General features: G+C 50.9%; 51 protein-coding genes and 4 pseudogenes (2 of these 55 only partly in view). 18 read left to right on the top strand and 37 right to left on the bottom strand.

What is annotated here, in order from left to right; all coding sequences use genetic code 11:
• Positions 1 to 225: the 3' portion of a PIN domain-containing protein gene (locus tag IDH41_RS11325; protein ID WP_190861038.1), read on the top strand. Its footprint begins 177 nt before the window's first position; the window shows 225 of its 402 coding nt (coding positions 178–402); its start codon lies off the left edge, out of view; its stop codon occupies positions 223 to 225.
• Here the strand turns inward: IDH41_RS11325 and IDH41_RS11320 are convergent.
• The 3 genes from IDH41_RS11320 to IDH41_RS11310 form a co-directional block, all read right to left on the bottom strand.
• A complete protein-coding gene (locus IDH41_RS11320; protein ID WP_317890729.1) occupies positions 182 to 664 on the bottom strand; it encodes a nucleotidyltransferase family protein in 483 nt (160 codons plus the stop codon). The genes IDH41_RS11325 and IDH41_RS11320 overlap by 44 nt on opposite strands.
• 134 nt (positions 665 to 798) lie before the next feature.
• Positions 799 to 1449, bottom strand: a complete 651-nt coding sequence (locus IDH41_RS11315; RefSeq protein ID WP_317890728.1) for an HAD family hydrolase — start codon at positions 1447 to 1449, stop codon at positions 799 to 801.
• 1 nt (position 1450) lies between these two features.
• Entirely contained in the window at positions 1451 to 1819 is a 369-nt protein-coding gene (locus IDH41_RS11310) for a hypothetical protein (protein ID WP_190861035.1), read from the bottom strand.
• Between the two features lie 784 nt (positions 1820 to 2603).
• Between IDH41_RS11310 and IDH41_RS11305 the strand changes: the two genes are divergently transcribed.
• The 6 genes from IDH41_RS11305 to IDH41_RS11280 all read left to right on the top strand — a co-directional run bounded on the left by IDH41_RS11305 (position 2604) and on the right by IDH41_RS11280 (position 10120).
• Complete coding sequence (locus IDH41_RS11305; protein ID WP_190861033.1) at positions 2604 to 3518, top strand: helix-turn-helix transcriptional regulator; 915 nt, start codon at positions 2604 to 2606, stop codon at positions 3516 to 3518.
• On the top strand, positions 3515 to 4345 hold the full coding sequence (locus tag IDH41_RS11300) for an NAD(P)H-binding protein (protein WP_190861031.1): 831 nt from the start codon (positions 3515 to 3517) through the stop codon (positions 4343 to 4345). Before IDH41_RS11305 ends, IDH41_RS11300 begins: the two co-directional genes overlap by 4 nt.
• A 20-nt stretch (positions 4346 to 4365) precedes the next feature.
• Entirely contained in the window at positions 4366 to 5316 is a 951-nt protein-coding gene (locus IDH41_RS11295) for an ATP-binding cassette domain-containing protein (RefSeq protein ID WP_190861028.1), read from the top strand.
• The gene (locus IDH41_RS11290; protein WP_190861026.1) at positions 5313 to 6122 is read left to right on the top strand and encodes an ABC transporter permease; all 810 of its coding nucleotides are present in this window, start codon (positions 5313 to 5315) and stop codon (positions 6120 to 6122) included. The genes IDH41_RS11295 and IDH41_RS11290 overlap by 4 nt, the downstream gene beginning before the upstream one ends.
• A 42-nt stretch (positions 6123 to 6164) precedes the next feature.
• The gene (locus IDH41_RS11285) at positions 6165 to 8444 is read left to right on the top strand and encodes an ATP-binding cassette domain-containing protein (protein ID WP_190861024.1); all 2280 of its coding nucleotides are present in this window, start codon (positions 6165 to 6167) and stop codon (positions 8442 to 8444) included.
• Between the two features lie 482 nt (positions 8445 to 8926).
• On the top strand, positions 8927 to 10120 hold the full coding sequence (locus tag IDH41_RS11280) for an MFS transporter (RefSeq protein ID WP_190861023.1): 1194 nt from the start codon (positions 8927 to 8929) through the stop codon (positions 10118 to 10120).
• Positions 10121 to 10269: 149 nt separating this feature from the next.
• On the opposite strand, the gene IDH41_RS11275 is transcribed toward IDH41_RS11280, so the two are convergent.
• The 11 genes from IDH41_RS11275 to IDH41_RS11225 all read right to left on the bottom strand — a co-directional run bounded on the left by IDH41_RS11275 (position 10270) and on the right by IDH41_RS11225 (position 20163).
• Positions 10270 to 10680, bottom strand: a complete 411-nt coding sequence (locus IDH41_RS11275) for a nitroreductase family protein (RefSeq protein WP_317890727.1) — start codon at positions 10678 to 10680, stop codon at positions 10270 to 10272.
• A gap of 61 nt (positions 10681 to 10741) precedes the next feature.
• Positions 10742 to 10924, bottom strand: a complete 183-nt coding sequence (locus IDH41_RS31305; protein ID WP_223829629.1) for a hypothetical protein — start codon at positions 10922 to 10924, stop codon at positions 10742 to 10744.
• Between the two features lie 222 nt (positions 10925 to 11146).
• A complete protein-coding gene (locus tag IDH41_RS11265; RefSeq protein ID WP_190861021.1) occupies positions 11147 to 11983 on the bottom strand; it encodes a nucleotidyltransferase domain-containing protein in 837 nt (278 codons plus the stop codon).
• Positions 11984 to 12055: 72 nt separating this feature from the next.
• Positions 12056 to 12496, bottom strand: coding sequence for a P-loop NTPase family protein (locus IDH41_RS11260; RefSeq protein WP_223829628.1), 441 nt, complete (start codon positions 12494 to 12496; stop codon positions 12056 to 12058).
• Positions 12497 to 12548: 52 nt separating this feature from the next.
• Positions 12549 to 13058 carry a DinB family protein gene (locus IDH41_RS11255; protein WP_190861016.1) on the bottom strand — a complete coding sequence of 170 codons (510 nt, stop codon included), beginning with the start codon at positions 13056 to 13058 and terminating at the stop codon, positions 12549 to 12551.
• A gap of 200 nt (positions 13059 to 13258) precedes the next feature.
• The gene (locus tag IDH41_RS11250; protein WP_190861014.1) at positions 13259 to 13828 is read right to left on the bottom strand and encodes a YdeI/OmpD-associated family protein; all 570 of its coding nucleotides are present in this window, start codon (positions 13826 to 13828) and stop codon (positions 13259 to 13261) included.
• Between the two features lie 81 nt (positions 13829 to 13909).
• The gene (locus tag IDH41_RS11245; protein ID WP_190861012.1) at positions 13910 to 14428 is read right to left on the bottom strand and encodes a DinB family protein; all 519 of its coding nucleotides are present in this window, start codon (positions 14426 to 14428) and stop codon (positions 13910 to 13912) included.
• A gap of 83 nt (positions 14429 to 14511) precedes the next feature.
• Positions 14512 to 15429 carry a helix-turn-helix transcriptional regulator gene (locus IDH41_RS11240; RefSeq protein ID WP_190861010.1) on the bottom strand — a complete coding sequence of 306 codons (918 nt, stop codon included), beginning with the start codon at positions 15427 to 15429 and terminating at the stop codon, positions 14512 to 14514.
• Positions 15430 to 15563: 134 nt separating this feature from the next.
• Complete coding sequence (locus tag IDH41_RS11235; RefSeq protein ID WP_190861008.1) at positions 15564 to 18641, bottom strand: S-layer homology domain-containing protein; 3078 nt, start codon at positions 18639 to 18641, stop codon at positions 15564 to 15566.
• Between the two features lie 142 nt (positions 18642 to 18783).
• The gene (locus tag IDH41_RS11230) at positions 18784 to 19791 is read right to left on the bottom strand and encodes a DUF3231 family protein (protein WP_190861006.1); all 1008 of its coding nucleotides are present in this window, start codon (positions 19789 to 19791) and stop codon (positions 18784 to 18786) included.
• A gap of 72 nt (positions 19792 to 19863) precedes the next feature.
• A complete protein-coding gene (locus tag IDH41_RS11225) occupies positions 19864 to 20163 on the bottom strand; it encodes a hypothetical protein (protein WP_190861004.1) in 300 nt (99 codons plus the stop codon).
• Positions 20164 to 20596: 433 nt separating this feature from the next.
• Here IDH41_RS11225 and IDH41_RS11220 point away from each other — a divergent pair, with 433 nt between their 5' ends.
• From IDH41_RS11220 to IDH41_RS11210, 3 genes are read left to right on the top strand one after another with little or no spacing between them, the layout of a single operon-like run.
• A complete protein-coding gene (locus IDH41_RS11220) occupies positions 20597 to 21553 on the top strand; it encodes an ABC transporter ATP-binding protein (protein ID WP_223829627.1) in 957 nt (318 codons plus the stop codon).
• Positions 21550 to 22356: an ABC transporter permease gene (locus IDH41_RS11215; protein WP_190861000.1), complete on the top strand. Its 807-nt coding sequence runs from the start codon at positions 21550 to 21552 to the stop codon at positions 22354 to 22356. Before IDH41_RS11220 ends, IDH41_RS11215 begins: the two co-directional genes overlap by 4 nt.
• A complete protein-coding gene (locus IDH41_RS11210) occupies positions 22340 to 23194 on the top strand; it encodes an ABC transporter permease (protein WP_190860998.1) in 855 nt (284 codons plus the stop codon). The genes IDH41_RS11215 and IDH41_RS11210 overlap by 17 nt, the downstream gene beginning before the upstream one ends.
• A 579-nt stretch (positions 23195 to 23773) precedes the next feature.
• On the opposite strand, the gene IDH41_RS11205 is transcribed toward IDH41_RS11210, so the two are convergent.
• The 12 genes from IDH41_RS11205 to IDH41_RS11150 all read right to left on the bottom strand — a co-directional run bounded on the left by IDH41_RS11205 (position 23774) and on the right by IDH41_RS11150 (position 38112).
• Positions 23774 to 24250 carry a GNAT family N-acetyltransferase gene (locus tag IDH41_RS11205; protein ID WP_190860996.1) on the bottom strand — a complete coding sequence of 159 codons (477 nt, stop codon included), beginning with the start codon at positions 24248 to 24250 and terminating at the stop codon, positions 23774 to 23776.
• A gap of 334 nt (positions 24251 to 24584) precedes the next feature.
• Positions 24585 to 24938 carry a chromosome partitioning protein ParB gene (locus IDH41_RS11200; protein WP_190860995.1) on the bottom strand — a complete coding sequence of 118 codons (354 nt, stop codon included), beginning with the start codon at positions 24936 to 24938 and terminating at the stop codon, positions 24585 to 24587.
• A gap of 571 nt (positions 24939 to 25509) precedes the next feature.
• Entirely contained in the window at positions 25510 to 27564 is a 2055-nt protein-coding gene (locus tag IDH41_RS11195; RefSeq protein ID WP_190860993.1) for a glycosyl hydrolase 115 family protein, read from the bottom strand.
• 79 nt (positions 27565 to 27643) lie between these two features.
• Positions 27644 to 29107: a sulfatase gene (locus IDH41_RS11190; RefSeq protein ID WP_190860991.1), complete on the bottom strand. Its 1464-nt coding sequence runs from the start codon at positions 29105 to 29107 to the stop codon at positions 27644 to 27646.
• Positions 29108 to 29178: 71 nt separating this feature from the next.
• The gene (locus IDH41_RS11185; RefSeq protein ID WP_190860989.1) at positions 29179 to 30816 is read right to left on the bottom strand and encodes an extracellular solute-binding protein; all 1638 of its coding nucleotides are present in this window, start codon (positions 30814 to 30816) and stop codon (positions 29179 to 29181) included.
• Positions 30817 to 30908: 92 nt separating this feature from the next.
• On the bottom strand, positions 30909 to 31784 hold the full coding sequence (locus tag IDH41_RS11180; RefSeq protein ID WP_190860987.1) for a carbohydrate ABC transporter permease: 876 nt from the start codon (positions 31782 to 31784) through the stop codon (positions 30909 to 30911).
• Between the two features lie 12 nt (positions 31785 to 31796).
• Positions 31797 to 32768, bottom strand: a complete 972-nt coding sequence (locus tag IDH41_RS11175) for an ABC transporter permease (RefSeq protein WP_397327788.1) — start codon at positions 32766 to 32768, stop codon at positions 31797 to 31799.
• Between the two features lie 170 nt (positions 32769 to 32938).
• Positions 32939 to 34480, bottom strand: a complete 1542-nt coding sequence (locus tag IDH41_RS11170; RefSeq protein WP_190860985.1) for a response regulator transcription factor — start codon at positions 34478 to 34480, stop codon at positions 32939 to 32941.
• Entirely contained in the window at positions 34477 to 36282 is a 1806-nt protein-coding gene (locus tag IDH41_RS31930) for a cache domain-containing sensor histidine kinase (RefSeq protein WP_190860983.1), read from the bottom strand. Before IDH41_RS31930 ends, IDH41_RS11170 begins: the two co-directional genes overlap by 4 nt.
• A 130-nt stretch (positions 36283 to 36412) precedes the next feature.
• Positions 36413 to 37213: a class I SAM-dependent methyltransferase gene (locus tag IDH41_RS11160; RefSeq protein ID WP_190860981.1), complete on the bottom strand. Its 801-nt coding sequence runs from the start codon at positions 37211 to 37213 to the stop codon at positions 36413 to 36415.
• Positions 37214 to 37409: 196 nt separating this feature from the next.
• The gene (locus IDH41_RS11155) at positions 37410 to 37625 is read right to left on the bottom strand and encodes a helix-turn-helix domain-containing protein (RefSeq protein WP_190860979.1); all 216 of its coding nucleotides are present in this window, start codon (positions 37623 to 37625) and stop codon (positions 37410 to 37412) included.
• Positions 37626 to 37635: 10 nt separating this feature from the next.
• The gene (locus IDH41_RS11150; RefSeq protein WP_190860977.1) at positions 37636 to 38112 is read right to left on the bottom strand and encodes a DUF2975 domain-containing protein; all 477 of its coding nucleotides are present in this window, start codon (positions 38110 to 38112) and stop codon (positions 37636 to 37638) included.
• A gap of 148 nt (positions 38113 to 38260) precedes the next feature.
• On the opposite strand from IDH41_RS11150, the gene IDH41_RS11145 reads away from it, so the two are divergent.
• The 4 genes from IDH41_RS11145 to IDH41_RS11130 are packed head-to-tail and all read left to right on the top strand — an operon-like array spanning position 38261 to position 41784.
• Positions 38261 to 38830 (top strand): sigma-70 family RNA polymerase sigma factor, encoded by a 570-nt coding sequence (locus IDH41_RS11145; protein ID WP_190860975.1) that lies wholly within the window; start codon positions 38261 to 38263, stop codon positions 38828 to 38830.
• A complete protein-coding gene (locus IDH41_RS11140) occupies positions 38787 to 39965 on the top strand; it encodes a hypothetical protein (protein ID WP_190860973.1) in 1179 nt (392 codons plus the stop codon). The genes IDH41_RS11145 and IDH41_RS11140 overlap by 44 nt, the downstream gene beginning before the upstream one ends.
• The gene (locus tag IDH41_RS11135) at positions 39962 to 40942 is read left to right on the top strand and encodes an ABC transporter ATP-binding protein (protein WP_190860971.1); all 981 of its coding nucleotides are present in this window, start codon (positions 39962 to 39964) and stop codon (positions 40940 to 40942) included. The genes IDH41_RS11140 and IDH41_RS11135 overlap by 4 nt, the downstream gene beginning before the upstream one ends.
• Entirely contained in the window at positions 40939 to 41784 is an 846-nt protein-coding gene (locus tag IDH41_RS11130) for an ABC transporter permease subunit (RefSeq protein WP_190860969.1), read from the top strand. The genes IDH41_RS11135 and IDH41_RS11130 overlap by 4 nt, the downstream gene beginning before the upstream one ends.
• A 58-nt stretch (positions 41785 to 41842) precedes the next feature.
• Here the strand turns inward: IDH41_RS11130 and IDH41_RS11125 are convergent, their stop codons facing one another.
• Positions 41843 to 42238: a phosphotransferase family protein gene (locus IDH41_RS11125; protein ID WP_190860967.1), complete on the bottom strand. Its 396-nt coding sequence runs from the start codon at positions 42236 to 42238 to the stop codon at positions 41843 to 41845.
• A gap of 168 nt (positions 42239 to 42406) precedes the next feature.
• Between IDH41_RS11125 and IDH41_RS11120 the strand changes: the two are divergent.
• Both IDH41_RS11120 and IDH41_RS11115 read left to right on the top strand, forming a co-directional pair.
• Positions 42407 to 43369: pseudogene (locus IDH41_RS11120) on the top strand (transposase); the annotation flags it as partial.
• A gap of 467 nt (positions 43370 to 43836) precedes the next feature.
• Positions 43837 to 44379 (top strand): DnaJ family domain-containing protein, encoded by a 543-nt coding sequence (locus IDH41_RS11115; protein ID WP_190860965.1) that lies wholly within the window; start codon positions 43837 to 43839, stop codon positions 44377 to 44379.
• 287 nt (positions 44380 to 44666) lie between these two features.
• Here IDH41_RS11115 and IDH41_RS11110 read toward each other — a convergent pair whose 3' ends face one another.
• Together IDH41_RS11110 and IDH41_RS11105 are read right to left on the bottom strand one after the other, a co-directional pair.
• On the bottom strand, positions 44667 to 45065 hold the full coding sequence (locus IDH41_RS11110; RefSeq protein ID WP_190860963.1) for a nuclear transport factor 2 family protein: 399 nt from the start codon (positions 45063 to 45065) through the stop codon (positions 44667 to 44669).
• 77 nt (positions 45066 to 45142) lie between these two features.
• Positions 45143 to 45562, bottom strand: a complete 420-nt coding sequence (locus IDH41_RS11105) for a DinB family protein (protein WP_317890726.1) — start codon at positions 45560 to 45562, stop codon at positions 45143 to 45145.
• A gap of 244 nt (positions 45563 to 45806) precedes the next feature.
• Between IDH41_RS11105 and IDH41_RS11100 the strand changes: the two genes are divergently transcribed.
• Entirely contained in the window at positions 45807 to 46718 is a 912-nt protein-coding gene (locus IDH41_RS11100; protein ID WP_190860960.1) for a LysR family transcriptional regulator, read from the top strand.
• Between the two features lie 155 nt (positions 46719 to 46873).
• On the opposite strand, the gene IDH41_RS11095 is transcribed toward IDH41_RS11100, so the two are convergent.
• From IDH41_RS11095 to IDH41_RS31295, 3 genes and pseudogenes are all read right to left on the bottom strand, one after another.
• Positions 46874 to 47989, bottom strand: a complete 1116-nt coding sequence (locus IDH41_RS11095; RefSeq protein ID WP_190860958.1) for a hypothetical protein — start codon at positions 47987 to 47989, stop codon at positions 46874 to 46876.
• Between the two features lie 487 nt (positions 47990 to 48476).
• A complete protein-coding gene (locus IDH41_RS11090) occupies positions 48477 to 49346 on the bottom strand; it encodes a transposase (RefSeq protein ID WP_223829648.1) in 870 nt (289 codons plus the stop codon).
• 78 nt (positions 49347 to 49424) lie between these two features.
• Positions 49425 to 49628 (bottom strand): annotated as a pseudogene (locus IDH41_RS31295) (DUF3986 family protein); the annotation flags it as partial.
• 53 nt (positions 49629 to 49681) lie between these two features.
• On the opposite strand from IDH41_RS31295, the pseudogene IDH41_RS11085 reads away from it, so the two are divergent.
• A pseudogene (locus IDH41_RS11085) lies at positions 49682 to 50440 on the top strand (IS110 family transposase); the annotation flags it as partial.
• A gap of 212 nt (positions 50441 to 50652) precedes the next feature.
• On the opposite strand, the gene IDH41_RS11080 reads toward IDH41_RS11085, so the two are convergent.
• From IDH41_RS11080 to IDH41_RS11060, 5 genes and pseudogenes are all read right to left on the bottom strand, one after another.
• The gene (locus IDH41_RS11080) at positions 50653 to 54807 is read right to left on the bottom strand and encodes a fibronectin type III domain-containing protein (protein ID WP_190860954.1); all 4155 of its coding nucleotides are present in this window, start codon (positions 54805 to 54807) and stop codon (positions 50653 to 50655) included.
• A 373-nt stretch (positions 54808 to 55180) separates the two neighbouring features.
• Positions 55181 to 55402 carry a helix-turn-helix domain-containing protein gene (locus IDH41_RS11075; RefSeq protein WP_190860952.1) on the bottom strand — a complete coding sequence of 74 codons (222 nt, stop codon included), beginning with the start codon at positions 55400 to 55402 and terminating at the stop codon, positions 55181 to 55183.
• A gap of 10 nt (positions 55403 to 55412) precedes the next feature.
• A pseudogene (locus IDH41_RS11070) lies at positions 55413 to 55744 on the bottom strand (DUF2975 domain-containing protein).
• Positions 55745 to 56316: 572 nt separating this feature from the next.
• A complete protein-coding gene (locus IDH41_RS11065; protein ID WP_190860950.1) occupies positions 56317 to 57177 on the bottom strand; it encodes an isochorismatase family protein in 861 nt (286 codons plus the stop codon).
• Between the two features lie 355 nt (positions 57178 to 57532).
• On the bottom strand, positions 57533 to 57671 hold the final stretch of the coding sequence (locus tag IDH41_RS11060; protein WP_190860948.1) for an aminopeptidase. It continues 971 nt past the right edge of the window; the window shows 139 of its 1110 coding nt (coding positions 972–1110); the start codon falls outside the window, past its right edge; the stop codon is at positions 57533 to 57535.

The raw sequence follows: 57671 nt of genomic DNA, 5'->3' as shown, positions 1-57671 counted from the left end.
CGCGAAAAAATTGCACACGCATTGTTGGAATTGTTGGATCACGAGGACATCATTGTACAGGAACCCGTTGTTAAGACCGCACTTGAAGTACACGGCGAACGAAACGTCGATTTCGTGGATGCCTATTTGGCAGAGAAATCTAGAGCAGACAAGCATCCTGTGCTTACCTGGGATAAAGATTTCAAAAAGCTGCGGTGCGAATATTATAAGCCCGATAAGATTTAACGATAGCTGACCACCTGTTAGCGAAGGGGCTGCAGCTTCGACAGCCTCCGATCAAACAAACAAACAGCTTAAGCTTTGGCCATGTTTGCAACCACCGCTTGCTCTCCACGCGCGTTAAGAAATACGGTTGATCGGCAAAAAAAGGGCTTCTCCGAACCGCGAGACCGAGCAAATCATCGAATCCATGAGGGGCGATAACGCGCACTTGTTCGTTATGATCGAGCGTTACCGCAACGGCGGTCGCCGTCTCCGGCCATCGTTTCATTGCCTCGGAAATGTTGCCGTAAGGCGGATCGCCGTTTCGAAGATGCATTCTGGCCTGATTTTTGACCGACCACCGATACCCGTTATATTGACTGCTTAATTGATATTCATGCTTCTTTTCCGTTTCTTCCGAAATGTCGGAAGGATCTTCCTCACGTATCCCGCAGCGATGCACCCGTTCGGAAGCCGCAAGTCTCGAACCATTTTGAGAACGATATCCAGTCTATGATACGTACTCATGATGGCAATGACCCTTTGTTCATGGATGTCAGCGACCGTCACCATTCCGATTTTTCGATGCCTCCTACTCTAAAGTAAAGCAAGCAGCTGCCCCAGCTCTTGGATCGAGCCCGCCGGAACGACTCCCCTGCTCTTCATCTTTTCCGGATCGCCCCGGTACGAGACGAATTTGATGCCCGCGTCTTGGGAGGCCCTTCCGTCGATCCACGCATCGCCGACCGATATCCACTCATCCGGCGAAATCGTCGGATATGCGCGCAATACGGGATATACGGCGTCAGGAGCCGGCTTCATCCGCTTCATCTGTTCCCTGCCGATGATGAGATCGAAGCAGTCGACGATATCATTCCTCGTCAATGCCGTTATCGCGGCCGAGTAGGCGTTATTGGTGACGATTACCATTTTGTATCGGCCAAATAACTGCCGCAAAAGGTCCTTCGCACCCGGCTCCAATCCGGCATTCTCCATGCCAAGGAGCTCATGCTTCGCCGCGATGTCCCACACGTCTGCCTCCGCTTGTGGATTCCAACTTCCCCTGCGCTGCGCGTATTGGATAAGCGTGGAGGAAGTATGCTCCTCGAGCTTTATATCTTGTTCCAGCATATTATGATCGGCCAAATAGGCATAAATCTCGTTTCGCATCCTGCCGAAGTCGATGCTGGACCGAAGGAGCGTGTTATCCATATCGAAAATAATGCCTTTTATTTTGTAAGACGTCACGCTACTCACCTGCCATTCCGATCGAGCGAGATGCTTCCGGGGCTTCATGATCGGGCTCCGCTCTTTCGTCTGCGGGATATTGAATGTTAAGCAATTCCGCGTTCTCGTCCAAAGATACATATTCGTAGCTTGCAAAATACTCCTGATCTACTTCGATCAGGTTCCACGTACTCCTGCTGTCGATCGTTAGTTGAAACTCCTGAAGCCCGCCGGAGTACGGATCAATCGCTTTCGCCCAGTAACGGTTATCGGTTGAGCCCTTATCGGTAATTTTTATATAAGATGCCGTATTCGTTGTCGGCTCCGAGCATCCCGATGCAAGTATGCTCGCAAGACAAGCCATCAGAACGACGGCTTTCCACTTGCCCATATGGCGAACGCCCCCCAGCCTGCATGAACTTGGAAAACTTTACTCCTGATTCCCGGACCTCCGCTCCGCTATTTTCTGAAGAGAAATATGGATAGCCCTTAGATAAGCAATTACACAGACGAAGCCGATTACTACAACCCAGCTTAGAAATAGCATTGGCAGCACGCTCCTTATCGGTTTTTCCAATTCCCTCCTCATATTACCATACCCGGATCCGAAGCGAGCTTAATTTCGAGTTTCTGTTTCAGCTCCCCTGAATCCATTTTTTAGCCAAATGATTCCTCAGCGCGCTTGCTTGCTACGAATTTGCAAAATAAAAAAGGCTCTTCGGAATATTTGGTTGAAAGTCATAGAATGACATAGCGATCTAAAATCGGATTATATGGTTGATAACGAAACGAGTAGAGTCGCGAAGACTTTGAATATATTGACAATAGTCGAAACGTTTATGAGTGATTGGAAAAGAGACCTCTGCGGGGATATTTGTTACACAGAAGTAGAGAAGGATTCGTGTGTTATTTGGGGGATAAGGTCTAACAGATTAAAAATACAATGAGATTTTGTTCCTGCGGCTCAGTTTATGATTACACTTTAGTAATGTGCAAAATAATGAGCTAGTGAAGGACTGTGGCTATATAGAGGTGTAAAAGGTCATGCAAGATTCTACAGGGGGTAAAAAAAATTCCGATGTATTTTCAAATCCTGACAACTATGTTGTCAGGATTGTTAGTTTAGGATAGGAAACAGATGACCCACACTTCATTGACCGAGGGGAGGGATGCCCATGAGACTGGATCGTTTGCTTGGGATCGCGTTGGAACTGATGGCCAAAAAAAGGGTGACCGCTGCGGAACTGGCCGCCAAGTTCGAAGTTTCGATACGCACCGTCTACCGCGATGTCGAACTGATCAATCAGGCTGGCATCCCGGTCGCTTCGTTTACCGGCGCGGACGGCGGGTTCGAGTTGTTGAACGGATTTTTCCTGACGCGGCAACACTTCTCGGTCGATGACTTGTCAGTGATCTATACGCTTTTGAAGGCGATGGAAAGGGCTATGGGAGGTGCCGTGGCACCCGCAATGCGGAAGCTGGCCAGTCTGAACCCGGAACTGGCGAACGAAGGAAGCTGCGAAGCCCTCATTCTGAGCATCAACACGTCGGACTACGAGAGGAATATCGTTCAGGAGCTTTTCCGAGCTGTCCGGCAATCCCGCGTCGTCAGGCTGGCATACACAAGCGCATCCGGAACGGCAACCGAGCGTAGCGTGGAGCCGCTAAATCTCCTGTGGGAGAAAGGCGTCTGGTACCTGGAAGGGTACTGTCGATCGCGTCGGTCGAAACGGTATTTTCGCGTGTCGCGAATCGCCTCGCTCGACGTGTCCGAGGAAATGTTCGTCCCTCGACAAATTCCGGACGAGCTGGAACGGGACGAAATTCAAGGGATTCGCGCCCATCTTCGCTTCGACCTGACGGTTCGCACACGCGTATTAGAGCAATTCCCGGGTGAATGCAAGTATCAGGGGGATTGTATCGATGTGCACACGACCTTTTACAAGAAAGGGTATGCGCTATCGGTCATCGCAAGCTACGGAACGAATGTTGAGATTGTATCGCCGGCTGAGCTGCGGGACTACATCATCGCCCATATCGAAGCCATCCGCCGACATTACGCAAGAAAACGAGGAGGAAATGGAACATGACGATTTTGGTGACAGGGGCAACAGGAACGGTTGGACAACATGTGACGGAACTGCTGGTGCAGCGGGGAAGTTCCGTAAAGGCGCTGACGCGCAATCCGGAACGGGCGAGAGCCAAGCTGCCGGAAGGCGTACAGATCGCGGCGGGCGATCTAATGAAGCCGGAGACACTGAAGGAAGCGTTGCAAGGGATCGAGGCAATGTTCCTGATTATCTCCAGTGACGAGCCGAATGCCGATCTCAACACGGACCCGCAAGTTGTGGCGCTGGCGGAAGCTGCTGGCGTGAAGCGAGTTGTCGTACTGGTCGGCTATGAAGAAGGTCCGGTAGAGGAATCGCTGCGGGCCAGCGGCATGCAATGGACGCTGGTCAAGCCGGCCGAATTCATGGCCAACGTGCTGGCGGATTGGCGGGAGACCATCCGAACGGAAGGCGTGGTGCGGGAGTTTTTCGGAGACGCGCTAAGCGCACGGGTACATGAGAGCGATATTGCCGCCGTCGCCGTCGAGGCGCTGCTGGGCGACGGTCATCACGGCCGAAGCTATCCGTTGACCGGACCCGAAGCGCTGACGCGCCGCGAAGCGGTGCAAGCGATCGCCTCGGCGATCGGCAAAGACATCTCATTCATCGAGTTGGCCGAAGAAGACGCGCGGCAACAATGGCGGGAACAAGGCTACGACGAGGAGAGCGTTGAATTTTTCGTGCAGATGGCGAAAAATCCTCCAGAGGCCGGCTATACCGTGTTGCCCACGATCGAGCAAGTACTCGGCCGGCCGGCTCGCAAGTTATCCGAGTGGGCTGCCGAGCACAAACGGGTGTTTCTATCATAACAGCATGGGAGGATTGGAAGATGGCCTACGCAATTGAAGCGCAAGGCTTGCGCAAATCGTTCAAGACGCGTGAGGCGGTGCGCGGAGTGGATCTGGCGATTCAGCAAGGGGAGCTGTTCGCGCTCCTCGGGCCGAACGGCGCCGGTAAGACGACGACGATCCATATGCTGACAACGCTGTTGCATCCGGATGAGGGAACGGCGAGCATCTGCGGATACGACGTGGTGAAGGATGCCGCTGTCGTGCGCAGGAACATCAGCGTCACAGGCCAGTATGCGGCGCTGGACGAGTCACTTACCGGCTGGCAAAACCTAACCCTGTTTGCCGGACTTCACGGCTATTCTCGCAAGGATGCCCGCGCGCTTGCGGTGGAACTTCTCGAATCGTTCAATCTGGCGGAGGCCGGCGACCGGACGGTCGGAACGTATTCCGGCGGCATGCGCAGACGGTTGGACCTTGCAGCCGGCATTCTCTCGGAGCCCAAGGTGATGTTCCTCGATGAGCCGACGACCGGGCTCGATCCCCAGAGCCGGCGTGAGTTGTGGGATGCGGTGCGCCATCTGGTGAAGAATGGGACAACTGTGCTTCTGACGACACAGTATCTGGAAGAAGCTGACCAATTGGCCGATCGCATCGGTTTCATCGCCCAAGGCAGGGTCATCGCCGTCGACACGCCGGAGAAACTCAAAGCGTCGATCGGCGGCAAGACGCTGACGATCAAGCTGGCGGAAGGGACGGATCCGGCTAACGTCTGTCGTCTGCTCACAAGCGAATTCGGGATGGAGGCCCATTCGGACGAAGGCGGGCTGATTGTGAAAGCGGCGGTGCGGGAAGCAGCGCTGGCGCATTCCGTCATCGGCACCCTTATCGATCAAACGGCAGCGGTCGACGATTTCGCCTTGAGCGAGCCGACCCTCGACGATGTGTATTTCGCGCTTGCCATAAATCGCGGAAATGAGGTGGCATCATGAGTTTTACCCAGACTTCTGGAGCCCGAACACCTCGGCGAAGTCCGGGCTGCCTAGCCTCGACTGCGCTGATTATGCGGAGAACGCTGCTTCATATGAGGAACAACGGCTTCGGCCTGGTTGTTGAGGCGGTATTGTCGCCGATCATCATGCTGCTCATCTTCACCTTCTTGTTCAGCGGGGCGATTGCTGGCTCCGTCAGCGGGTATATTCAATATCTGCTGCCGGGCATCCTCGTGCTGACAGTTGTGCCGATGACGGTGTATAGCGGCACTACGCTATGCACAGATATCGCTAGAGGCGTCTATCATCGGTTCCGCACGATGCCGTTCTGGCAGCCCGCTGCTCTCTTCGGTCCGGTCATCGCCGATGGATTGCGTTACTCAGCAGCGCTGCTCACCGTTCTGTCAATGGGACTTGCGCTTGGATTCCGGCCGGAAGACGGTGTCGCTGGCGCTGTGCTGGCAGCGATTTACGTTTTATTTTTTGCTTATAGTGTCAGTTGGGTGTTTGCGCTCATCGGCAATGTGGCCAAGCAGCCGGAGACAGTATCGGGCACAAGCATGATGCTTGTATATCCTCTCCTGTTCGCCAGCAACGTACTCGTCGATACATCGACGATGCCCCGATGGTTGCAAGTGGTAGTCGATGTGAACCCGATCAGTGTGGCCGTTGCGCTGACTCGCGGGCTATTTCACGGAACTGCGGACGCGGCCGACCTCGCGGCGGGCATGGGTGTCTGCCTGCTGCTGGTCGTCGTCTTCGCTCCGCTCACAATATTCGTTTACTTAAAGAGGCAACTGCGGTAGGAGAGTTCCCGTTTCATCGAACACTATCCAAAGGAGGCGGCAATGAATCAGGAATATATCGAGATACGACGCGCACGAGAGAACAATCTGAAGGATGTGTCGCTTCGCATCCCCAAACGCAAAATCACAATCTTCACCGGCGTGTCCGGCTCCGGCAAATCGTCGATCGTCTTCGACACGCTCGCGGCCGAAGCGCAAAGGCTGCTGAACGATAACTTCAGCCTGTTCGCCCGTAAGTTTATGCCCCGCTACCCGCAACCGCAGGCCGACGCGATTGAAAACCTAAACATGGCGGTCATCGTCGATCAGAAGCGGCTCGGCGGCGGCGCGCATTCGACGCTCGGTACGGTCACCGACATTTCGCCGGTATTGCGCCTGCTGTTTTCGCGCATAGGCCAGCCGTGTATCGGCAATGAGAATCTGTTTTCCTTCAACGATCCAAAAGGGATGTGTCCGAACTGCAACGGTGTCGGCCGGATGGCCGGCCTCGATTTGGATGTTGCGCTGGACAAGAGCAAGTCGCTGAATGAAGGCGCCATTCTTTTGCCCGAGTACGCCGTTGGAAGCTATGAATGGACGATATGCGAACATTCCGGTTATTTTGACCTGAACAAGAAACTGACAGACTACAGCAAAGCCGAGATTGAGCAGTTGCTATACAGCAAGCCTTGCAAGATTGAGATGAGCGTCGGCGGCAAAATGATGAATTTTACCTACGAAGGTATCATCGAGAAGTTCGTTCGCAAGTACATCAGACGCGACGTTAAGTCTTTGTCCGAACGCACGCAGAAGATGGTCGCGCCGTTCATTACGGACGGCCCGTGTGTGCTCTGCGGCGGCGCCCGGCTCAGCCAGGAAGCGTTAGAATGCCGAATTAACAGCTACAACATCGCCGAGCTGTCAGCGCTGGAGGTTGGCCGGCTGATCGGCTTGCTGCGGGAGATCGACGACCCGGTCGCGGCGCCGATAGTTGGGGCGCTGAAGGAGCGGCTGCAGCATCTGATCGATATCGGATTGGATTATTTGACGCTAGATCGACCGATTGACACTCTGTCCGGCGGCGAATCTCAGCGCGTTAAGTTAGTCAAGCATCTCGGCGGCAGCCTCGTCGACGTGATGTATATATTTGACGAACCGAGCGTCGGTCTGCATCCCCGCGATGTGTATCGGCTGGGCGACCTACTACGCAAACTGCGTGACAAGGGCAATACGGTCATTGTCGTCGAACATGATCCCGACGTGATCCGGATCGCCGACCATATCGTCGATGTCGGTCCGTATGCCAGCTCCGGTGGTGGGATGATTGTTTACGAAGGCAGCTATGAAGGCTTGTTGCAGGCGGACACGCTGACCGGTCAACATCTCAAACAGGCGCTGCCTGTCAAGACCAATGTGCGCGTGCCCACTGGCAAACTGCCGATTCGGGGCGCTGCGCTCTACAACCTCAAAGATATTAATGTCGATATCCCGACGGGGGTCATCACTGTCGTTTCCGGCGTTGCCGGCTCGGGCAAGAGCACGCTGATCAACCGGGTGTTCATGCAGAAGTATCCCCATGCGATCGTGATCGACCAGTCTTCAGTCGGCGTCTCGACCCGTTCGATTCCGGCCACTTATATAGGGATCATGGACGACCTGCGCAAAGCGTTCGCCGCTGTCAACAAAGTAAACGCAGGGTTGTTCAGCTTCAACTCCAAAGGCGCTTGTGAACAGTGCCAGGGGCTGGGGGTCATCTTCATGGATCTAGCATACCTCGACGAAGTGAAGCTTCCGTGTGATGTATGCGGAGGCAAACGGTTCAAGGAGGAGGTGTTGGGTTACAGGCTGTACGGTCGATCAATCGCCGACGTGCTGGCGATGACGGTGCGCGAAGCGCTCGACTACTTCGACCCAAGTCATGGCGAGATTGTGAGGAAACTGATGGCGATGAGCGACGTCGGACTCGACTATTTGACGCTCGGCCAGCCACTCAGTACGCTGTCTGGCGGCGAATGCCAGCGGATCAAACTGGCTAGTGAGTTGCACAAGCGGGGAAGCATCTATGTTATGGATGAGCCGACGACTGGTCTGCATATGTCGGATATCGAACATTTGCTGGCGACCATGAACCGTCTGGTGGATGCCGGCAACACCGTCATCGTGATCGAGCATAACCTCGAAATCATCCGTAGAGCCGACTGGATCATCGAAATGGGACCCGAAGGCGGTAATAAAGGTGGCACAATCGTATTTGAAGGTACGCCCGATCAGCTGCTGCGGGCGGAGTATTCGCTGACCAGCCAGTATTTAGTGATTAGCGGACAAGCGGCGCGGGCCAGATAGGATAGTTTTTACAGATCAAATCTACCTGAATAATCGAACCCAATTCAACCCCGATTATTGCGGGCATTAATGCTTGGTAAATTAATCGAATCATAATTGATCTCGCCCGCGAGAGCGGGCTTTTTCCTCGATATAGAGGTCAAGCTTAATACTCGGTAAAGTTTTGCCCAAAAGTTTGATGATAGCCGCAGATCTCTTGAAAGAATCGAAATGAACAAGGTGAATCGATGGACATACTAACTCAACTTTCGCAGCTATTAATGGACAGGTAAGCTGCGGCTAGCCCATTCAATTCGAGAGGGGGGACAGTCTATGTTCAAGAGCAAGCTTTCAATGGCGTCTTGCGGTTTCGAATAATTGTGCCGAGGTCACATCGATTTGGGTGCCCAAGCGTTGTTTCCACTTGAGCTCAGACAAGTTAGACAATAGGTAAATGTGGCTTTAAATCAATGCTTCCTTACTAACGACACACAGCACTCCACATGTGTCGTCGGGGGAATAGGAACACAGTAGCTTTTTCAATTATAGGTGCAGCGACCGGGGCATTAGCTGGCAGTTTTGAAATACTGATGATAGCGCGTATATTTCAGGCAATCGGAACAGCCCTGTTACTACCGTTACTGTTCAACTCTGCTTTAATTCTATTTCCACCGGAGAAACGTGGAACGGCAATGGGACTTGTTGCACTAGTGTTCACAGCGGCGCCTGCGGTTGGGCCGACCGTTTCGGGAATGTTGATTTCGAAGCTCAGTTGGCTTTGGATATTTTGGGTGTCGCTCATTTTTATGTTGATTGCATTGATTTTTGGCGCGATTTTTATTCAGAATATAACTAACACTGCAAAGCCACGTATCGATCTGTTCTCCTTATCCTTGTCTGTCTTTGGATTCGGAGGACTGGTGTTCGGCTTCAGTAACGCTGGGGAAAGCGAGAGTGGTTGGATCAGCCCCAAAGTTTTAATCCCCATTGCAGTTGGCATTATAGCACTTGCATTTTTTGTATTCAGGCAATTGACGATGAAGAAACCATTAATGAATCTGAGAGCATTCCAAAACCCGATGTTTATTGTCGGAACATTGTTGATTCTTGCTTGCATGATGGTAAATCTCTCATCGATGTTAATTCTTCCAATGTATCTTATCCGCGTTCTTGAGATGAGTGCTCTATCTGCTGGTCTTGTTCTTCTTCCTGGCGGACTCATTTTCGCAATTCTTTCCCCCTTCATTGGGCGAATGTTTGATAAACACGGTCCCAAATGGCTGGTTATTCCAGGACTAGTTATGGTTACAGTTTCTCTTTGGTTTTTAACAGATCTCTCTACTGTGTCAACGATCGCTCTAATCGTGATACTTCATTGCTTTCTGATGATTGGTATTGTAATGGTCTGGAATCCTGCTCAAACAAATGGGATGAGCGCGCTTCCCTACGACATGTTTCCTGATGGTACAGCTATTATGAATACGTTGCTGCAGGTCGCAGGTGCTGCCGGTACAGCAATAGCGGTAAGCCTCATGAAAGCAGGAGAAACTAGGTTCCTGAAGGATGCGCCATCTTCTGATGCAACGCATGCATTAACCGTTGGTATTCAAGAGGCATTCTTCTTCGCAATGATCGTTGCAGCAACAGGCCTCTTGATTGGGCTATTTATCAAAAGAGTAATAATCGCTAGGTTATAACAGATACACACCCTTATAGGTCGGATCAGCATACATTCTGGACATTTCCACCTTAATTGAGAAATTAGAGAAGGGCGAGTTATAAGCCCTTTTCCACTATAAAATCCGAATGCCCATAAAAAAAACCGCGAATGATCGCGGTGTAATGCTCAAGAGAGATAATTGATTTTTGAAATAATCGGCGTTCTCGGCTTGGCCGCCGGAGCTTCCGCAGGGTAGCCGATGCCAAAAAAGCCAATGACATCGTAATCGGGCGGCACGCCGAGAATGTCGCGATTATGGGGCAAAGCGCCCGATGATGCCCAATAAGCGCCGACGCCCGCTTCGTGAGCGGCCAATAGGAAATTTTGGGCGAAGCAAGAGGCGGCCATCACATTCTCGTCCCGTTCGAAGGGCGTGCCTGCCGGTTTCGACAATACGGCAATAACGACGGGCGCGCTGCCGAAGTCCGTCTTATGATTCAGCTTCGCTCTCGTCTCCGCTCCGACGAACAGCAGCTCCCAAGGCTCGTTCATCCGATGGTTAGGCTCGTAGCTTGCGGCTTCCAGCCAGGAAAGCAAATCCTGCTCGCCGATCGGATCCGGCTAAAACCGCTTGACCGTTCTGCGGGTTTTAATGGCTTCAATTATGTTCATCGTTCGGCTCCTCGCTTGGATCAGATTGAACCGCTTCGGTGTTCGAGGCGACCTCATGCAGCTGGAACATCTGGATAAACTCTTCGATGATCGCTTCCGTCGCTTTTAATTCGCCGCTGATGACCGGCTTGATCGCTTCAAACGCCGGATCTTCTAGCTGCCGCTTCAACGTCGAGCGGTTAACGTTCAGCTTATCCAGGAAGGCGACCGCCCTGCCGCGGCGAAACGTTTGGGCGCTTCTTGGGGGATGGTGCCCATGATCCCGATGATGTCCTTGATCGCGATGCTCCCCATGCCCTCTATGGTCTCGATGACCGTGCCTGCGAATAACGCCCGAACAAGTAAAAAGCCTCTCGAGCGCAAGCTCAAGAGGCTTTCGTACACTATCGATTTAGATCTTTACAAACGCCTTCGTTTCTTCAATCAAGTCGCTCAGCTCGCTCAAAGACGTCTCCAACCGTTCCCGATCCTCTGCGATTAGGCTGATGATTTGATTGACTCTCTCGGCGTAATGCCTTGGAGCCATTCGAAAGGAATCCGCTATGGCGGCGGCCCCTTTCTCGTTCATCCAGTAGCATTCGTTGACCGCGAACAAAACCTGATTCAAGCAGGATATCGACCGAAAACAGCATCCGGCGACGTACGCCAAATCCGATTTGTAAATCCCTTTTCTCCCCGTATCCAGCGAGAAAGCCGCTTCCCATAGAAACGTTTGAATCATGGCCTGTTTCAATTCGGCCGGATACGGAATCGTCTTTGCCTTCATTTCCCCGACGATGCCGGAAGGATCCCATAATACTTGGCATAACGCGATCTCCGAGAAATAAATGGCGTTGATAAATCCGTGCGGGTGCCCGGGCTGGTAGTCGACGGTAATCTTTCCCGAGTGACATTGCTGCATCACGGCTGATACTTTGCTCAGGTCGCGATATAGAATATCGACGGGATACCGGTCGACGACCAGCCAGCCGCCTCCGTTAATCCATGGGCCCCAGCTGCCGATTTCCGTTATTAAGTTAAGCCTTCCCGCATCATCCAGTTCGGCGGCTGCCTGTTGAAGCCCCGCAATATCCAATCCCTTACCGGAATCGTAATAAATGCCGATATCGATATCCGAATGTTCGTTATGACTACCTCTGGCTCTCGAACCGCCAAGCACGATGGCGTTCACGCCGTTTATTTCCTTCAAACGGTTAACAAGTTTGGAAATCGTATTGTCTGTCTTCATAAACCCTCCACGGTGAATTAAATATGACTTTTGAATGTTAGCCCTTCTCCTCCATTCTCGCAGCTCCTTTCCTTAACGGTCCATATAACCGCCGTTGTCGCGAAGTCTAATCAGCTTTTCTTGGTATACGTTCAACTTGTCCTCAAGCCTGCTCCTATTTCGTTCAAAATCCCGCGTCCATTTAAACATCATCTTCAGCATCCAAAAGTCCGGTTTATACTGACACTTCTCCAATCCAAGCCTCTGCTTGCAGAACCGGGATACAATCCTTGTATGACGCTTCCACAACGGGGTATCCAGAAAGATGATCGTATCGGCCATTTGATACAGACATTGATAGGATTCTCGATCCGTCCCTTCAAAAATCCAATTGTCTTGTTTATCGATTTCCTTGATCGCATCGACTTGTTCGTTCGCTGTTCGTTTATTTCGTCCCGTTGAAGTCCGATGATGAACGAAAGAGTCGAGTTCATACCAAGGAATATCCATCTTCATGGACAAGCGTTTGGCCAAAGTCGTCTTGCCGCTCGCTACGCTTCCGACAATGAAGATCTTCCGCATCTCGTTAATCGTAATTCCATACGAGTTGTCCTCTTCTTATTTTGGCCGCATAGATGATCTGTCCCGTATGATAATGGACCTCTCTCACCATCGCGATCATAAGATTGAGAGCTGTCGTCTCGTTATTGACTTGGCTATAGGTAAGGGGAGGCCGATTAAGGAAGGGCTGTGACATTAATAACGCAGGACGGGATTTGAGATGTTCAAGATATTGTATAAGAATATCAAAAGCGTCATTGGTCATTTTGATGGCTTGTTCTTTTGACATTTTTAGCCCTTTTTCAAATTCTTTGTCTCTATCTCTTGTGTCCGGAATATCCAGGAGAACGGTTTCAATTCGAGAGTGTACCGCCCCTCTGATGTGAGCAACTAAGTTAGCGATGCTGTTGCTTTCCGATGTAGGGGAAGAAGTAATGTCTTCCTCGGACAATTGTTCAAGCGCTTGAAGAGTCCATTTCTTCTCCGATCTGAACTTAACCAGCATACTGTCAATTAGCTCTAAGGCGACCTCCATCAAATGCCCTCCCAATTATATAATGGTAAAGCAACCCCCTACCGCGTTAAACTGCCTTTAGCGGACATTAGAACCTCCGATTTTTAATTAGAGTTTAAGCCCATTATATCCTTCTAAAACCGGCTCGCAAAGAACGTTTGTTCCTGTTTTGATTTTTTTGGGGCACCCGCCAAAGTGTGCCCTTTCCTGGACCGCGCATTCTAATAATCCAGCAGCCGCCCATTATCATGCCATTGACCGTACATTTTATTTTCCCGAGTGTTCGTTAAAAATTTGTCCAGTCTGCTCTTGAATAATTCCGGATCGTTTTTAACGCTTTGGATCGTGTCGATCCGAACTCTTCGGTAAAGAGCCGGAAAAGCCAAAAAATTTTCGTAAACTTGCCGTTCCTCTTGCAGCCTCTGCTCGATAACCTTATCTATTTTAAAAGAATCGGGGTCCATATCGGGAAGCGCCTTTCTTCCTTCGTCTCTCATAAACCCCAGCTTTTCGAGACGGCGGACGCGTTCTTTATTCAATTCCGTCCACGAGCTTATTGGGCTTCTGGGGGACAGTCGCTGCGCCGGCCCCGTCTCTGCGATCTTCTTCTTGATCCCGTCGATCCATCCAAAGCACAAACATTCTTCAACCGCATCCAAATAGAGCAGCGTGTCCGGGGTTGGTGCCATACTCACCTCGACCCAACAAAATTTCTCGGTCTTGCCGTTCTCCTCCAGCCAAGCCCTCAGCTCTTCTCTTGATTTGATCGGAATCAGATTTTCGATTTCCATAAATAAGCTGCACTCCCCTTATCGAGAAAAAAGGGTCGATTTTCTGTTCTCAGAAAGATCGACCTTTTTTAGACGATATTATTATACCATGGATTCGGCAGGTGCCTGATACCAGAAAAGCGCATAGTCGTTCATCGTGGATGCATGGCCGAGCTGGCGCAGCATGGTCGAAACATTGCCCCTGTGATAGGTCCCGTGATTGGCGACATGCAGCACGATTTCCGACAAGCGCGTTTGGCGGATTCCGGCGAACGGATTGTCGAGCAGAACGGTTTGCTCCAAATCCGCTTGGCTTCGGAACCATTCTCTGTATTGCTCCGCTAACCGGGCAAACCGATCGGCATATTCATCCACCGTATCCAGAACGCTCTCGTTCATCGATATGCACTCCTGCAGCGCCTCTGGCATACTCATCCCCGTTAAAACCAGATACCACATCGTATCCACCGCATAGATATGACTAAGGGCATGGGCGATTGTGGGATACGAGCTGTTCACTTCCTGGCTCAGCACGGAGGCCGGCAGTTCCTTGATTCTCCCCAGGATCGTTTGAGTCGCCCAAGCGTGGTAATTAAACATTTCTACGGGATGATTCTTCATCATTAATCGTCTCCTTTTAACTCGTAATGGATTTGTTTCGGCTTCTGTTGTCATTATAAAAAAAGAAGTATGACAACAGACTGTCATACTTCTTCATAAAGTTTGAGCGCATTTCGAAGCTGTTCGGCTATGATGCATCGCAGAGCCGGAGGCTCGAGCACTTCCGCGCCGCTGCCAAAGCCGAGCAGAATGGACCACAGCCAGCGCGCTTCGTGCGGCCTGTAAACTGGAATTCGAATCGTCATGCCTCCATCCGGATGAAATTGCCTATCCATCTGGTGAAACTGATCCATCGCTTCCGCCAAACCCTCGGGTCCGACCCGGATCACGACATCCTCCACCTGCTCTTGCCATGCCCCGTTTGAAAGAGCAGCCTTCCTCGCCTCCTCGCGATGCGGCTGAAAGGTGTTCGGCGTCGGAATCAAATTCAGCATCCGGGATAGCCGGAACTCCCGATAATCCCGCCGCGTCCGGCAATAACCGTATACGTACCAATTGCCAAATTTAAAATGAAGCCTCACCGGTTCCATTTCGCGGGTGGTGCGTTCGTTTTTTGTATTGATGTAATCGAAACGGACGATATTTCGCTCCGTAATGGCCGTACGCAATTGAGGAAGCGCGTCGGGGTCCGTACGGCGGGTTTCAAAGTCCACCGCCACGCTCGGAGTCTGATGCTCCGGTCCAATCGTTTGCAGTCGTTCGATGGTTCCTTGCACGCGCTCGTCTTCGAACACGGAGGAGAGGCTGCGGAGCACGGTGATCAGGGAAGCGACATCGTACGAACCGAGCAGGCTTTTATCCATTTTGTATCCATCCATCATGCCGTATCCGCCATTCTGGCCCTGATGCGATATGACCGGGAAGCCGGCGGCGCAGATCGCGTCGATATCCCGATAGATGGTTCTCGGGGAAACTTGAAACTCTTCGGCCAGCATGGAGGCGGATAAAACTTCGTGGTTCAACAGCTTGTAAATAATCGCGATCAATCGTTCCAATTTCAAATGTATCCCCGCCTGCTACTCCATTTCGTATTGCTGGTCCTTATTTTACTATCGCGTCCCCGTTAACTCAATCATTGACTGAAAATCGGAACGAGAAAGACCGCCAATCCGGCGGTCTTTCTGCGCATCGCGCTTTATTTTTGGCTGAAATCGTAATGGAACGTCGCCCTTTCCCCGAGAAGGACCTTGTAGATGTCGTTGTTGGTCGCCATGACCTCCTTCAAGTATTCCTTATAAGGACGGTCGGCGACATTCACAAGGCCCGAGTTATAGCGTTCTCCCGAGTAGCCTTCCCAATATCTGCCCAGTGCGGCTTGATCCACATAATTGAACACATGAGCGCCTACAACGTTGTCCAGACTGGCCGCCGCCTCTACATAATTCCGGTAACGCGTTCCCCTCTGGAGCTGATTCAAGGCCGAGTTCGTTAGGAGCGGTTCCAATCCTTGCTCCGTCGTGCCGAAACCGAATTCGCTGATCAGAATCGGTTTGCCGCCCGATTTCGCATAGACTTCCTTCAGAAGCTCGGAATCCAGGTTATAGCTGTAATAATTGATGCTGATGACATCAACATATTTCCCTTCCACCTCCGCCATAACGCTCCGAAACTTCTCATTATGGAACGGCGTCGTTAACCAGCGGTCTCCAAGCAGAAGATGATTCGGATCGTATTTGCGGTAGAGCCTGGAGACCGTTCCGTAGAACGTTTCCAGGTAATACCGGAAGAAGGCGTCCATGTCGCGCCAAGCCGCCGATGTCTTTATCGGGAGCTCCGCTTCATTCAAGTCGCTGAACGATTTGAAGTTTGTCTGCCACTCGCTGTTGAATTTGTCCAGGTCCTGATACTTATCCTTCAGCCTCTTCACCAACCGCGCCTTGATCGCCGCTTCGCTTGCCTTCAGCTTCGGCACATGGGAATAAAACTTGTGGAAATCGTATTCGTTGTCGATGAAATATCCGATCAGCATCGGATCGTCCTTGCTCGGCTTAACCGCTTTAGCAAACGCCATATCGATCTTGGCCGCCGCGTCCGGCGCGAAAATGTCAAACAGCGAAAGACCGTCCAGCTTCGCCCAGCTCATGCCGCTAAGCGGCAGCATTCGCACGTAAGGCAAGTTGTTCGCGCTGCCGTATTTGTCGGGCGAGAAGCCTCCCGCGCTGTTGAACCCCCATTTTTTGATGCGCCCGGCCGCTTCCGAATAGATCGCATGCTCGGTTGGAACGACCCCGGTTTTCCGGTATTTGTTCGCCAAATAGAACGAAAAATGAGCGGTCCCGTTATAAGCCGATTTATATTCTTCCCGAATGGACGGAATCGACTCGAACAGCTCCTCCCGCCCCTTAACCATCGTAAAGGTTTCATTGGCCGTCAGTCCGTTTACGCCCAAGCTGAAGAAGAGATTGCCGTCCGGCGTGGTCATCACTTTGCGGCTTCCCATCTGCTGAATGGCGAAGAAACCCTTTTTTCGCAAGCCGTATTTCGCCGCGCTGCCTGCCAGACCGCCGAAACGGTCCCGGCCCGAAGGAGGTGTCAAGCCGGCGTAATAAGAAGCATCCGTCACGGCATCCGCTTGCAGCTGCTGCTCGCTTGTTACTTTCTCGGGAAAGATGGCCGATTTCAGCTGCCCGAACCTGTCCACCTGAACGTTGTCGCTGCCGTTGAGCTTGGTTTTGCGGATGGGACTCGGTTCCAGGCCGTCTTTCACGGCATACGATTCGAGCACGCTGTACCCCGTAAGCCGGAATGGGCCGGTGTATGGCTGAAACGCGGGAGCGTTGTCCTTGCGGTAATAGATTCGGGCCCCTTGATCCGCCGAAGACAGTTCGATCTGAAGCGATTCGGCGCTTCGGGTCGAATGAATGTCGACGGAAGCGGTGCTTCGATTGATCGATACTCTGGAAAGCTGCGGCGACCAGGATTTCGCGGCTCCGTGCAATTCGATTTTCAAATAGCGCATCCCTGCCGGCACCGAAGAAGCTTCGTAGGCGTACTGCTGCCAATCACCTGAAGGATTGCCGGCCGCATAGACTTTGACCTGAATTTCCTTATATGTTTTTCCGTCCGCCGAGGCGAACACCTTGCTCTTCTCCAACTCGACTCCGGTAAAAAAATAGCTGTAAAAGAGCACGGAAGCGATATCGTATTTCGTATGGTATAGGATGCTTCCAGGCGCCGTCGACGTTCGCGCCAGCCGCTTCGCATCGCCGCCGAAGGCAGCGGGATGGTCCGCGGCAATGTACATATTCGCGCGGGTTTTCATCCGTTCGAAGTTTTCGAGCGGGTCGTAAAGGCCTGCGGACGGCCCCGGCGGCGATACGGCCATGTCCTCATACTCGTATACGGAAACGCGGCTGGCTTCCGTTTTGCCGGGAGCGGGATGATAAACCGCATACGTCTTCAACTGAAGCCCTTTTAGTATCGGAATGGGCGCAGTATACGGTTTGCGGGTGGATGATGTCCGGGGATCGCTGCCATCCGTCGTGTAGTAGACGGTTGCGCCCGGTTGGGCGGCGCGCAGGATCGCCATGCTTCCGTACGGCACACTGCCGGGCGGCAAGCTGGACGTTACGCCGTCCGTCGAATGGCTGCCGGTCATCTCGTTCATCGACTGGTCGATCAAGGCGGCCGCTTCCTCGCGGGTCATCGCGTCCCGAGGCCGGTACGACCATACGTCGGAATGTTGCGTAACGTCCGGACCGTACCAGCCGTGAGCGATGATACCGCTGACACCTTCTGCCGCCCAAGTATTCGGCTTAACGCTGAAATTCAGCGCGCCGCCTGGAGCGAGACCCTGCTTTTGGGCATATCGCCATACCATAGCCGAGGCTTCTTCGCGTTTGACCGGTTCATTCGGTGAAAAAGTCGTATCGGAAGTGCCGTTAACAATGCCCGCCTGGTAGGCGGCACGTACATGGGCGGCTGCCCAGTGATCCCGAATATCTGGGAAAGGCGCCGGTCCTCCCTGATCCTTCAGCTGAAAAGCGACAGAGACGAATTTGGCAAACTGGGCGCGGGTCAACGTCTGTTTCGGACCGTATACCCCTTCGGCGATTCCGTCCGCTATGCCTAGCGTCTTCAAGTCTCGAATATAAGCGTAATAGGGGCTTGTATCCGGGACGTCTTTAAAATCCGCCGTCGCTGCGCCGACTCCCGTGCACGGCCATGACGCAAGGATGATCATCGCGGCGGCTGAAATCGTAAATTTTCTCATTCCGGCTCCTCTCTTCCTAAATTTATCCACTTCCATTATAAGAATCGGGCTTGTCCGACGATATAGGGGGGTCCGCGACATAATGAAAACGGCAGCCGATCTTCTGATCGGCTGCCGCGGCTATTGAACATTCATAAACAACTTAAATTTTTGCCAACGCTTTTCTGTCGGGAGCATGCGGCGGTTCTTCTAACCATCCCCGGTCGATCAAGATATCCGCACCGTCTTTTCCGTATTTCAATATTTCCTTTATTAACTCTAAATATTCATTGGCCAAATCAACCCTTGAAGAAACGGAAAGCGCATGACCGATAAAGTGTACGCCCTGCGTATTAAGCATGGTAACCAGGTTCATGATTAACCGGTCCGAGAAAGGGGACTTCGTTGAAGCGGACACTTCGGAATTAACCATAATGGAGCCCATCAAGTCTTCCTTCATCAGCGTATCATTTAGAAACCGAATCTGTCTCTGCGCTAATTCTTTTCCGTCCGTCAAATATTTCTGAATCGATTTATCCTTCGTCACTTGAATGAAAGCATTGAGTAAAACCAACCCGAAGTAGTTTCTTTCAATGTTAAAGAACATCTCGGTTAGTTCGAGCACATTCAAGGGGCGTTTCCGTTCCAGCCATTTGGATAAAAAAAGTTCCTTTTGATGAACGAATTCAATGTGGTCCGGGTAAGGGATCATCGGCGGACGATCGTAAATTCCTTTGGACAGGAATACGTCGACGGACTCATTATATAGCTTTAGCGTGGATTGTACGCAGTTCGTGAAGAAGGCTCGAATATCCTCGCGGGCAACATTCGAGGTCAAAGCGCCGTAGCTCACCAGGCCGATTCGGCTCATCCCATAAACGTAGCTGAGCGGAAACAAATCGAAGAACAATGGAGGGGCGTTCAAATCGACATCTTCATCGGTAAAACCTTTGGGGACGGGGAAGCCTTCCTGTTCGAAAATGTCCTTGATTTCCTTTACATGCTGCTCCGATAAGTCCAGCGACTTTTTAACGATCGTTTTGACATCTTCGTCATTGGAATGATGCCAAAAGTGCTTGGAGATGCAAATCGCCATACTGTCGTTGATATAGGTTATCCATAAGCCGGCAATTTCCGTTGAGGACAGACCTACTTTATGCTCCACGTTCATTCGGATAAACTCCTCCTTGCGGGTCGTTTTTTTGTAGAGTATGCGTTATCCGAATAAAACTTATGTACGAAATTAGACGATTGCTTCTAACTGATGCGGATGCAGCTCGTGTATACAGTACTCAAGAAACTCTTTTTCCCTCAAAACCTCTTGAAGCCTGCATTTATGGATTCTTTTGATCGTACTTTCTTTTAGTTTTTCAAAGGTAGCCAAGACTTGTTTATCCTTCAAGCTTTGCGAACGAGACAGCCTGTCGATCTCCTTCTCGATCCAGTCCAAATCTTCCAGGTAATTCGTCACTTTGTTCGAGGAATAGTATAAATCAAGATAACGGATCTCTTCTTGATATAAGTCCATGATTTGACTAATCAAAACAATGTCCTCCATTCATATAAAAAATATATAAAATAATGACTGGTTTGCTGTCTTAAGCCTCTCTAAAAGATATTCGTCGGTCATCCTTATTTTCAGTCCAATAACAGCAAAGGATGTCAATTTTATGGTAAATTGGGTGCCCGCTAAAATAGGGATTGCCCGGCGGCGTTCACCGTGGTAATATGTGTAAAATAAATGGAAGGGCATCTAGGGATCCGATCCTGCAACGGAGGCGAACCGAGCGATGCCAGCGACGGCGCGTACGCCCGAGCCACACCGTAAGGAATAAAAGACCTTCGGAAAGTTCCGCCTATTAAGGGCGAGACTGTCCGTTGGTCTTTTTTGTGTCCGCCCCAGCCGTACGAAAATAGAAAAGGGGGATCGCAAAATGTCATCCATCCGCGTAGAGCAATTAGGCAAGGCATTTCGCATGAAAAAAAAGCAGGAGGGCTTGGCCGGCAGCGTCAAATCGCTGCTGAAGCCTCTCTATGAAGACAAGGCGGCCGTTGACGGCATTACGTTCTCGGCCCGGCAGGGCGAGACGGTCGCCTTCCTTGGCCCGAACGGCGCCGGCAAATCGACGACGATCAAGATGCTTACCGGCATCCTTCACCCGACCAGCGGCTTCGCCGAAGTGCTCGGCTGCTGCCCCTGGACGGAGCGGACGAAGCTGTCGTACCGGATCGGTTCCGTCTTCGGGCAAAAATCGCAGCTGTGGTACCATTTGCCGCCGATCGATACGTTCGAGCTGATGAGCCGCATTTACGAGCTGCGCCGCGGAGATTACTTGCAAAGGCGCGACGAGCTGATCAAGCGGTTCGAGCTGGAGCCTTATATGCACACGCCGGTTCGAAAGCTGTCTCTTGGCGAGCGCATGCGCTGCGAAATCGCGGCCTCCCTGCTGCATCGCCCCCAAGTGCTGTTCCTCGACGAGCCGACGATCGGATTGGACGTTATCGTCAAGCAGCGCATCCGGCAATTGATCCGCGAGTTGAACGAGCAGGAAGGCACGACGGTATTTCTCACTTCGCATGACGCCGGGGACATCGAGCAGCTATGCGAGCGGGCCATCGTCATCAATTACGGGCGTCTCGTATTTAACGACCGCGTCGAATGGATGAAGCAGCGGTATATGACGCACAAGACGATCCGGCTTGTCCTTGCGGACGATTCCGGCGGCATGGACGTACCGGGAGCGACGATCGTCGAGCGAAGCGGGGCGAGGCTGGTGCTTTCCGTCGACACTTCGCTTACGACGATCGAAGCGGCGCTGACGGACGTCATGTCCAGTCGCCGGATTCTGGACGTCACCGTCGAAGATCCGCCGATGGAGGAAATCATTACGCGCATGTACGGCGATTTCGGAGAGGAGGTCCGCACGTCATGACCGTCTTCGGCAAAATGGCCAAGTACGCGTTTATCGGCAAAATCACGCTCAGAAACCAATTGGCCTATATGATTGATTTTGTTGTCCGATCGCTTTTTCTGCTGCTTATTCTGTATATCTTTCTGCAGCTTTGGCAGGCGACGTTTCATGGCGAAGGGGACGCCGCCCGGATCGCGGGCTACAGCTTTAAGCAAATCATGTGGTATTTGGTCATTACCGAGACGATAACCCTCGCCTGTCCCAGCCTCTGCACCCGGATCGAGGAGGAAGTCAAAAACGGCGACGTCGGCTACCGGCTCGTGCGCCCGATTCATTACATCGCCTTTCATTACGTCGAATATATGAGCGAGGCGGCCATCCGCTTAGGCGTCAACGCCGCGCTGGGCGTTGCGATCGGGCTGCTGATGATCGGCCCGCCGGAGCTGAGCGCCGGCTTTCTGTGGCTGCCGGTTGCCGCGGCATTCGGCTTGACCGTCAATTTTATGTTGAACATGACACTCGCGCTTTGCGCGTTCTGGGTAGAGGAGACGCGGGGAATCGAGTTCGTCTACAACAAATTTCTGTTCACGATCGGCGGCATGCTGATGCCGCTGGAGCTGTTCCCCGATGCGCTGCAAGCGGTCAGCCACTGGCTTCCGCTGCAGGCCGTCCTGTACATTCCCGCCAAAACCGCCGTGGCGTTCGATGCCGGAAGGCTTGCCGGCATGCTGGCCGTGCAGGCGCTATGGATTGTCGTCATCGGAGTGGCCGTCGCCTGGATTTACCGGAGAGGAGTGAAAAAACTGAATGTCAACGGAGGATAGAGCAAACTCGGCAAGCGCTTATTCGATAAGCGAGCACGACCAGCCGGGCAGGCTGCGCCGTCAGCTGGTATTCGTCCTGCGCAGCTGGACGCTGAACCTTGCGGGAGCGATGGAATTCCGGCTCAGCTTCCTGCTTACGGCCGGGATGATGTTGCTTAACAATGTCGTCTGGATCGTATTCTGGGGGCTTTACTTTGGCAGGTTCCAGGTGCTGAACGGCTGGGAGCTGCATGACGTCATGATGCTGTGGGCGATATCGGCAGGCGGTTTCGGTCTGATGGCAACCTTCTTCGGCAACGCTTCGCGGATCGCCAATATTATCGCAACGGGCCAGCTTGACGTCTACTTGGCCCAGCCGAAGCCGGTGCTTCTGCATGTGCTGATCAGCCGCATGTCCGTCAGCGCCATCGGCGATGTGCTGTTCGCGCTGCTCGTATTCGCCCTATTCGGCGACAAATCGGCCGCGGGCATCGCCAAATTCGGGCTGGCGCTGGCGATTGCCGCCGTCATTTTTATCTTTTTTACCGTTATCGTCAATTGCCTGGCGTTCTGGATCGGGAACACGGAAGGCCTCAGCTTCCAGCTGTTCAATGCGCTCGTGACGTTCACGACGTATCCGACCGCCATATTCAAAAGCTGGGGCAAGCTCGTATTGTTCGCCGTCATTCCCGCGGGCTTCATCAGCTATTTGCCGATCGGACTGCTTCGCGAAATCGATCTTCCTTTTCTAATCGGCGCCCTGGCCGTCTCCGTGCTGCTCGCCGCCGGCGGAACGCTGCTGTTCTACAGAGGGCTGAAGCGATACGCATCCGGCAATATGATGACGCTGCGCCGATGATTCATTGCCGTGGGCGAGCGCCTAAACCGCATGATCGGCCCCGGCCCCCAGGCAGCGCGTCTTACGCCAAAGCCGCGTGATCGGCCTCCGCCCCAAGGCACCGCGTCTTTACGCCCAAGCTGCGTGATCGGCCTCCGCCCCAAGGCACCGCGTCTTACGCCCAAGCCGCGTGATCGGCCTCCGCCTCAAGGCAGCGCGTCTTACGCCCAATCCTGCAATTGTGCAGGCATTTGATCGCTTCTTGCGAGCAGCGAATCAAATGCCTGCGAATGTGCATCTTTTCTCGCTTGGTACGCACAAAAGGGGGCTCACGTCCCGAAATGCCTGCACTTACGCAGGCTTCCCTTTCGGCTGCCTCATCGATGGAGTAAAGGCTGCACAATCGCATCAATTTCGCTTAGCTGTCGTTACCTTTCAGTTGAACAGCAGCTAGCTAGTCTCCCCAGTGCACTCGAACCTTCGATTTACGTTCCTCATCATAGTTTAATTCGTTCTCTAATGTACAAGACCGATGGCAACAATTCCAAGCAGCGCAATAGCAACACGTTTCAATAGGCTCCCCCTCCCCCTCCAAAAAGTTCATAGTCGCAATACGGTTATGTTCTCGTTATGGCAGACTTCGCCGTTCTCGCGGAAACCGAAGCTTTCGTACAGCTTTTTGGCGGTGACGTTATCGCCCCCATACGGGATCCAGCAGTATTGTGCAGGACCGGCCGGAAAGGTGCGGATAAATGCCAATATTTTTGTCATGGCTTCCCGGCCGTAGCCCCGTCTCTGGTAACGCTCGTCGATCATCAGTCGCAGAATGCAATAGCTGCCGTCCGCTATCGACGGGAGATCGTATCCGGTTATTCCATAAGTCAGCATAACAAAACCAACCGGCTGTTCGTCCGCATAAATGGCAAACGGAAACGGATGTCCCCCATTGGTTGTCAGAACATAGCACGAAGCCACGCTTGAGAGATTGGACGCTACAAAGCGACGCTGATCTTCCGAAACTTCCAGGTTGAATATGGCACGCCGATTGTCCAACGTGATCTTTCTGAGGGTAATCATGCAGAGCCTCTCCCTTCATTGATCGTTTTGCGCCGCGGTCGCTTATCTAACATACAATTTTTGCAAAAAAAGAAATAGACTTATGTTCAATTTTTTTATAGACTAATATGTATCCATGGCTTTTTTAGGGATAATCCTTTTTGGGCATAAATGATTGACCGGCACATCATAGTGCCGGTTTTATTTTTCTTAAACGCCTATCTCCGTTAGCATAGAAAAAAGCAGCCGATCGTCTTGACCGGCTGCCGCGGTGTTCGCATCTTTTCTCATGAACCATACCCTAACATATTATTAAGCAGGATTACGCTACAGAAAATTTTCTGAACAAGAGTTTTCATTGAATCACATCCGCCGGCGGCAATGTCATATAGACGGCATCCATTTCGCTTTTTTCATCCATTAATGCTTTTGCGATTCTGTGTCCTCCATCAATTAATTGTCCGTCCGAACATAATAGTATAGGGTACTCCATGTTTGCGTTGATAATCCGCTGACAATGAAGCGCGACATTGCGTATAGATGGAATGGGCGTACTCTTACTATCTGCAAACCAACAATCCTGATCAAGTTCCTTAATGGAATCAATCTTGATTTTTTGAACGGGTAAGTTCTTAGACAACTCCCACAGTTTTTCTACGTCCCAGACATGTCGCTTTCCGTCAATTATCCTTCCGTGTTTATGCTTCATACGTGAAAGTAAGTCTCCCACAATAATCACCTCTATTTTCATAATAATCAGTGGCACGATAGGGAAATCGTAATTAGACATTCACTACACGATGGTGTCATGCTCGTATTACGAACAATTGGACGCACCTCCTCGTTATTAGCGATCTTCTAACCGTGTACTCCTAATTTTCCCGAGTAAGTTATCGAACAACAAACCGATGAAATACCAGAACCCGATAGCCAATAATACGGTTAGTATTCTGAAATTGTAATTGACGACATCATCGTATCCAAGACAAAGCTTAATGAAAAATTCAATATTGCTCACAAGGTTGGCCCATACTTGATTCGCTCCCTCGCCAAATCCGTTATGGATACTCCGGTCTATGATGACAGCCGCCATCGTCATTATGATTTGGATGCTCGGCAAAATAAACTTTAATTTCAATTCTTTACGCATAGCTCTCCTCCGATTCCTGGATATTCTCTATCATAGTAGACATATAAACAGAAGGAAAGTTGCAATTTCCCACGTATTCGGGCCATAAAAAAAACATCGCCTCAGCTGGAGGCGATGTTTATGCATTCCTTCATATTCCTTGAGAATCTGTAACCGATTCTGCGTAAAGTTCTCTCGTTAGCTCGATTAACTGCTCCAGATTCAACAGGACGTCTCCCCGGTACCAGTTCGCCCATTCGCCTTGTTCCGCGTGCAGCCGAACGATACAGGCGTTCTCCAGTTGAACGCAAGCGTCCATCAGGCCCTGCTTTACCTGCGCCGGCCATTCCGCTTCTCCCTGGCCACTGAAGACATGCTCCGCGACCAGGCAGAGCTGATGTACCCATGCATACAAAGCCCGAATAATCGTCACCTGTACGATCAGATTATTTAAGAAGAAGGGCTTGCGCTCACTCGGAAGACTTCTGTACACCCGATAGGCCTTATCGTAGGTCCGATTGAACCGGGCCAATGAATCCCGCGTCGCCAGCTTATAGAACGCCACAAAATCCGAAGCCGTATCAAAAGCGAATATTGTCTTGTTTTGAATCCTGTCCCGCTTGAAGGGTTCCCCTTGAATTACTTTCATTAATTTGATGCCGATCCGTCTGCACATCCCGTCGAGCAACACCATTCTGCCCTGAAAGCCGTCGTTGTCGAGCGGGTAAAAGGCGTCGAAATAATCGTCGTACGCCGCCGCCGCATCTTGGGCGGCATCCGCGCCAAAGTACGTCGATGCCCACCGCTTCTTAAACTCGGACAATTCGAACGCTTCCGCATTCCACGCAAGCTCGCTCACGCAGGCTATGCCCATCAGCATTTCCCGGAAATTGGCCACATTCAATATACAATAGGTGTCGTTGCCCTTTGCGATCGCATCCTTTATATTTTTAACCATTTTATCCGGATGCGTGCCTTGGACGAGATGAGGGCCGCAGCTCCAGAATCCGACGTGATAGTAGACGCCATAGGATCGCCCCGCATCCCGAACTACGTCGTAGAACCCTTCGCCCCACATTTGGGTCGGACCAAAGTCGGCCTGCACGATAATCGTATCCTCGGGGAAGGTCAGAAACCCTTGCTTCAGCAAGCCCATGCCTTCCATCCATAGCGTTGCCGTCGATTCGAAGGATCGATGTCCCAAAGCAACGCTAATGATTTCCTTCTGCTTCGCGATCGCTTTGGAAATTAAAGCGCCCCGCTCCCTGTCGCCGGCCGGCGCATGGGGATCATCCTCCCATACGGGCTTGTCGCCGTGGCCTCTCAGCCCGAGCTGCCAGATGACGCCGTCATACTTGGCCCAACGCTCCGCATAAGCCTTCCATACCTCCTCGTATTTCTCCGGATGAGCCGTATACGACAGGACGGATTCATCGCCCCGATCCGACCAGTATTTGACGATTCGTTTCGGCATTACGCCTACCGGCTCGATGTGATGCTGGGAAATGAGCAGCCCCCTTTCCGTCACCGTTCTTACGATTTCTTCATCGACGGGCTCCATAATGTCCAGCAAGGAAGCGGGAATAAGCAAATTTTGCTTTAACCGCAAAGCCGTCTCCATAATCGGAAGTAAGGCGCGGATATATTCGGGATGCTTCCGGAAGGCGTTGTTCGCGAAGGTGGTATCGAATGTGCCGGTCCAGCCCAGAAGCAAGTCTTCGTCGTTTAGAAACCATCCCCGGTAGCAGAACGTAGACGCGCTATCTTCGATATCGCATTCCGATATCGTCAATTCCCGAATAGGCTCCGGCTGTTTCCCGGTCCATAGATGAAGCGGGTCGATCCCGAGGTACCGGTGACTGAACGCATACAGGCCATAGATTGCACCTCTTTGGTCAGAGCCGATGATCGCGATATGTTGACCTTCGCTCCCGATCGTCTGGATGCGGTAGCCTTCGACCGCATTCGCGATCGATTGAACGTCCACGCCTTCGTCCGCCAAGAACCGTTCGAACCGTTTATTCTCAAGCGACCCGGCATAAATGCTGCACGATCGCGCCTGCTCGATGGCGTGCCGATACCGGGGCTCGGCCAGGCCTGCCGTCCGGAAATCGCGGATGATGTCCCGTACGGCCAGCTTTACGCCGGAGCGCTCTTCGTCATCGCAATAAATGTCCGTCGTCATCGTCTGCGTTAAATAAAACATGCAAGCTCCTTCCTGTCCCCGCTTCCGCAGCCTTCCGCCCTTCCGGGCTTCTGCGTAGGGCGGCGGGGCCCAAACTCGGCTAATCTCGCTCCAGCCCTACGCGGGCATATTGCCATTCGGGCGCCTGATACCGCTCCATCAGCTCGCGCAGCTTGCCTTCATACTGCCTATGCAGCCCCTCCTCGCGGATAGGCGAGCCTTGCTCCGGATCGGCAACCAGATCGTATAATAAATGCTCATCCGTTGCGTTATGATGCCGATGCGACGGCCGGGCAACGCGATATACCGGCATCTTCGTCTGCGGCAGGAAGCGGCCGACCTCGCTGGTTTCGTAATCGGCCGCCCGGCCGCCCGATCTTGACGGAGTTGCCGTATGATGGTACGCCAGGCTTCCGGCGAGAGGCTTGCGGCAATACGTATACCGGCCGTCCGACAAGTTGATATCTTTGCCGAAGTAGCCATACAGCACCGCATCGTGATGCGATTCATCGCGCTCGAACAGATGCGTCAGCGATCGGCCGTGCACATGCGCCGAGGGCTTGGCCCCATGCAGCTGAAGCAGCGTCGGCATCACGTCCATCGTCGAGGTCAATGCGTTCACCCTGCCGCCGTTCATCGGCGCACCAGGCATGTAGGCAATCAAGGGAATATGAACGAGCTCCCGGTAATCGAACATATAATTTTTGGCCCAGTAGCCGTGTTCGCCGAGCAGATGCCCGTGATCCGTCGTCAAGACGACCGCCGTATCCCGCCACAGGTCGAGCTCGTCCATCGTATCGAGCAGCTTGCCGAGCCACGCGTCCGCCATCGTCAGCGTTCCGGCATAACCTTTGCGAATATGCGCAATCGCCTCCTCGTCCTCCTCGTTCGGTTCCACGGGAGCGTACGCCGGCCAGTCGAAGTGAAACCGGTCGTCCCAAGCATCGTTATACCGCTCGCGGTACTTGGCCGGGCACATGAACGGCTCATGCGGGTCGAACACCTCCAGATGCAGATGCCAGTTCTCCTCTCCGTGATTGCGCTCAAGGAACTTGACGGCCTGCGCGAAGCATTGCGGCGTCGGATAATCTTCGTCGCGTTCGGGATTCATACGGCTGCGGTTAACCCAATCCTGCCGCTTGCTCTTGCCGCGGAATGTCGGCACTTCCGGCTCCTTCACCCCGGGATGCCAAGGATCGCCTTCTTGGCCGCGCAGAAATTCCCATGTATGGAACGGCGTATGGTAGCCCCAGCCATTCGCTTCGAAGTAGTGGTAATGATCCGTAATCAGATGGCTGTAGACGCCCGACTGCCGGCGAAGCTCTTCGGGATACGCTTCATCGAACGGCTGCAGCGGGCACCATTGCGATTCGAGAAAGTTGAGCCGCCCCGTCATCAGCTCCCGCCGCGCGGGCATGCATGGCAGCGATCCGCCGTAATGCCGGTCGAACACCACGCCCTTGGCGGCCAATCGGTCCAAATTAGGCGTCTGCACCCAGCTTTCGCCGTAACAATTCAGATAATGGCGATTGAGGGAATCCATAAGGATCAATATCGTCTTCAAGGCGCACCTCCCGTCAACAGACGCAGACTTTTATAGCAAGCCGCTATAAAGTCTGCATCCAGCCTACTCGGTTATTGTCCTTCCTGCTGTCTTACAAAATCATAGATGTCTTTGGCCAGGAACGCCGTATCCTTGTTCTCGGCATACCAATTGCTCATCCATTCCTCCGCTTCCGGTCCTCTTCCGTTCTCCCATATTTTTTTCGCGTCCTCCAGCGCCTGCTGCGCGGAATATGCGGAGCCGCTCACGATGGCTTTCACCCACAAGTCGTCGATGGCCTTTCCCGTCTGCCCCATCGTAACGTCAAGATCGCTAGGCAGCTGAGGCATATGCTCGGAATGGGTAATTTCCGAATAAGGGCGGCTCAGATCGAAATAGATCTCTTTGCCCATCTCGAACAGCTCGAGCCCTTCCTTCTCAAGCGGGATATCCGTATTAAACAAATTTGCCGTACCGCATTTGCCTTCCAGCACGAGGCTGGATGACGACAACATGGTGGCATCCGTCATATAGCCTACCTCCGACTTATGTTCGCCGTCCATAATAACAGGGCAGCCGCTCGCATCCCGCTCATGGTGTACGCCTTCCAATCCGAATTGCAGCGTCGTTGCGGTGGACGGCTTCACCAGGAAATCGATGAATTCGACGACGGCTTCCGGATTTTTCGCTCCCCTGTTCACCGCCGCCGTCATTTGCACCGGGTTCTGGTACGTCGGATTGAACGCCCCCGCCGGACTTTCCGGATAGGCGATCGGGATAATTTCCGCATCGGGCACATTTTGCTTCAACGTCGCGTATTCGTTTTTCGTGAATTGCTCCCACTTCAGAAGCACCGGATAGATCCCCAGCTTGCCGGTGACAAAATCCTGCTTGGCCTTCTCCCCGTTCTTGTCGTTCAAGTAATCGCGATCGATGATGCCTTCATCATATAAGCGTTTTCTAAACTCGGTAGCCGCAACGGCGCTGTCCCAGGCGCGCACAATCTGATCGCCGCGCAGGACAAATCCCATATTCTGGAACACTTGATCCAACGTACGGGAGGATTGATGGCTTATGGCCATGCCGTACGTATCGTCCTTCCCGTTGCCGTCCGGATCCTGCTGGGCGAAAGCTTGGGCGACCTGGAACATCTCTTCCGTCGTCGTCGGAACGTCCAGATTCAGCTTGTCCAGCCAGTCCTTGCGAACGAAGATGGCCCGTATCGGCGTAACCTCGTTCAGCCTGCCCACATAGTATAGCTTGCCGTCGCTTAAGGTGCCGGCTTTCTTCAAATAAGGATACTTCTCAAGCAGCTGCTTGTATTCGGTGCTGTGTTCGTTGATCAGATCGTCGAGCGGCAATAATTGCTTCTGCTGATACCAGGTATCCTTCGGTCCCGCGCTGTATTCGAACAACAGATCGGGCGCCTTGCCGGACGCGAATAACGTGTTGAATTTCTCCGTCGATTCCCAGCGCGGAATAGGCACATACTTGACATTGACCGGACTGTTCTCGTTAATCCAATCCGTCCAGCGGTTGTCCTCCATCGTCCCTTCCTTCGCGGGAACGCTTCCGCGGTCGTACAGCGAGCTCGTAATGCTGCCCTTGGCCCCTCCGGTTCCCTGCTCTCCGGCGTCGTTATGATTATCTTTCGCCGAGCATGCTGCCAGAACCGCGCCCGCCAGACAGACGGTCATTCCCATTGTCAACCATTTGCGTTCTGTTCTCATATGAATCCCCTTCCCCTGATTGAAATGCTTTTTATACTCCCAGACGATCCGCCATGGTCAAGCTATACCATCCCCCCCTTTACGAACTTTCCTCAGCCTTTGATCGAACCGATCAATACGCCCTTGACGAAATATTTCTGCAGGAACGGATACACGAGCAGCATCGGAATGACCATCACCATAACCCCTGCCGATTTGATCGATTGCGGCGTAATATTCTGAATGTCCTCCGGCTGAAAATCGCTCAACTCCTGCATGACCGACTGGCTTTGCACCATCTGCTGCACGAGGACGGACAAGTTGTACTTGTCCGACTCATTAATATAGATCAATACATTCATGAACGCATTCCAATACTGCACGCCGTAGAACAAGGACAGCGTGGCGAGCATCGGCAACGACAGCGGCAGTATAATGCGGGCCAAAATTTTTATTTCCCCGCATCCGTCAATGCGCGCCGCTTCCTGCAGTTCTTCCGGCAAATTTTCGAAGAAGCTCTTCATGACCAGCATATTGTAGGTGCTGATCAACCCGGGCAGCCACAGGGCGAAGTACGTATCGATCAAGCCCAGGCTCTTCACGACCAGATAGGTGGGAATCATCCCGGCTCCGAACAGCATCGTAAACACCATCAGCAGCGTAAACGACTTTCTGGCGTAAAAGTACTTGCGGGACAACGGATAAGCGGCGAGCGTGGTGAGCAGCATGCTCAGCACGACGCCGACAAGCGTGATGATCAGACTGTTCTTGAACGCGCCGAGTATATTCGTTCCTTGCAGCAAGGCGCCGTAAGCCTCCAGCGACCACCCTTTCGGCCAGATCGTGACAAGACCCGACATAATCGCGCTTGAATCGCTTAACGATAAAGCGGCAATATGAACAAGCGGGAACAAACAAGTGAGTGCGATAATCGTCAGAACGGTATAATTGACCGCGTAGAACACTTTGTCGCCATACGATGCTTTCATGCCATTCTCCCCCTAAAACAATCCTTGATCAAACTTGCGCGCCAGCCAGTTGGCCGACAATACGAGCACCAGTCCGACGAGCGCTTCGAATAATCCCATTGCCGCGCTTAAGCTGAACTGCGATCCCTTCAAGCCTACGCGATAAATGTAGGTGCTGATAACTTCGGAAATATTGGAGACGACCGGATTCTGCATCATGAACACCTGGTCGAAGCCGACCTCCATAATATTCCCTGTCGCCAGAATAAATAAGATGATGATCGTCGGACGAATGCCCGGGAGCGTAATATGCCAGATTTGCCTGAATTTATTGGCTCCGTCCATGCTTGCCGATTCGTAGAGACTCGGATTGATCATGGTGATCACCGCCAGGTAGATGATCGTCCCGAAGCCCATCTCCTTCCATATCCCGGAGCTGATGAAGATGGCGATCCAGGAGAAGGCCTTGTACAGGAACGGATAAGGCTCTCCCGTCCACTTCTCGATCCAGTGGTTGATAAATCCCGACTCCATCGAGAAGATCGTCAGGACGATGCCTCCGATAATGACCCAATTGAAAAAGTGAGGCAAATACACGATCGTCTGAACCGCCCGCTTGAATATCATCTTCCTCGCTTCGTTCAACAGGATGGCGAGAAGGATAGGCGCCGGAAATCCGAATATCAATTGTAGAATGCTCAGCAGCAAGGTGTTGCGAATGATTCCGACAGTCTGTGTTTGGCTGAATAACAGCTCGAAGTTGTGTAAGCCGACCCATGGACTGCCGAATATGCCGTCGAAAAAGTTGTAGTCCTTAAAGGCGATCACGTTCCCCAGAATCGGGGCGTATTTGAAGGTTGCATAAAAAATGATAACCGGCAAAAACATCAACAGCAGCGGTACGTTCTGCTTGAATCTTCTGGACCTTTGCAGCTGCCGCGCATGCTTGCCGCTTTGTATCTCGCCGATCGGGTTGGGCTGTGCAGGTTGCATGGTTGTATTCATTCCACCTCTCCACTGTGTCGAACACGGAATTCCCCGTGCTTCGCATAAGACGATAAGGCCATTGTATTCGTTTGCAATTCCAAATTCCTCGAAATATTATCGGTAGAACTTGAGAAATTACCGTTCTTGACGGAGAGATGGAAAAACCCGCCGGAAGCGGCGGGTCGGTCTTAACCTTTATGGTTCGATTGCTTGCGGTATTCCCTTGGCGATTGCTTCACGAATTGCTTGAACACCGTCGTAAAATAATTGGGGTCGTCGTATCCGACGGACTCGGCGATCTCGGAAATTTTCATCGTCGTATTGCAGAGCAATATTTTCGCTTTATCCATTCTGACGCTCGTCACATAGTTGACGAAGCTTTCTCCTTTTTCTTTTTTGAACATATTGCTGAAGTAATTGTGGCTCAGATGAACGACACCCGCTACTTCCGTCAGGCTGCAGTCCTCCATGTAATGATTTTCGATATAGCGAATCGCTTTGGCGATAATATTTTCGTTTTTATTTTGCAGCCAGCTCCCGAATTCCTTGTAGAACAGCTCCTCCTGTTTCCTCGTCCAATTCAGCACATCGCCCAAATCATCCATGGAACGCAGCTCGCCGATCGGATCGCCGATATCCAGGGCGGAACGATCCGCGGAAAATTCCTTCTGGATAATGACGAACAAGGAAAGAACCAACGTCAACGCTTCCAGCTTGGCCGCTTCAACGGACATCGCCTTCAAGCCCGCGATATAGTCGGCCACATAGCTTTTTACGAGATCGGATTGTCCCAGCATAATTTTCGACATAATCTCGTCTTGTACGGCCCTGATTTTATTCTGATTGACCGTTTGCAGCTCCAGTCCCGTTTCCGGCATAGCGTCCGCACGTATCTGTTCGCTGGCGATTTCTTCAAAGCAGGCTGGCAGCTGCGCCACATTCCGGATCGGCCCCGCCGGATGAATGACGATCGGAAGTCCGAGCACCTGGTCGAGCGCTTCCTTCAACGATCGTACGAAATCGGGTATCGACGAATGGGCGTCCAGGAAGACGGCATACACGTTGTGGACGACGGGCAGCAATGTACCTGCAAGCTTGAAGGCTTCCATTAGTTCCTCCACGACGTTGGTCAAAGCGAACTGCAATAAATGCAGATCGCTTTTTTTGTAGGTTTTCGTATCCGGGAAATAGGTCGTAACTTTTAACAGCAGCAATTCCTTTTGCACATACTTCCCCTCGATGTCTTCCAGCTTGCCCGGATCATAGGGCAGCCTCAGCATCTGGGAACGAATCGCATGCTCTTCGATCAATTGCTGCTCCAGCAGGTGAACTTCCCTGTTCTTGAGATCTTTCATAATCAATTGGCAGGCTTTATCGAGAACCTTGAGCAATTCCTGTTCGGGACAAGGCTTCAGCAGGAAATCCAGAACGCCGTACCGGATCGCGGCCTGCGCGTATTCCAGGTCTTTGTAGCCCGTAAGGATGACGACCTTCGTATCGGGAGACCTGTCATATATATGCTTGGCTATGCCAATTCCGTCCATATGCGGCATCCGAACGTCCGTCATCACCAGGTCTGGTCTTAGAGCCTGCAGCTGCCCAATCGCTTCAAGCCCGTTTCTGGCTTCCCCGACCACGCTCCAGTTCGGGGCATTTCGTTCGATTAATTTGGTTAGTCCTCTACGGATCGTAATTTCGTCATCCACGATCATCACGCTGCAGATTTTCATTCGGCTTCTCCTTTACTGTCATTCTGCACCTGATAGGGCAAGATCAGCTTCATCGTTGTCCCCGCTCCGCGTTCGCTGGACATCTCCAGTCCGTAGGGCTTTCCATATACGAGATCGATCCGTCGAATGACGCTTTTCACCCCAAGTCTCTCCCGCTTCCGCTCTTCCGTCGCGCTAGCGCTGCCTGCCGTCAATTGTTCCAGCATTTCCGAATGCACGCCGCATCCGTTGTCCGTTATTTCGATCCGCAGCTGATCGGAATGACGATAAGCGTGAATCTGGATAAGCTTGTCCGTTTCTTTATCGCGGAAGGCATGTACGAATACGTTCTCCACTAACGGTTGAAGCAGCAATCGAATGAGCAGGCAATGCTCCACCTCTTCGTCCATTCGAATGACGGCGTGCAAATCTTCCTTGAATCTGGCCTGCTGGATGTTCAAATAATTTTGAATTTGATGGATTTCATCCTTCAAGGTAATCATTTCGTTCACGGGCTCAAGCGCGGACCGGAGAATCTCCGATAACGAAACGACAAGCTTCGCGGTCTCCAAGTCATCCTTCAAATATAACTCCCAGTAGATCGTATCCAGCGTATTATACAAAAAATGAGGATTCAACTGCGCTTGCAACGCCTTCAGCTCCGCTTCCCGTTCATTCAGCTGCCGCTCATACACTTCCCGGATCAAAGAATTGATATGGGCCGCCATCGTATTGAAGCTTTGTCCGATTAACGCCAGTTCGTCTTTGGTTTGAATCTCAATGTGCGTATCGAAGTTTCCTTGCCGCAGCTGCTGCATTCCCTTCATAAGCAGCTTCAATGGCCGAAGCAATTGCTGGCCTGTTACGGTGACGAGTATCCCGGCCAAGACAATGCTCAAAATCGCCGAATAGACCGCTACCTCGAAGATCTTCTGGCTGTCCGCCTGCATGTCTTTCAAGGAAACGGAGCTTACCAGCGAGAAGTCGATTTCCTCGGACCTGCTTTTCGTTAACAGGTAAGGAACCTTGTTGACTGTCCGGATATCCGTCTGATGCAGAGCGAGCAGATCGGAAGGGGGAATGCGATAAGGGCTGGACTCATCCGTGTAGAGCAATTGATTTCTTTGATCGAATATATACACTCTTCCGGTTTCCCTCTCCGCAAGCGTTGTCAAAAACTTGGAGAACAACGTTTCGTCGAATATCATCACCATGACGCCGTAAGTGACCAGCTCGGGCGTCTTCATCAGACGGGATGCGACGATGACATCCTTGAACCCGCTTTGTTCGACGGAGCTTGGCAGCGTCACCCTGTCCCAGACGATTCCCCCTTCCGTCCCCTCCAAGTTGCTTGCGATTGACCGGTATTCTTCTTCTCCCAGAAGGTTAACGGAGAGGCTGTTGTTGATATAAAATCGATTCCCGTTCAAATCATACAAATATAACGATCGGAGCTGGGGCGCGTCCAGTTTGACCTTGTTCAGTAACTCGTCCAGTTCCTTGCGATCCAAATATTGCTGGTACTTCGTTCCGCCTTCCTCGCCGGACGAATTCATGATAATCTCTTCAACGTAAGGGTTGAATACGACATAATCCGATATGCGGTAAATGTCCTGAATGCGAAGCTCCAGCCTAAGCAAAGCCTGCTCATTCGCCTTGGCGAATTGCTTGCTTAATTCCGTCTCGAATATGTCAAGATGAATCCGGTAAGAAATATAACCGCTCAAGCAAAAAACGACCAAAATGACCGCAGATAAACTGGCGATCAGCTTTACTTTGAAGCTTCTGCGCGAACGAAAGCCTTTCGGCTGAGATCGGGCCACAGCCGCCACCTCCAACCATAGCTGGATTTTAGACCGCCATCTTGCGCTCTACTCGTCCCAGCATAGCAGAACCCGCCCCCGAATGTGAAGTCTCCGGTCCCCGACTCCAGACTCGCCGTGCATTCGAAAATTATGGAAGCATATTTTTTTTCGCTTTAGATTTTTTCGCAAGAAACAACACAACCGCTTGAGGTTTAAGCAGCCTTCCGCCGTCTTCTTCAATCGCTTCTTTGATCTCCCCAAACAATTCATATCGCACATGATCGGGAATCAATCGATGCCTGGAATTCGTGTTTAATAAAGAGATATACTCATCGGCTGTATAGGTGTGATTACAAATGTATCGCTTGACCTCTAAATCCGTAAACAACCCATCCTTTAGAGTTAAAGCCGCCCTTTCCTCCATCATTTGTTCCAGCGTCGGGTTTGTCGAATCGTCCAGTTGAGGCGCATATTTCTTGTAGCTTTCACGAATCCGGTTGGAGACCTCATCGAAGGAAGGAATATGAACGGTCCAAAACAAAGCGATGGCGCCATCGTCACCGAGCAAGTCCAATACTTTGCAATAGCCCGCTTCTTGCGGCTGAATAAAATGAAAAGCCGTACCGGATATGGCCAGCTTAAATTTCCTCTTTTCACTCGGCCACGTTTCAAAGGGGGAATGAATGATATTCACATTCGGACTATTTTTAAATTTTTCACGAGCCCGTTCCGCTAAATTTTGACCTAATTCAATGCAAGTCACATGATCATAGCCTAAATCAACAAAGCCTTTCGTAGCCTGGCCCGTGCCGCAGCCGATTTCAAGGATGGCATCGCCCGGTTTGATCGCCGTGAACGCTAGAATATCCGTAAATAATTGATCCGGATAGCTAGGCCTGTACTTGTCGTATTCCTTTGCAATTTCGTTAAACGTGTTTTTTCTCTCCATCTCAGGCAACCTCCCTATTGATAAAAAACAAAACTCCCGCCCCCAAAGGGACGAGAGTTAATACTCCGTGTTACCACCCAAATTCATCGATGCGCCGCATCTCTTTCTCATCACAGCTTTTCAGGAAAATATTGGTTTGAGGAGATGATAGCACGATTATTCGTTGGGAGCAACCGTTTTTCAAGTCGAACCCGTTTTAGGTACCTTCATGTATTTGATATTCCAAAATATCGCCGGGCTGACATTCCAAAGCCTTGCAAATCGCCTCCAAAGTGGATAATCGAATCGCCTTTGCCTTTCCGTTCTTCAATATGGAAAGATTGGCCATCGTGATGCCGACCCTCTCCGAAAGCTCGGTCACGCTCATTTTCCTCTTGGCCAGCATTACGTCAATATTGATGATGATCGCCATGTTCGTCACCTCAAACCGTTAAATCATTTTCCGATTTAATCGCGATCGCATCTTTCAGCAGCCTTTGAAGAACGGCAGCGAAGACCGCGATCACCATGGAGGCGAAAACAATGACCAGCCCGAGCGCCGCGAGACCCGGGGCGTCGTCTTCCTCCGACATGAGAACGAAGAAGGGCATGCATGCCGCATACAAAATACTGATCGCGATCGCGCAGTACTTAATCTTTTTCAAAGCCGTTACGGATAATTCGGAGAAAGCTTCGTTCTTGTCGATATAGGTTAAAAGTTTGAAAGCCTGATACAAGGCGATATAAAACGGTATCGCCGATCCATACATGCCGATTATAGCAGGATACAGCCAATAAGCCGAAAAAATTTGTGCCGCTTCTTGTGCCAGCCAAGGCAGCCAAAATAGACACAAAGCAAGAATCGGAATTCCGATCAGAATTACCGTTATCTTTAGAAAAAGCGTCGAGCCTCGTTCCACTCCGCGCACCTCAATTCGTTAGGGTCGACTTGAATTTATCACAAAATTTATCGTTTTACAATATATCTTTGTTGTAATATAATGCATTACACTGCTACAAAATCGATTCGGCATCCGTCTTATAAGCGAAAGGGGGGACGCCAGCAACATGGAGGAAGGCGCGCAAATACCCGATCTGTTCCAGCGCTTGTTCCGGGAGCATTACCCCGGGGTGGCGCGAAAGCTCTATGCCTTGACCGGCGATTACGCGGCGGCGGAGGATTTGGCACAAGAGGTATTCCTGCGTCTCTACCGCAGCCATCCGGAGAAGCTCGAGGCCATCGGCGCCTGGCTGCACCGGGTGCTGACCCGGGTAGGCTACGACTATTTGAGACAGCGGTCGTCGGGCAAGGCGTTATTGGAGAAGGAAACCGCCCGCGTGGCGGCTTGGTCGCAAGACGCCGCTCCTTCGGGAGAGACGGAGGCCATCCGCGAGTGGGAGAAAGACGTCGTCCGCAGGGTGCTGCAGAAGCTCTCGGACCGGGACCGGACCGCGCTTCTGCTTCGGGAGGAAGGGTACAGCTACGAGGAGATTGCCCTCCGGCTGGAGGTCAACCCGAAGATTGTCGGCACGCTGCTGGCCCGGGCGGAGGAACGGCTTAAGAAGAAATACGGGCAGGAGGAGGAGCGGTACGATGACGGACGAAGAGAAGCGGACCGGCGGCGAGCCGATATTTGATACCGGCCGGGCTTGGGACCGGTTCGAGAGATTGGCGGCCCGGGAACCGGTCCCGGCATTCTGGAGACGGGCGGATGAAGGTCGGCGCTCGAACAACGCTACAACGATAGAGGCAGCATGGGATGGGAATCCAAAAGATCATGAGAAGAATGGAGTGGTTGGAATGAAGCAGAAGACGGAACAACTCCGTACGGCACAAAGGTCCTCGGACATCATGGCGACGGAGGGGGTAGGCGCGGCAATGGCTGGCGGAAAATTCGGCGCCTGGCGGACGGAGAGACCGGCCGCGCGCAGACTTCGGAGGCTGACCGCCGGAGTTGCCGCAGCCGTCGTAGCCATCGGCCTCATCGCCACCCCTCTGGGGGATCGGGCGCTGGCCGCCATGCAGCATACGTTCCGCATTCAGCACATCGTCGGGGTCGGGATCTCGGCGGATGACATGGCGACCATCTCCGGCCTGCTGGACAGCGGCTCGCCCGAAGGAGACCGGAGCTTTAACCTGGCCCAATACGGCACGTTGACCCAATCGGGCGGCGGGGAAGCCCGAACCGTTACCTGGGAGGAAGCGGAAGAGAGAATGGGCGGCTCCCTGCTCAAGCCGGGGAACCCCGCCGAACCCTCATTCCAGCCGGCTACCACGCTAACCTTCCAGCTGAACGTGAAGGCGGTCAACCGGCTGCTCACCCGATTGGGCAGCAGCACCACCCTGCCTGTCGAGGCGGACGGCAACGCCATCCGCCTGCGCATTCCGAGCGGCGTCGCCGCAGAAGGCACCTTGTCGGGCAAGCCGGTGCGGCTGCTCCAATTCGGCACGCCGGAGCTGACGGTGGATGGCGGGATCGATCCGGCAACCGTCCGCGAGGCGGTACTGGGGCTGCCCGTGCTGCCGGATAATCTGCGGACCAAGCTGGCCGCCATCGGCGATTGGCAAAGCACCCTGCCGATTCCGTCCCGAGACGGCGTGACTACCAGCCTTCGGCTGGGCGGACACGATGCGGTCATGACCGTCGACGAAAGCCATCGCTATCTGCTCTGGCTCAATGGGGACCGGTTGAGCCTGCTAAGCGGCGCAACGAATGATTTCCCGGCGGAATCCGACTTCCGGCGGGCAGCCGAGGAGCTTATCCGGTCATGATGATGATCGATACGGCGGATTTGACCAAAACCTACAACGGCCGCGGCGGCTGCCGCGGCATCACCCTGCAGGTGCCGGAGGGCTGCATCTTCGGCCTGCTGGGACCGAACGGCGCCGGCAAAAGCACCTTCGTCAAAATGCTCGCCGGCCTCCACCGCCCCGATTCCGGGCGGGCCGCCGTACTGGGGCTGCCGCTGGGACGGCCGGACGCACGGCGCAAGCTCGGGTATTTGCCCGAGCTGTTCCGCTTTCAGGATTGGCTGACACCGGTCGAGGTGCTCCGCCTCCATGGCCGGCTGGGCGGGCTGCGCTCTCAGGAAACCCGGTCGCCCGCCTTCCGCGGCAGGGTTCGGGACACCTTGGAGCTGGTCGGCCTGTCCGAGGCCGCGAACCGCCGGGTCGGCGGCTTCTCCAAAGGGATGCAGCAGCGCCTCGGCCTGGCTGCCGCCCTGCTCCTGGATCCCGAGCTGATCATTCTCGACGAACCCGCCTCGGCGCTGGACCCGATCGGCCGCTACGAAATCCGCAGCCTGCTGAAGCGGCTCCGGAGCAAAGGCATGACGGTTTTTCTAAACACCCATCTTCTCGAGGACGTGGAGGAGCTGTGCGATGAAGCCGCCTTCCTCTACGGAGGCGAGCTGCTGGCGTCGGGCCCGCTGCACAAGCTGCTTAGCGGCACCGGAGATAGCGGGGACAACTGGCGCTTCCGGCTCGGCGGCTGGCTTCCGGAGACGCGGGCGGAGCTGAATGCCGAAGCCGGCGATGCCCTCTCCTCCCTGCTGCGCCTGGTCGAGGCCGACGAGAGCGGCAACGCCCTCCTGTCCGCCCGCGTCGCCGACCGGGAACAAGCCGGCTACCTGTGCGCCGCATTCATCCGGTGCGGCTTGACGTTATATGAATCCGGCCCCGAGCCGAACAGCCTCGAGGACTGGTTCCTCCGGATGGCCGGGTCCCGCCAAGGAGGCGATCCGCAATGACCATGTACATCTCCGCCACCTTCAAGGAGCTGACCCGCAAGCGAGTGTTCCTGGTTACGATCGTTCTGACCTTCGTCTTTCTGGTTCTGTTCGCTTTCGGAGTCAGGGAGATTGCCGGCATGAGCGAGCAGAACCCGGTCTCCCCCGCCGAACGGCTGCTGAACAGCATGGTGCTGACGGTGCTGGGGCTCTTTTTCGCGCAATTTCTGGCGTCCTTCTTCGTGCTCTTCTCGGCCATGGGGACCGTCACGGGCGAGGTGGAGAACGGTCTGCTGCTGGCCGTCGCCGCCCGCCCCATCCCGCGCTGGAAGCTCTATCTGGCCAAATGGCTGGGCCACGCCGTCTGGGTCTCCGTGTACAGCACCGTTCTGTTCGTCTCCGTGGTCTGGACGATCCACAGCCAAACCGGACTTCCCCTGCGGGCGGAAGAGCTGCTGCGAGGCTATGGGCTGTTCCTTTGGATGCCGCTCCTTCTCCTCACGCTGACCATGCTCGGTTCCGTCTATTTGCCGATGCTGGGGAACGGAATCTGCGCCGCCCTGCTGTACGGGTTTGCCCTCTTCAGCGGGTTGGTCGAAGGGGTAACGATCTATGAAGGGACCCACCCCGCAATTGAAAAATTCGTGTTTCTGACCGGGCTGATCATTCCTACGGACTCGGTCTACAAAAGAAGCCTCTACGAGCTTCTGGGGGGAGCGGATTGGGCCGGGCTGGCGATGTCCGACATGGGGCCTTTCTCCATGCCGAGCGTTTCTTCGAATGCCTACCTCGTTTACACGGTGGGATATGCGGCGGTTCTGCTCTTGCTGGGATGCCGGGCGTTCAGCCGGAAGGATCTATAAATAGCGGACAGCGGCAGCTCCGGACGAAATAACGTCCTGGACTGCCGCACAATCTCTTCTAATCCATTGTCATATCGACAACCTGTTTCGCGATCGCAGCATAGGATTCGATCTGGTCCGGACTTCGGTCGATAGCCCACCTGAGATTATCGAACGCTCTTAATAACAGCAAATGCCTCCTATCGGCAAGGTCATCTTCATGGATGCCGTACCCGTCTAGAAACGCTTTGAAATGTTCGCTATCCGGATCTCCGTCCAAGATATGGCACTGCAACACGTTAATGATATCTCCATTCACCGTGCTTACTGCCGCATTGCCCCAATCCAACAAGATGACTTGTCCTGTCTGATCGACGATCGTATTTATTCTACCACCTAGAGTCATTAGCACTTGGGCACCGAAATGTTCCAATACCTCTTCGCTCGGCAAGTTAATTTCACTATTCACAAACAATATTCATCCCCCTTCAAATACAAACCAACCAAGCCATATATGTGAGCATTTTGCATAAATCTGAAGCCTTACTACACAAAGGTTTTTGAGCATAAAAAAGGGACTTCACCCCGACTTGGAGAAGTTTTCAAGTGACCAAACCAGAAAACCCAAGGGAGGGAAGTCACTTTGTATATTCTCCAAGAAACTCTATTTTCCTTTGATGAGCTTCAAAAACTTGAATCAAAGGAACGATTACCTCTCTTTTTCAGCGCCCTTAGACTTACGACCCTATGTCTAAGGAATTGAGAAGTCATTCACCCCGAGGTGCCGACGGGCACTGCAGACAAGGGATTCTTCGTGCGCTGCTTGCTGCACCGCTTGAGAATATCGATACATTTACGGGTCTACATCGTCGTTTGGATGTCGACCTTCGCTTTCGTTATCAGTGTGGACTTCGATTGGACCGTGAAGCTCCTTCTATCGCGACATTAAGCCGCGTATTCGCTGAATTAACCAGCAAGGGGCTGGCTAAGCACCTGTTTAAAGATCTCGTCGCACAATGCAAGAAGGAAGGAATCATTGACGGAAGTCATGTTGCGATCGATAGTGCAGCGATTCATGCCTATGAGGTGAAGCAGCCGAAACGGAAAAGCGAGCTAACGGGCAATGCCAATTGGGGTGCGAAGTTCGACTCGTTTGGCAACAAGGTCAAGTGGTTTGGCTACAAGCTCCATCTTGCTGTTGACACCTCAAGCGAGCTGCCGATGGCGCTCTCCGTTACACCGGCTCATGTCAACGACGGCGATATGGCTCCGTCGCTCATGGGACAAGTGGCCGCGGGAACAAAAGTGAAGATCTTTATTCTTGATGCTGGCAGCGCGGAACGTAAAGGCTCAGGCGATTATTCCGATGAACCTCCGCAATGAAAAGGAACCGCCTGCGGGCATGACATCCAGTGGTACGCCTTGCTGCTCAATGGGTCTCCCTATGACCTATTGGGGAGTCGATGGTGATTACCTGAAATTCCGCTGTCCTCATGCCACAGGCAAGGTCGACTGTCCGCTCGGTATGGCAGCCTGTTCATCCTCCAACTACGGGATGGTCGTCAAAGTCGATACGAAAAGCGATTTACGGCGCTACTCGAGTCCACAGTCTGCCCATTTTTGTCATTGAAGTCAGCAAGGCAGAAAAATCTGTTCAACTAAGCCTGGGATTCTACGACGTAATTCTCAAAAATGGAATTATGCAAAATGCTCATGTAAAAAACTTGCGTCATTTATGAAGATAAGGTTCACTTTATCACTGTTCAACTATCCTGCCAGTTACTTCAAACGATCAGAAGCAGGTCGCCGCGGCGCCTGCTCCAGTCATAATCATTTCACTATCGTCTCCGATAGTTCAATCATAATAGCTTCTAAATTACACCCATTAGTAAACACATTCCGTACAACATTAGTAGACTTCCAAGTCTATCATGAGGAAAATAAAGCAGGGAGTCAAACCCATTTGTTCTTAATCTCTGGCACTATGAATTAACAGAATAGTCATATAACTTCGCGACAGCTTCAGCATTTTCAAGTATGATAATCTCATCACGGGATGTGGAGGGGAATAGAATGTTTCTTTGGTTCAAAAAGAAGAACAATCATTTTTCTGCAAACAATGAAGATCATGATACTTCGATAATTGAAGTGGATAAGACTCATCCTCAACCTTCTGATGTAATAGCTGAAACTGACTCCTCGCTGGAATCGGACGCCGGTGAGTCTGCGGTTCATCAAAATCAATATTGGAATACGAATGTATCGCAAAGCCATTGGCTCGATGAAATGTACAAGGAGCAGCAGAAAAAGGGCGCATTCGATCATCTTCCTGGCAAAGGAAAGCCGTTGAATCTCGATTCTGGCGATGTTTTCACCAGCATACTCAAAAATGCTAACGTGCTGCCAGATTGGTTACAGCTGCAGCAAGAAATAAGAGAGCAAATCCGCAAGCTGCTAACCTCTCCCCCTGATAACAGCGATAATAAATGGGACCAGGAAATAGCCGAAATCAATATAAAAATAAAGAAATACAATACGATGGTCCCGACAGCCATTTTGCAAAAAAGACAGGTCGCAAGAGACACGATACAGGAACAATATCAGCAATGGCTTTAGAGGGTTGACCGTATTCCGCTTTGTCCGCGAATTATAATCTGATGTCATCAGCCTTGAACGAATAAGGCTGCCATCGATGGCAGCCTATGTTACTACTAATCTGCCCTTTAGCTTAATGAAGAAAAAGAGCAGTTGCCATTGCAAACTACTCCTACTGTCGTTCAACTGCCCGATAGCTCAGCGGCAGCCAGAACAAAAAGCTAAGCGATGGATCGGTGCCATCGCTTAGCTCTTGTACCCGTTAGTGCGACATGGCGGTCGTACAAATGCGGAATTCTCGTGGTGCATCAATCCTCTCTATAAGCGGCTTCCAAGGCACCTGTATCTTCAAAGCCCCGGAAATACTTAATCTTGCCGTCTTTCACTTCGCAAACCACCGCCCAATGGCTTTCAAACATTTTGCCGGTAGGCCGAATCCGATGCTTGAATCTTCCCCAAGCTAAAGCAGTGGTTTCATCAGCAAGTATCTTGCGGATCTCGAATTCTTGGGTATCAAGATCTTTCTGGAACTTGGACAATAGCGTCCTTACGCCTTCTATCCCATAATAGGTTCCATAGAAGTAATGTCTGTCCGTCTCCTTCTCGAATGCCGCGATAAACTTGGCATCATGATGTACATAACTAAGGGCTTTGTCGATATCCACCAAATTGTGGAAGTATTGAAGTAACACTTGATCCGGTTTCATCTAGCACTGATCTCCTTTTTTAGAGATGGAACATCGGGCGGCGGATCAGATCCACCTGCTATTCGTATTGCCACATCTTATTGCATGGCTTTAAGCTGGCTCGAAATGATGCCAAGGTGTATGGCTTCGTGCATCAGAGCGAAATTGAACAACTCGCCGGAGGTAATGAATTGGAACGGGCCCATGATGTATGGCGATTGCAGCTTCATGTCCAGCATTTCGGGCGTCAGTTCGGAGAGACGGGAAAGCTGCGCCATTAATAGTTCGGTCAGTTCCTCCTTCGAGGGCGGAGTAATCGTCCATTCCGAAGGTTTCGTTCCGGAGCCGAACAACGATTCATAATGAGGCGGAATTGCAGACGGGAGTCCGAAGGATAAAGTGGAGTATTTATCCATCCAATAAACCATATGACCGACATTCCAACGAATCGTGTTATTGAAGCCTTTCGCTTGAATATCGAATTGATCCTCCGAAACGCCTTGAAGCTGCCCGATCACGATCTGATGCAGAACTTTTCCGCTTGTAATAATCGAATAGCCATGGTTAAAACGCCTCCCGTTTAAATTGTTGTAAGCGTATCGCTTTCACATCCAAAGTGTACTCCTCTCTCCACAAAGCAACAATCACGAGATTCCGATTCAATTGATCGGTTTCAGTAATGATTGAATAAAGGATTGGGATAAATTGGATTTTCATTTATAATGATGAATGGAGACCGCTTATTAAAAGGGGGAACGAGGAGTGGAGTTCAGGCAACTTGAGTATTTTGCCGCCGTTTGTAAGGAAATGCATTTCTCAAGAGCGGCCGAGAACCTGTGCACGACACAGTCGAATCTGAGTCAGCAGATCAAGTTTTTGGAAAACGAGCTTGGGATGCCGCTGTTCGATCGCATTGGCAAACGGATTGCATTGACGGAGGCGGGTAAGATCTTGCTGGATCAATGTCATATCATCTTCGAACGCATCGACTATATTAAGGGAGCGATTACGGATCTGAAGCGTATGGAAGGCGGCAGGCTGGACATCGGGATTCTTCCTGGAGATGGGGATTTGCTGTTCGATACACTGTTGATCAATTTCCACCGTACATATCCCAAGCTTTCCATACGCGTTACGGAGACCGTGGATGTGTATGAACAGGTTGTTGACGGCACAAGAGATCTTGGCGTTACTATTGTGCCTGCGAATCCGGATGATCGCATCTCGATCATTCCTTTGTTCCACGAGGAGTTTGCATTGGCCATCCATTCGGATCACCCCTTTGCTAAGTCAAAGGCGATCCTCTTCGAACAATTACAGCAGCTTAAGATGGTCATGTTCGGTCCGGAGCATCAGATTACGAAGGTCATTCATTCTTGCTGTCAAGAAAAGGGGATAGAATTAGACAATTCAATCGTAACCTCCACGTTATCGACGCTTTTGTCCTTAGTCGAACAAGGGATAGGAGCGGCAATTCTTCCGCGGCTGCTGCTAGATTACCTCAAAGGCGATAACATCTCAGCCGTAACGCTGCTCAATCCAACGCCAAGCCAGGATATTTGCATCCTATATCGAACGGATAAATTTATGGGGCAAGCTGCAAAAATTTTTATAGACGAGTTGCAGTCTTTCGTTCAAAGTGTAATGGAGCTTTCCACTCGGTCGTTGGGGTAAAATAAGGCGCTGGGTAGGCCCTCACAAAAATAGCCGGCAGCGTGAAATTGGCAGCCGATCAATTATGATCGACTGCCGTCGTTTCTTTATTCAGCTATCGTTCTCCGTTAGCGGAACATCTATGTAACATAACACACCGTTTGATCGCAATGTAATCAAACTCTGTTTATGTAAAATGATTCGAAATCAGCAACAGAGTCGAACTGGTTCAAAGATACACCTTCTGTTCTTAGGTGATTCTCTAACTTTTCTATAAGCTGCAGAACGGCTAATCGTAACGGTTCAAAATCTGTTGGATCCAACAGCGCGACAAGATCTGGATACCCATAACGAACGTAAAACTCTCGATGCTCACCAAAATCAACAATACCAGGCCAACGTCCTTTTTCTGCAGCGTACAAAATTCGAGCTAACCCGTCTTGTACACCAGTAGCAACGAAGAAAGCTGTTTCGTAATGTCCTTTTTCGCACGCGGTTAACAGTTTGTTCATCATCCCCTTTTCCTCTTCGTAGTACCCCTTCAATCGCTCTTTATAAGAGCGATTCTCTTCTTGGCTGTTTTGTCGTTCCGATATAAGGCAAAGTGTATCTGCAGTCAGTTTCTCACACGCTGACATAATTTCATCTGGAATAAGGCTGAACATAATGGTATCGAGGTATTGATCCAGTTGGTCCGGCTTAATAGGGAGATTTCTGACTTGCTCGCGATAGTGGCCCCACATGCGCTTATAGTAGATTTGGTTCAAGAATCCAAGAGACTTAAAAATGTTTACCGTAATCTCTTGAGCCTGGGTTCGAAAATAGGACAGATCATTGGTGTTTTCGGTAAGCTGCATTTTAGCCATGCTGATAAGGCAATCCTTTAATACTGATTCGGCTTTGCTGATCAAATCAGGTGCTTTGGATTCACTGCCCATGTTGGTTATTGTCTTACGAAGTTCCATGAACCTCGCAAGATCATCTTCTGATCGGACATATAATAGCTCACAGTCTGCTATAATCGTCGTGCTCCACTCCTCAGATGTTGCCATTCTCTCAGCACGATCCCATCCGATTGGCCAGAAATCAAAACTTATACCGTCGATTATAAATTGGCATTCTACTTGTCTTCCTCTGGCCGTGCCCGGAATGAAGAAGAAATCCAAATCCGATCGTTCATTCGCTCGCCCCTGCAAATATGATCCGTAATATCCGACAATAGCAACATCTTGGGGGTAATGAGTCTTAATATGTTTGACAATAATGTCAGCTACAGCAAAAACATCAACCATCAGATAACCTCCTTTTTGTACTTCAAGTTTAGGTTGTTATCCCGTTGAAGTAAAAAGAAAAGATAATTAAAATCAAACTACCCCTGGATGTTTACCACTACGTTGAACTCCCTCTATGGAGAATAGTTTTCCTCTTAAATACGCTTGTTTTCTTAGGTTTTGAACGTTTTTCTTTCGTACGAAACAACAACTGAATGGAACAAGGTTGTAGAAGATGCAGAATATGGGGCGGGAAAAGTAAAAAAAGCATATCCAACCAGACCACTCGTTTAAAAAAGTGGACTTTCTGGAGATTTATGGTCGCACCTTAGGATCTCCACATCGCCTCATGGAGGTCAACCCTCCCATGTCTGACAGAGTCTTCGCTCCCACATTCCTTCATTCAACCTGTCCATGAGGTGGAGGTCGGATATGCTGCCCGACAGGATCTTCGTCCGTATGATAGTGTTATTCCGACTCATCCGTGCTTCAATTGTCTGTACCTTAGTTATTTACGTTCGTCTTTTATGAAAAAGCATGAATTTAAGCTGCCCCACGAAACTTCCGTGAACCGAGGAATATCCTGCAACATCTTTTCTTCACTGTACCGATGACCTTTTTTCAGGACACCAAAGAGAATTCGAACCAGCTTACCGCAAAGCGCAATGAGTGACTGCATCTTTTTCAACGGATTATCTGGCCGTTTGGTGTAGTGCTCATGCAACGCCTTAAACGCTCGGTTCTTGGCCACCAATGGCATCATAACGCGAAATAGCAGCGCTCGTAACCGCTTACGCCCTCGCTTCGTGATCTTCGTTTGTCCCTTGTGTTTACCGGACGTGTTTTCTTTTAGGTTCAAGCCTGCGAGCTTAATGATCTGTTTTGGATGCCGGTAATGTTCAATGTCGCCAATTTCAGCGAGGAAACCGGCTATACTGTCCCGGCCAATTCCTTTAATGGCCAGTAGTTGCTTCACCTGCGGGATTTGCCCCAAAAGCTCATCCAGCCTTGCCTCAAGCTCTTCAAACTTACACTCAAGCTCATCCAACTCTTTGCTTTTCTTCACGTGGAGCGGATTAACCACAGTGCACGTAACGCGCTGTTCTCTTAGAAAATGGGCCAGGTTCAGCCAGAAGTGACCGGTCGGTTCCATGCCAACGACGGTGTCCTGGAACCCTTGCTCCGTCGCAATCTTTCTGAACCAGCTAACGAACATTGCAAAGCCTTCACGATTGTTCTCAAACGTAATGGGCCTCCCGAACTCGACTCCGCGGTAGTCTTGTACTCGAGCGACGTGTTTAAATTTAGCGATGTCTACGCCGACAATTAAGGTAGAAGAAGTGATTTGATTAATGCGTTCATTTTGAGTAGAATTCATCTTGTAGTCTCCTTGGTTTGTATTTGGATCCGGTCGCTGGCCAGCATCTGGGACCCATATACATCTTACCCATTCATTAAATTTCCCTTCTGCTTCTTCGTAATCACACGCTTTAAAAATAACAATACCAAACAATTCATGTCTTTGCTGATTCTCTTTAAACAAGCCTTTATCATCACTATCATCGAAGTAAAAAACCAATTCGTCATCTTCAAAAAAACCAACAGCTTCTATATCATTATCATTCCTGTAATAACCTAAGTGGACATGACTCAATTCCATAACTTTTACTCCTTCACTTCTCAGTATCCTGCCCGATCGTATTATGAGGTCACCAAGCGAAACTGCAATTCCAAGCTATTCTCGATCAGGTATTTCCCGAATATCTCGGCGTGTTTGGTGACCTGTATTCAAAGGTTTCCCTTAGACTGCTGGCTAAGTACTCAACATCCAAAGATGTGCTAGAAATGACCGAAAACGAAATTACAACAGCAATCCAAAGCCTTATTGGACGCGGCCGATCCGCTTTATGGTGTCTGGAACATGCTCAAATTCTAATGGCTGCAGCAAGGCGAAACCCATTCAAAGAGACGGCTTTTCCAAGCCATCTGATTTCCATGCAGCTGCTCATTAAATTGCTTCTTCAATACCGGGAACATTTAACAGACCTCGAAAAATCGGTAGATGCCCTGGCTGAAGAATTGCTCGAATATGATTTAATCCAATCGATTCCCGGCATTGGTACTAAGATTGCTGCAACAATCTTAGCAGAGATCGGAGAGATCGATCGGTTCGAACACGCCAAGAAGCTGGTGGCTTTCGCCGGTGTCGATCCAAGTGTTTTTTCTTCAGGCAAATTTGTAGCAACCCAAAATAGAATCACGAAACATGGCTCAAGGAGGCTTCGTACAGTTCTATTTCAAGCTGTGCGATGTGGCATTCGTAGCAATCGGAACAAAAAATTAAGAGCATTCTACCATAAAAAACGAGCTGAGGGAAAACTGTTTAGAGTAGCCATAATCGCTTGTGTAAAAAAACTCATCCACTGGATCTTTGCCATTTTGACCAAGAAAGAATCGTTCCGTCTAGACTAAGTAGCAGGCTATAGAAATGCATGATGAATATGCCATTAATAATTAAATATTGACAAGCTATTAGCTGGAATAGCTCAATAAATGGTACAAATATAAGAACAACGCTTTAACCATCACGATACCTCTTTGATCATCAGTTATTGTACCTTCATTTGACCACAGGAAAAGAACCGTTCCGCGCCAGCGCGCGGAACGGTCCTTCTTACCGGTCGTCACTTCTTTTCCGTCTTTGCATGGGTTTCCTTGGACATGGCGGATTCGCCGCTTTGGTTCACCGCAGTTACTTTGTAATAATATTTCGTTCCCGCCGACAGGTCCGGATCGGTGAACGAATTCGTCGTGATCCATTCTTGATTGATCTTCACGTAATTGCTTTCACCCTTGAGAGACCGGTACACGTTGTAGCCGGTTGCGCCTGAAACCGCCGTCCAACTGACTTCGATCGCAGCCGGACCGGCCTTCTTCGCGGAAACCTTCGACGGAACCGCTGGTACCGCTACCGGCGTGGCCTTCGCCTCCGCCACCGCGCCGCTGCCCGCGCTGTTGACTGCTCTCACCGTGAATGTGTACGCCGTACCGTTCGTCAGTCCATTGAAGGTGTGAGTTGTGTCGGTATCCGCATCGATCCATGTCGCTCCGTTATCCTGTGATACCTCATACATGATAATCTCCGCGCCGCCGTCGCTGGCCGGGGCATTCCAGTTCAACGTTACCAGCCCATCACCCGGCGTCGCCGTAACGTTCATCGGCGTGCCTGGAACGATTGCCTCCACCGTCAGCGTGAACGTCAGCGTCGCATTAGGCAATATGCCGTTAGACGCCATAATGGTGAACGAATAAATACCGACCGTTAGGGTGTCCGCAATCGTGATCAACCCTGTTCTGCCGTTGATCGTTACGCTGTCCGGCGCTCCGTCCAGCCTATAGCTGAGTGGAGTCGTGCCTGTCGCCTCAACCTGGAATGTGCCGCCTTCGCCGCTCGCCACGCTGCTGCTGCCCGCCGATGTGATGCTTGGAGCCGCGCTGCCATTCAATGCGACATCCTCGAAATTGTACATAAAAATAAGTCTCTCGTTCGTTGAGATGTCCGGTATATCTGCGATTTGCGACAGTTTCTTCGTTCCCAGCCGGAGTGTTAATACGGCACTGCTTCCTGATCCAGCCGCGTATTGATATACGATCCGATTATCATACTTGGGAGAAACCAGGAAGAAGGGGCCGACCCCGCTGGAGCGCAAAATAAACTTTTCATTCTCGCCTATCGCTGTGGCGTCGGCTTTAATAATATTTAGACCGTTTACCGTATCATCCTTAACCGATAAATAGGTATTCGACTTAACCAGCCGAATCGAAAAGGTGCCGTCATCGTTAGCGACCATTTGATAGAAGGGCGCGTCCATCTTCATGACGCTGGTAACAAGCTCGCCGTTTTCATTGATATTGTAGTAAGAGTTCAATGTCTCGGCGACCCTTTGACCGTCCACGATACTCCAATTCCTCTGATATAGAGGCTCCCATCTCGTCCGCATCTGAAAATACGGCCCGCTTGCATGCAGCGGCTCGCCATTATAGTACGTCAGGGTGCCAAAGTTCAAATTATCAAAATGCACCATTGCCTGCGGGCGCGAACCCGCCGCCGCCCTCGTCGTCCATGTCATATCGACGCCGCCTGCCTTGGTATAGAGGGCAAGCGCTTGCTCAAAAACAGGCCTGAGCTCGCCTCTGTTAAGCCCGTTATTCTCCCTGTCAAACCCGGCTCCATAATATCCTCTGCTGGTATCGCCAAAAACATTCGGCATCGCAACGAAAGGTACATCCTCACCGTAAAGCTCCTTCGAATACAGGTTGTATTTCGCCGAATATTCGAAAGCTTTGGCCAGCCTGTTATCGTACAGGGAATACAAATCCACATCTTGATTGTAAGCGATCAGGCATATCTCGGCCATATATCCGATACCCAACATGGCATGGGCCTGATCACGGCCGGTTTCCATCGTCTGGCCTGAATCGTTCACATAGGCGAAGATAGAACCGTTCACATGAATGTCCTGATAGAAGGCCGTCGCGCGATCAAAGATTTCCGAATTATCGCAAAGAACGCCAATAGACATCATGCTGACGATGGCCGCCACGTCCCAGTTGCCGTTGGCGAGCATGGGAGCGGCTGCATCCTGGATAACCGGATATACCACGTTGATCATCATATCCTGGAGCGCTTTGAAGTCAGCGTCGCTGTATCCGCTGTATCCCCCGTTGTAATACCTTATGATTTCCGCCGCGCTGGCGTATTTGTAAGCATTGATTCCTGCGCCTAGTATTCTGTCCCTGCCGTCAATCACTTTCAAGGCCTTCGCCCATTTACCGAGGATGTCGACGGCTTTATCCGCATATTTATTGTCCCCCGTGATCACCCACTGCAGGGCGTTGAAGTAAGCCGCATTGCCGCCCTTCTCAAAATAGCCGATATTGGCGGAATCCGACGGAGCACCTCCGCGTCCGACATTCGAAAAAACAGTGGTTTCGTAATCGAAGCTGGATAAATTGTACGAAACACTGTTCAACAGTCTCTGGTAATCGGAGTACCAGGGCTCAGCCTCTTCCTGAACACGAAGCTTCATTCTATTCAGGTCTTCCGCGGCAAGCAAAATACCCGGATGGCTGAAGATTCGGACCTTCACGTCCGTGGTCGCTTGATATCCGTTTCCGTTATATTCAACGGTATACCCGTGGTCGCCGGCGCTCAAGTCCGAAAGCGTCACGTGCATCAAGCCGTCGGCAAAAACAACGTTTGCTGCGTCCGTCCCAACGACACGGTAACTTGCAGGGTCCGTATCGCCGTTCACGGGACGCCAGAACAAATCGGCGTCGTCTCCGGATACCTTTTGGCTTACCTCCAGCTGATCCCTGCCCGTTACCTCTTCAAAATAAAATCTGTATTCGATATTCTGAGCGGCCGTTCCGGTGCTCTGCATGGAGTCGTCGGTCATTGTGACATTAAAACGATTGAAGCCCGCATCGTCTCTCATCGTGGATAAATGCGACCAGATACGGTAATAACCCGATTCTACGTAACGATCTACATAAAACCGCTCGTTCCAGTTCGGGATGCTTGCCGACGCCTTGACCTCGAACGTCCTTTCGGTGCTGGTGCCGCTTTGGGCGCCGCTCAGGATATTGAAGTAACGATGCTCATTGTTCAGGAACTCTTCAGCCGTAAAATAATTTTGGATGGTAAGATATTTGCCATTGTCCAGCGATTTGATGGAATAAGCCGTCCTGGTCGCTCCAACCTCCGGCTCCTCTTTGTCCACGGTGGCGAAATAGTCAAGGACATACAGCGCGAACGCGGAAGCCTCGGCGGCATTTGCCGTAAGCGACAGTTTCTCCGTGACGGGATCAACCTTTACATATTTGCCATCCCCATTTTTCATTTTAAAAATCATGGACGCGCTCTTGCTGTTGTTAAAGTAATTTCCCATGTTCGGACCCGTAATCTTGGAAGGAAGCTCCGCATCCTTAAGGTTGTTCATTGCCGTTTGCAGCAACAAGAGCGCTTGGTTAACCTCGTCTTGCGTCGCACTGCCAGCACTTGCTTCTTGTGCATTATTAAGGGCTTCTGCAAATACCGCCCAGCTTGCCGCTGTGTAATCGGCTTCCATTAACTGATCCGCTTCGGCAATCAGCGCGTTGAGCGCCGTTCTATCGATCGCGTCGTCCACAATAGGATTCCCCAGCGTGACGGCCAAGAATGGTCCGGGCTGTCCCGATGTATTCCTTGAGGAATACATCTCGCTGGCGCTTACCGCGCTATCGTCCACTTTCGTTGTCGTAAGGTGTATACTGACTACTTTTCTTCCATTATTTAACGCGGATCGGAAGATCGTGGACAAATCAACGGAAAGGTTTTGTTCACCGTTTGACGTAACGTTTTGGGTTACAACCGGCGATCCGGCAATATCGTTAGGGCGAGTATTATAGGTAAGATTGTTAACCGTCCACGCGAGGCCAGAGCTTCGCAAGGTCGGTTCGCTTTCCGTAAAGACCAACTCGTTGGCCGCATGCGTTTTTCTGAAGCTCAAAATCACTTGCATCTCGTCTACATTATATTTTTCCGTATCGATGGAGGATAAATCAAACTTGAGATACGTATGCCGGAATTTCCCGTAGATTAATTTATTGGCGTTTAAAGCAATCCCCAAGCTGTCTCCCTGCGTTCCGAAATTAGACACAAACGCGTCTTGCACCACCGGGAAGGATACTGTCTCACCGGCGGCCGCAGCTTTAGCTGTTGATCCCATGAATAGAGTATTACCTATTAATAGTACACATAACAGTAACGACAATCCCTGTTTCATATGCTTTTGCATGATCGAACACCTCGTATCATCATATTGGAAGCTAGATCTTGATCCGACAATTAGCACAACTGCAGTCGACCGAGCGCGGCCGATGCAACCCCCTCCTCACAGCTTAAGTATGCGCTTACAAGGTTAATTGTGATTTATTATATAACACGGACAGTTTTGAATGGATGCGCCTTTTTTAAGTTCCATCTGCTGTTTTTTAAGTTATTGTTCAAATACTGATATGCTGCGAGAAACTACCTGACATTTCTTCAATGCGAAAAGGAGCAGCAGCCGCACGCGGCTTCTGCTCCTTGATTGGATTGGTCTTGATTGGCTGCCGTCTTGTCTTTATTAATTATCGTAACCGTTCGTTCAATACGGTCGATTGCTCATTTCATCCTTGCGTGTTTTCGTCCATTTTATATTCCAAAATATCTCCGGGCTGGCATTCTAAAGCCTTGCAAATCGCCTCTAAAGTGGCTAATCGAATCGCTTTTGCCTTTCCATTTTTCAATATAGAGAGATTGGCTATCGTGATTCCGACTCTCTCCGCAAGCTCGGTAACGCTCATCTTCCTTTTAGCCAGCATCACGTCAATATTGATTATAATCGCCATGTTATGCACCTCAGATCGTCAAATCATTTTCTGATTTTATATCGATGGCATTTTTCAAAAGCTTTTGAAGAACGGCTCGCATGCCGCATATAAAACACTGATTGTGAGTGCACAGAATTTGATATTCTTTAGAGCTTTAACTGACAACTCCGAGAACGCATTGTTCTTGTCAATATAGCTTAAAAGCTTGAAAGCCTGATACAATGCAGCGAAATACGGTATCGCCGATGCGTACATGCCTATTATAACGGGATATACCCAGTATGCCGGATAATGTTCTGCTCCTTCTTTTGCGATCGAAGGCAGACCCCATATGCACAAGGCAAGAACCGGAATTCCCATCAGCAACAGATCCTCGTTCCTTCACAACATGCACCTCACTTCATTTTTGTCAATTTGATCTTAGTACCAAATTTATCGTTTTACAATATGGGGTAGTACCAGCTTGGCTGACACCAGGGGCAAAGCAGCTGTAATCATATTCCAGATTTAAATGAAAATAAGTTCCGGTTTTCGTGAGTATCGGAACTTCGATCCCCCCTCTGAGCTTCTTCAAGTGCTGGATTGAAGCGCGTTGCACACGAAAAGCAGCTTAGTTCTACTTTGTGAAGATGTAAAAAGAGCTGCCGCAGCAGCTCCTTCATCATTTTTAGCAATCTCTGTTCTGTGCTTTAACTTATAAGCGAAATATACTTTAATTTTGTTTTTTTTAAATAGTTTTATCTTTTTCTAGTACCTGGACATAGTTGACCATTTAATTCGAGAAAATTGTGTGCTTAACGCTTATCACTAGGACATCTGTGCAAAATACCCTATTTTGTGAATAAATGAAAAAGGACTTCATAATACCACATATTGGAATTATCCTGCCCTTTAGCTTAATGAAAAAAAAGCAGCTGTAGAATTCCAACCCACTAAGAGTTATCGAACGATTTCACCAGTTCAGAGGAGTCTATAGAATACCCCCACAATTTCTCAATTTGTTCGATGGCTACCTTAGTACGCCATAACCCTTTTACAGTTTCAGCCGATTCATATGTTGTCGTGCAATCTCGAACGATATTTGTCATGTATCCATAAGAATGCATATTCCGAATGCCGTAAGTGCTGCTTATAATGCATTCGTCCGTCTCGAATCCCATATAAAACAGCACTCTAATTCCCTTATTCCTGAGAAGGCGGTCAAATTGTTCTCTAGAGTATATGAGCAGATCTCCCTCTTGTGGCTCGACTTCAATTGGTATCCTAATTCGGTCGTAGACATGACCTTGCACATTCATCCAGGAGATATTAAACACATCGTCTCTGTGTCTGGATTTCCAGGTTTCCTGCCATTCTAATTCGGGAAATGCCGTGGTCTTCTCATCCCTACTCATTTCATAAATCTCCTGAACGTCAGCCATATGAGACCGCTCTTCCTCAGTCGTCGATATGTGCCACTGGGGGTAATGACTCAAAAACTGAGGATGATTGCAATGGAAAATCTGGATGCCCTGTTGTCGTAGTGAACGTACTACTGGCGTTATTTGATTGATAATGATCTCTTTCTTCCTTAACGCATGAGAAATACCTCTTTCCGTGCTTAACTCCAATCCTAAGGAATCAACGACAGGGCCGTCCTCCCACCCAAAGTTCCATAAATCCACGAGAGCAACTCCGATTTCCTCACTTCGAATTGTGAACCGAGATGATGAACGTACAAAGGTTGATTCCGTATATGGCATACCGGGTCGTGGTGATCTCGGGGTAAAATCTAAATCAATTTTAACTTCCATAACAAACACCTCTTGTATCGAAATTCGCGCGGCGGTAAACTGCTCCTGGATCGTTGAACTAAAGCTCTCCGTTTAGCTTAATCAAAAATCCCCATCAACATCGCCCTTGCCCTTAGTGGTTAGTCCTCTTGTTCTTTCGGTTCCTTCAGTGAATGGTGATTCAGCATGCCTAACCATATAGATGATAGTCTTCATATAATCCTCCTTGAATTGTTAACTTATTATATTGGCTTTGATTTCACATCAAGTGATAATCAAAGCCTGTGAATATTCCATCTCATAAATTATTCGCGAAGTCATTTAGCTAACATGCCAAATAGCTTAATAAGGCCGCCGATCGGTTTCCGCGGCAGCCTCATGCTGATGCTGGGTTTAATCCCTCAAGTTCTTTAGTAACGAAGTAACCATTTTCTCTTATTAGGACATCATCAAGCCATATTTGCCCACCGCCGTATTCTGCACGTTGATTACAGACGATATCCCAATGAATAGAA

Origin of the sequence: Paenibacillus arenilitoris (genome assembly GCF_014705655.1) — a bacterium.
GTDB classification, from domain to species: domain Bacteria; phylum Bacillota; class Bacilli; order Paenibacillales; family Paenibacillaceae; genus Pristimantibacillus; species Pristimantibacillus arenilitoris.
Note: the sequence above shows the minus strand (reverse complement) of the source record. Positions and strands in the feature narration are given on the sequence as shown.

Bases quoted from the DNA above. Each gene is read 5' to 3' on its own strand.
- IDH41_RS11080 (WP_190860954.1), bottom strand. From the start codon at position 54,807: ATGCAAAAGCATATGAAACAGGGATTGTCGTTACTGTTATGTGTACTA.
- IDH41_RS11155 (WP_190860979.1), bottom strand. From the start codon at position 37,625: ATGGCGATCATCATCAATATTGACGTAATGCTGGCCAAGAGGAAAATG.
- IDH41_RS11130 (WP_190860969.1), top strand. From the start codon at position 40,939: ATGACCATGTACATCTCCGCCACCTTCAAGGAGCTGACCCGCAAGCGA.
- IDH41_RS11215 (WP_190861000.1), top strand. From the start codon at position 21,550: ATGACCGTCTTCGGCAAAATGGCCAAGTACGCGTTTATCGGCAAAATC.
- IDH41_RS11145 (WP_190860975.1), top strand. From the start codon at position 38,261: ATGGAGGAAGGCGCGCAAATACCCGATCTGTTCCAGCGCTTGTTCCGG.
- IDH41_RS11230 (WP_190861006.1), bottom strand. From the start codon at position 19,791: ATGAACGTGGAGCATAAAGTAGGTCTGTCCTCAACGGAAATTGCCGGC.
- IDH41_RS11140 (WP_190860973.1), top strand. From the start codon at position 38,787: ATGACGGACGAAGAGAAGCGGACCGGCGGCGAGCCGATATTTGATACC.
- IDH41_RS11065 (WP_190860950.1), bottom strand. From the start codon at position 57,177: ATGGAAGTTAAAATTGATTTAGATTTTACCCCGAGATCACCACGACCC.
- IDH41_RS11265 (WP_190861021.1), bottom strand. From the start codon at position 11,983: ATGAAGACAGACAATACGATTTCCAAACTTGTTAACCGTTTGAAGGAA.
- IDH41_RS11220 (WP_223829627.1), top strand. From the start codon at position 20,597: ATGAAAAAAAAGCAGGAGGGCTTGGCCGGCAGCGTCAAATCGCTGCTG.
- IDH41_RS11295 (WP_190861028.1), top strand. From the start codon at position 4,366: ATGGCCTACGCAATTGAAGCGCAAGGCTTGCGCAAATCGTTCAAGACG.
- IDH41_RS11090 (WP_223829648.1), bottom strand. From the start codon at position 49,346: ATGAATTCTACTCAAAATGAACGCATTAATCAAATCACTTCTTCTACC.
- IDH41_RS11235 (WP_190861008.1), bottom strand. From the start codon at position 18,641: ATGAGAAAATTTACGATTTCAGCCGCCGCGATGATCATCCTTGCGTCA.
- IDH41_RS11110 (WP_190860963.1), bottom strand. From the start codon at position 45,065: ATGAAACCGGATCAAGTGTTACTTCAATACTTCCACAATTTGGTGGAT.
- IDH41_RS11250 (WP_190861014.1), bottom strand. From the start codon at position 13,828: ATGGAAATCGAAAATCTGATTCCGATCAAATCAAGAGAAGAGCTGAGG.
- IDH41_RS11135 (WP_190860971.1), top strand. From the start codon at position 39,962: ATGATGATGATCGATACGGCGGATTTGACCAAAACCTACAACGGCCGC.
- IDH41_RS11185 (WP_190860989.1), bottom strand. From the start codon at position 30,816: ATGAGAACAGAACGCAAATGGTTGACAATGGGAATGACCGTCTGTCTG.
- IDH41_RS11300 (WP_190861031.1), top strand. From the start codon at position 3,515: ATGACGATTTTGGTGACAGGGGCAACAGGAACGGTTGGACAACATGTG.
- IDH41_RS11175 (WP_397327788.1), bottom strand. From the start codon at position 32,768: ATGAATACAACCATGCAACCTGCACAGCCCAACCCGATCGGCGAGATA.
- IDH41_RS11095 (WP_190860958.1), bottom strand. From the start codon at position 47,989: ATGGTTGATGTTTTTGCTGTAGCTGACATTATTGTCAAACATATTAAG.
- IDH41_RS11245 (WP_190861012.1), bottom strand. From the start codon at position 14,428: ATGAAGAATCATCCCGTAGAAATGTTTAATTACCACGCTTGGGCGACT.
- IDH41_RS11200 (WP_190860995.1), bottom strand. From the start codon at position 24,938: ATGAAGCATAAACACGGAAGGATAATTGACGGAAAGCGACATGTCTGG.
- IDH41_RS11170 (WP_190860985.1), bottom strand. From the start codon at position 34,480: ATGAAAATCTGCAGCGTGATGATCGTGGATGACGAAATTACGATCCGT.
- IDH41_RS11115 (WP_190860965.1), top strand. From the start codon at position 43,837: ATGTTTCTTTGGTTCAAAAAGAAGAACAATCATTTTTCTGCAAACAAT.
- IDH41_RS11305 (WP_190861033.1), top strand. From the start codon at position 2,604: ATGAGACTGGATCGTTTGCTTGGGATCGCGTTGGAACTGATGGCCAAA.
- IDH41_RS11285 (WP_190861024.1), top strand. From the start codon at position 6,165: ATGAATCAGGAATATATCGAGATACGACGCGCACGAGAGAACAATCTG.
- IDH41_RS11075 (WP_190860952.1), bottom strand. From the start codon at position 55,402: ATGGCGATTATAATCAATATTGACGTGATGCTGGCTAAAAGGAAGATG.
- IDH41_RS11160 (WP_190860981.1), bottom strand. From the start codon at position 37,213: ATGGAGAGAAAAAACACGTTTAACGAAATTGCAAAGGAATACGACAAG.
- IDH41_RS11280 (WP_190861023.1), top strand. From the start codon at position 8,927: ATGTGTCGTCGGGGGAATAGGAACACAGTAGCTTTTTCAATTATAGGT.
- IDH41_RS11195 (WP_190860993.1), bottom strand. From the start codon at position 27,564: ATGTTTTATTTAACGCAGACGATGACGACGGACATTTATTGCGATGAC.
- IDH41_RS11310 (WP_190861035.1), bottom strand. From the start codon at position 1,819: ATGGGCAAGTGGAAAGCCGTCGTTCTGATGGCTTGTCTTGCGAGCATA.
- IDH41_RS11290 (WP_190861026.1), top strand. From the start codon at position 5,313: ATGAGTTTTACCCAGACTTCTGGAGCCCGAACACCTCGGCGAAGTCCG.
- IDH41_RS11255 (WP_190861016.1), bottom strand. From the start codon at position 13,058: ATGGAGGTCGCCTTAGAGCTAATTGACAGTATGCTGGTTAAGTTCAGA.
- IDH41_RS11180 (WP_190860987.1), bottom strand. From the start codon at position 31,784: ATGAAAGCATCGTATGGCGACAAAGTGTTCTACGCGGTCAATTATACC.
- IDH41_RS11205 (WP_190860996.1), bottom strand. From the start codon at position 24,250: ATGATTACCCTCAGAAAGATCACGTTGGACAATCGGCGTGCCATATTC.
- IDH41_RS11210 (WP_190860998.1), top strand. From the start codon at position 22,340: ATGTCAACGGAGGATAGAGCAAACTCGGCAAGCGCTTATTCGATAAGC.